At 65.9% G+C, this 43,575-nt stretch carries 43 protein-coding genes, 1 tRNA gene and 1 rRNA gene; 16 read left to right on the forward strand and 29 right to left on the reverse strand.

Annotated features, from left to right (window positions below; genetic code table 11):
* On the reverse strand, positions 1-1,584 hold a 1,584-nt coding region (locus VF168_06405), incomplete at its 3' end, for a c-type cytochrome (GenBank protein HEX7003799.1).
* Positions 1,585-1,824: 240 nt separating this feature from the next.
* Between VF168_06405 and VF168_06410 the strand changes: the two genes are divergently transcribed.
* Positions 1,825-2,292: a CHRD domain-containing protein gene (locus VF168_06410; protein HEX7003800.1), complete on the forward strand. Its 468-nt coding sequence runs from the start codon at positions 1,825-1,827 to the stop codon at positions 2,290-2,292.
* A 69-nt stretch (positions 2,293-2,361) separates the two neighbouring features.
* Here VF168_06410 and aguB read toward each other — a convergent pair whose 3' ends face one another.
* Together aguB and VF168_06420 are read right to left on the reverse strand one after the other, a co-directional pair.
* Positions 2,362-3,267 (reverse strand): N-carbamoylputrescine amidase, encoded by a 906-nt coding sequence (aguB, locus tag VF168_06415; protein ID HEX7003801.1) that lies wholly within the window; start codon positions 3,265-3,267, stop codon positions 2,362-2,364.
* Positions 3,260-4,327 (reverse strand): agmatine deiminase family protein, encoded by a 1,068-nt coding sequence (locus VF168_06420; protein HEX7003802.1) that lies wholly within the window; start codon positions 4,325-4,327, stop codon positions 3,260-3,262. The genes aguB and VF168_06420 overlap by 8 nt, the downstream gene beginning before the upstream one ends.
* 133 nt (positions 4,328-4,460) lie before the next feature.
* Between VF168_06420 and speA the strand changes: the two genes are divergently transcribed.
* Positions 4,461-6,374, forward strand: coding sequence for a biosynthetic arginine decarboxylase (gene speA / locus VF168_06425; protein HEX7003803.1), 1,914 nt, complete (start codon positions 4,461-4,463; stop codon positions 6,372-6,374).
* 13 nt (positions 6,375-6,387) lie between these two features.
* Here the strand turns inward: speA and VF168_06430 are convergent, their stop codons facing one another.
* From VF168_06430 to VF168_06440, 3 genes are read right to left on the reverse strand one after another with little or no spacing between them, the layout of a single operon-like run.
* Positions 6,388-6,996, reverse strand: a complete 609-nt coding sequence (locus VF168_06430) for a hypothetical protein (protein HEX7003804.1) — start codon at positions 6,994-6,996, stop codon at positions 6,388-6,390.
* On the reverse strand, positions 6,993-8,159 hold the full coding sequence (locus VF168_06435) for a sensor histidine kinase (protein ID HEX7003805.1): 1,167 nt from the start codon (positions 8,157-8,159) through the stop codon (positions 6,993-6,995). The genes VF168_06430 and VF168_06435 overlap by 4 nt, the downstream gene beginning before the upstream one ends.
* Before the next feature lie 17 nt (positions 8,160-8,176).
* On the reverse strand, positions 8,177-8,836 hold the full coding sequence (locus tag VF168_06440; GenBank protein ID HEX7003806.1) for a response regulator transcription factor: 660 nt from the start codon (positions 8,834-8,836) through the stop codon (positions 8,177-8,179).
* 166 nt (positions 8,837-9,002) lie between these two features.
* On the opposite strand from VF168_06440, the gene VF168_06445 reads away from it, so the two are divergent.
* Positions 9,003-9,851, forward strand: a complete 849-nt coding sequence (locus VF168_06445) for a hypothetical protein (protein HEX7003807.1) — start codon at positions 9,003-9,005, stop codon at positions 9,849-9,851.
* Positions 9,852-9,928: 77 nt separating this feature from the next.
* Here the strand turns inward: VF168_06445 and VF168_06450 are convergent, their stop codons facing one another.
* Positions 9,929-10,666, reverse strand: a complete 738-nt coding sequence (locus VF168_06450) for a CDP-alcohol phosphatidyltransferase family protein (protein ID HEX7003808.1) — start codon at positions 10,664-10,666, stop codon at positions 9,929-9,931.
* Between VF168_06450 and VF168_06455 the strand changes: the two genes are divergently transcribed.
* Positions 10,665-11,594, forward strand: coding sequence for a metallophosphoesterase (locus tag VF168_06455; GenBank protein HEX7003809.1), 930 nt, complete (start codon positions 10,665-10,667; stop codon positions 11,592-11,594). The two genes, VF168_06450 and VF168_06455, sit on opposite strands and share 2 nt — an antisense overlap.
* 199 nt (positions 11,595-11,793) lie before the next feature.
* On the forward strand, positions 11,794-12,831 hold the full coding sequence (locus tag VF168_06460; protein HEX7003810.1) for a deoxyhypusine synthase: 1,038 nt from the start codon (positions 11,794-11,796) through the stop codon (positions 12,829-12,831).
* 302 nt (positions 12,832-13,133) lie between these two features.
* Here the strand turns inward: VF168_06460 and VF168_06465 are convergent, their stop codons facing one another.
* Positions 13,134-13,883, reverse strand: coding sequence for an MBL fold metallo-hydrolase (locus VF168_06465; GenBank protein HEX7003811.1), 750 nt, complete (start codon positions 13,881-13,883; stop codon positions 13,134-13,136).
* Between the two features lie 106 nt (positions 13,884-13,989).
* Complete coding sequence (locus VF168_06470) at positions 13,990-15,780, reverse strand: ABC transporter ATP-binding protein (GenBank protein ID HEX7003812.1); 1,791 nt, start codon at positions 15,778-15,780, stop codon at positions 13,990-13,992.
* Positions 15,781-15,937: 157 nt separating this feature from the next.
* Here VF168_06470 and VF168_06475 point away from each other — a divergent pair, with 157 nt between their 5' ends.
* Positions 15,938-16,771: a DUF1206 domain-containing protein gene (locus VF168_06475; GenBank protein HEX7003813.1), complete on the forward strand. Its 834-nt coding sequence runs from the start codon at positions 15,938-15,940 to the stop codon at positions 16,769-16,771.
* Between the two features lie 231 nt (positions 16,772-17,002).
* Here the strand turns inward: VF168_06475 and ehuD are convergent, their stop codons facing one another.
* From ehuD to ehuA, 4 genes are all read right to left on the reverse strand, one after another.
* Positions 17,003-17,695, reverse strand: a complete 693-nt coding sequence (gene ehuD / locus VF168_06480) for an ectoine/hydroxyectoine ABC transporter permease subunit EhuD (GenBank protein HEX7003814.1) — start codon at positions 17,693-17,695, stop codon at positions 17,003-17,005.
* Complete coding sequence (ehuC, locus tag VF168_06485) at positions 17,695-18,366, reverse strand: ectoine/hydroxyectoine ABC transporter permease subunit EhuC (GenBank protein ID HEX7003815.1); 672 nt, start codon at positions 18,364-18,366, stop codon at positions 17,695-17,697. Before ehuC ends, ehuD begins: the two co-directional genes overlap by 1 nt.
* Positions 18,367-18,425: 59 nt before the next feature.
* Positions 18,426-19,286: an ectoine/hydroxyectoine ABC transporter substrate-binding protein EhuB gene (gene ehuB, locus VF168_06490; protein ID HEX7003816.1), complete on the reverse strand. Its 861-nt coding sequence runs from the start codon at positions 19,284-19,286 to the stop codon at positions 18,426-18,428.
* A gap of 190 nt (positions 19,287-19,476) precedes the next feature.
* Positions 19,477-20,322 (reverse strand): ectoine/hydroxyectoine ABC transporter ATP-binding protein EhuA, encoded by an 846-nt coding sequence (gene ehuA, locus VF168_06495; protein HEX7003817.1) that lies wholly within the window; start codon positions 20,320-20,322, stop codon positions 19,477-19,479.
* Between the two features lie 453 nt (positions 20,323-20,775).
* Here ehuA and VF168_06500 point away from each other — a divergent pair, with 453 nt between their 5' ends.
* Positions 20,776-21,303, forward strand: coding sequence for a flavin reductase family protein (locus tag VF168_06500; protein ID HEX7003818.1), 528 nt, complete (start codon positions 20,776-20,778; stop codon positions 21,301-21,303).
* Positions 21,304-21,371: 68 nt separating this feature from the next.
* Here the strand turns inward: VF168_06500 and VF168_06505 are convergent, their stop codons facing one another.
* The gene (locus VF168_06505; protein HEX7003819.1) at positions 21,372-21,890 is read right to left on the reverse strand and encodes an SRPBCC domain-containing protein; all 519 of its coding nucleotides are present in this window, start codon (positions 21,888-21,890) and stop codon (positions 21,372-21,374) included.
* 205 nt (positions 21,891-22,095) lie between these two features.
* Here VF168_06505 and VF168_06510 point away from each other — a divergent pair, with 205 nt between their 5' ends.
* The gene (locus VF168_06510) at positions 22,096-22,710 is read left to right on the forward strand and encodes a sulfotransferase (GenBank protein HEX7003820.1); all 615 of its coding nucleotides are present in this window, start codon (positions 22,096-22,098) and stop codon (positions 22,708-22,710) included.
* Here the strand turns inward: VF168_06510 and VF168_06515 are convergent.
* Complete coding sequence (locus tag VF168_06515; protein ID HEX7003821.1) at positions 22,707-23,552, reverse strand: deoxyribonuclease IV; 846 nt, start codon at positions 23,550-23,552, stop codon at positions 22,707-22,709. The genes VF168_06510 and VF168_06515 overlap by 4 nt on opposite strands.
* Before the next feature lie 208 nt (positions 23,553-23,760).
* Between VF168_06515 and nucS the strand changes: the two genes are divergently transcribed.
* Both nucS and VF168_06525 read left to right on the forward strand, forming a co-directional pair.
* Entirely contained in the window at positions 23,761-24,525 is a 765-nt protein-coding gene (nucS, locus tag VF168_06520; GenBank protein HEX7003822.1) for an endonuclease NucS, read from the forward strand.
* Between the two features lie 75 nt (positions 24,526-24,600).
* Positions 24,601-25,596 (forward strand): hypothetical protein, encoded by a 996-nt coding sequence (locus tag VF168_06525; GenBank protein HEX7003823.1) that lies wholly within the window; start codon positions 24,601-24,603, stop codon positions 25,594-25,596.
* Here VF168_06525 and VF168_06530 read toward each other — a convergent pair.
* Positions 25,558-25,821, reverse strand: coding sequence for a hypothetical protein (locus VF168_06530; protein HEX7003824.1), 264 nt, complete (start codon positions 25,819-25,821; stop codon positions 25,558-25,560). The genes VF168_06525 and VF168_06530 overlap by 39 nt on opposite strands.
* On the opposite strand from VF168_06530, the gene VF168_06535 reads away from it, so the two are divergent.
* Together VF168_06535 and VF168_06540 are read left to right on the forward strand one after the other, a co-directional pair.
* Positions 25,805-26,029 (forward strand): septum formation initiator family protein, encoded by a 225-nt coding sequence (locus VF168_06535; protein ID HEX7003825.1) that lies wholly within the window; start codon positions 25,805-25,807, stop codon positions 26,027-26,029. The two genes, VF168_06530 and VF168_06535, sit on opposite strands and share 17 nt — an antisense overlap.
* 105 nt (positions 26,030-26,134) lie before the next feature.
* Positions 26,135-27,676 carry an acyl-CoA carboxylase subunit beta gene (locus tag VF168_06540; protein HEX7003826.1) on the forward strand — a complete coding sequence of 514 codons (1,542 nt, stop codon included), beginning with the start codon at positions 26,135-26,137 and terminating at the stop codon, positions 27,674-27,676.
* A 26-nt stretch (positions 27,677-27,702) separates the two neighbouring features.
* Here the strand turns inward: VF168_06540 and VF168_06545 are convergent, their stop codons facing one another.
* Positions 27,703-28,440, reverse strand: a complete 738-nt coding sequence (locus VF168_06545; protein ID HEX7003827.1) for a DUF899 domain-containing protein — start codon at positions 28,438-28,440, stop codon at positions 27,703-27,705.
* Between the two features lie 356 nt (positions 28,441-28,796).
* Between VF168_06545 and VF168_06550 the strand changes: the two genes are divergently transcribed.
* The 4 genes from VF168_06550 (at position 28,797) to hutH (ending at position 34,377) form a co-directional block, all read left to right on the forward strand.
* Positions 28,797-29,861, forward strand: coding sequence for a formimidoylglutamase (locus tag VF168_06550; GenBank protein ID HEX7003828.1), 1,065 nt, complete (start codon positions 28,797-28,799; stop codon positions 29,859-29,861).
* Between the two features lie 69 nt (positions 29,862-29,930).
* Positions 29,931-31,601, forward strand: a complete 1,671-nt coding sequence (gene hutU, locus VF168_06555) for a urocanate hydratase (protein HEX7003829.1) — start codon at positions 29,931-29,933, stop codon at positions 31,599-31,601.
* Positions 31,598-32,797: an imidazolonepropionase gene (gene hutI, locus VF168_06560; protein HEX7003830.1), complete on the forward strand. Its 1,200-nt coding sequence runs from the start codon at positions 31,598-31,600 to the stop codon at positions 32,795-32,797. Before hutU ends, hutI begins: the two co-directional genes overlap by 4 nt.
* On the forward strand, positions 32,794-34,377 hold the full coding sequence (gene hutH / locus VF168_06565) for a histidine ammonia-lyase (GenBank protein HEX7003831.1): 1,584 nt from the start codon (positions 32,794-32,796) through the stop codon (positions 34,375-34,377). Before hutI ends, hutH begins: the two co-directional genes overlap by 4 nt.
* A 26-nt stretch (positions 34,378-34,403) precedes the next feature.
* On the opposite strand, the gene VF168_06570 is transcribed toward hutH, so the two are convergent.
* The 12 genes from VF168_06570 to rrf form a co-directional block, all read right to left on the reverse strand.
* Positions 34,404-35,738: an MFS transporter gene (locus tag VF168_06570; protein HEX7003832.1), complete on the reverse strand. Its 1,335-nt coding sequence runs from the start codon at positions 35,736-35,738 to the stop codon at positions 34,404-34,406.
* On the reverse strand, positions 35,725-36,075 hold the full coding sequence (locus tag VF168_06575) for a DUF3208 family protein (protein ID HEX7003833.1): 351 nt from the start codon (positions 36,073-36,075) through the stop codon (positions 35,725-35,727). Before VF168_06575 ends, VF168_06570 begins: the two co-directional genes overlap by 14 nt.
* Positions 36,068-36,682, reverse strand: a complete 615-nt coding sequence (locus VF168_06580; GenBank protein ID HEX7003834.1) for an HAD family phosphatase — start codon at positions 36,680-36,682, stop codon at positions 36,068-36,070. Before VF168_06580 ends, VF168_06575 begins: the two co-directional genes overlap by 8 nt.
* 31 nt (positions 36,683-36,713) lie before the next feature.
* Positions 36,714-37,784, reverse strand: a complete 1,071-nt coding sequence (locus VF168_06585) for a c-type cytochrome (protein ID HEX7003835.1) — start codon at positions 37,782-37,784, stop codon at positions 36,714-36,716.
* Positions 37,785-37,797: 13 nt separating this feature from the next.
* Positions 37,798-38,400, reverse strand: a complete 603-nt coding sequence (locus VF168_06590; protein HEX7003836.1) for a cytochrome c oxidase subunit 3 — start codon at positions 38,398-38,400, stop codon at positions 37,798-37,800.
* A complete protein-coding gene (gene ctaD / locus VF168_06595) occupies positions 38,397-40,319 on the reverse strand; it encodes a cytochrome c oxidase subunit I (protein ID HEX7003837.1) in 1,923 nt (640 codons plus the stop codon). The genes VF168_06590 and ctaD overlap by 4 nt, the downstream gene beginning before the upstream one ends.
* A complete protein-coding gene (coxB, locus tag VF168_06600) occupies positions 40,306-41,442 on the reverse strand; it encodes a cytochrome c oxidase subunit II (protein ID HEX7003838.1) in 1,137 nt (378 codons plus the stop codon). The genes ctaD and coxB overlap by 14 nt, the downstream gene beginning before the upstream one ends.
* Before the next feature lie 270 nt (positions 41,443-41,712).
* On the reverse strand, positions 41,713-42,093 hold the full coding sequence (locus VF168_06605; GenBank protein HEX7003839.1) for a hypothetical protein: 381 nt from the start codon (positions 42,091-42,093) through the stop codon (positions 41,713-41,715).
* Position 42,094: 1 nt separating this feature from the next.
* A complete protein-coding gene (locus VF168_06610; GenBank protein ID HEX7003840.1) occupies positions 42,095-42,697 on the reverse strand; it encodes a hypothetical protein in 603 nt (200 codons plus the stop codon).
* Between the two features lie 86 nt (positions 42,698-42,783).
* Positions 42,784-43,170 (reverse strand): hypothetical protein, encoded by a 387-nt coding sequence (locus VF168_06615; protein HEX7003841.1) that lies wholly within the window; start codon positions 43,168-43,170, stop codon positions 42,784-42,786.
* A 144-nt stretch (positions 43,171-43,314) separates the two neighbouring features.
* Positions 43,315-43,391, reverse strand: a tRNA-Met gene (locus VF168_06620).
* A gap of 53 nt (positions 43,392-43,444) precedes the next feature.
* Positions 43,445-43,561, reverse strand: a 5S ribosomal RNA gene (gene rrf, locus VF168_06625).
* Positions 43,562-43,575: the final 14 nt, after the last annotated feature.

Genomic DNA, 43,575 nt, shown 5'->3' on the forward strand with positions numbered 1-43,575 from the left:
CTCGTTGCCCCACGCCTCCCGGATGAAGCTGGCGACCTGGGCCATCTCGGCGGTCGAGAGCACGCCGTGGAAGGAGGGCATGCCGCCGCCTCCCATCACGATGCGGGAGACGGTGTAGGGCAGGTCGGCCAGGGAGACGTTCCCGTCGAGTCGTGGGCCCACGGCACCGAACCCGCGGCCGCCGTGACATGCGGCGCAGTACTCCTCGTAGATTTCGTCTCCGGAGTCGATACTGTCGGGCGGCGCCGTCTGAGGCGTGGCTTCGCCGGTTCCGACCGACAGCACCTGGGAGACCTCGACCGGGCCGAACGAGTTACCCCAACTCGTTCGTTCGAAGGTCGCGATGGCGGCGATCTGTTCGGGGGCGAGCCGGTCGGCGAACGCCGGCATGACGCTCGTCCCGTGCAAGATCCGCTCCAGCACGAAATCAACGTTCTGCAGGGTCGAGTTGCCTGCCAGGGGCGGCCCCACCCCGCCACCGCCCTGCGGTCCGTGGCACATGGCGCAGGAGCGGCGGTAGAGGATGCCGGCAGGGTGGGTGGCCGCCTGTCCCGAGAAAGCCGAGGTCACCTGAACGCTGACCGCGGCACCGTTCTCCTCGGCGACGGCGGCCCGTAGGTTGAGCCTCAGCGTCGTCTCGTGCAGCGGCACTACCTCGGCCTCCGTAACGAGCGGCCCGTAGGTATCGCCGGTGGCGGTGACCGTGTAGATGCCGGGAAGCAGGCCATCGAGAGTGACGGGCCCGCTGCGCGCTGCGCTGCTCGATGCGAAGCGAACGAACCTGTCGGGTCCCACGATCGATAGACGGGCGCTGCCGGGGAAGACCGAGACCCTGAGCCTTCCGGGCACGGAGGCGCTGCTCGTCAACGAGGCGACCAGGTCGACGCCGATCGGTTCGAGTCCGCCCCCGAACTCCTCGCGGACGTAACCGGCGACGCTGGCGATCTGCTCCACTTCGAGCAGCCCCTCGAACGCCGGCATGCCCCCCTGTCCATGGAGTATCTTGCCGGCCACGTATTGGGCGTCACCCAGATTCTCGTTCCGCAGCAGCGGCGGACCGAAGCCTCCGCCTCCATCCTCCCCGTGACAGCGAGCGCATATCTGCCGGTACAGTTCCGCGCCTTCGGTGGCGTCCGCCCACCACTGGGCGACCAGCAGGCCGGTCGGTTCCGAAGCCTCGGCCCCTGCCTCCTGGATGGCGGCAGCGGGATCGTCGCTCGGCTCACCGGTGAAGTCGTTGCCCCAGGCGCTTCTCACGTAGTTCGCCACGGCCGCGATCTCGGCTTGCGTCAATTCGTCATGGAAGGCCGGCATGCCGTCCCGGCCCTGCAGGATGATGGCGGTTACGTAGTCGGAACGCGCGAGGTTCAGGTTGCCGTCGAGGGGCGGACCGATGCGGCCTCCGCCCTCCTGCCCGTGACAGATCGAGCACGAACGCTCGAAGACCTGTCGCCCCAGCCGTTGGGCTGGCCGTTCGCCGGCCCCCTGCGCCCGGACCCGCAGTCCGCTGTTGGTGGCTACGACCGTCAGCAGGAGCGCCAGCAGCAGGAGGAGCGCGCCGCCCCGTCTCATCGGGTCGGGCACAGGGCTAGCTCGGCTAGAGTCATCACCCGACGATAAGTTCGGCCCAGCCTCCGTTTCGATAGTCGCTGGCACGTTTCCGCCCCGGCGCGACCGGACCTGCGAGCGGCGCCTCGGGACAAGAGCTGAACGACAGAGGGTCCGGTACCCGTTGTGGGAAGGGCTGATTGTGCATCACGGCAACTTCGCTCCGACCGCGCTGCCGCACGATTGGTCTTGCGGCGGCAGGGAAGGAGGATGAAGATGAGAAGGAGTCTATCGCTCCTGCTGATCGGAACGCTCGCCTTGCTCGTCTCGGCCTGCAGCCCCGGGGTCACTCCCGGTGCAGTGGAGCCGAACGCCATCTCCTACGCGCTCGATCCGGTGGCCGCGTCGGGCGTCGACGGGATAGTGACGTTCGAGAAGATGTCCGACACCGAGACGCTGGTGACGATCGAGGTGGAGGGCCTCGACCCCGGGCAGACCTACCCTGCCCACATCCATACCGGCAACTATCCCGACGGTCCCGTATACATCCCGCTCACGCCTGTCTCGGGTGATACCGGCACAAGCGTGACGATGGTGACGACCGATCCGAACGGAGTGGCTGTCGACTACGAGTTCCTCGTGAACTACGACGGCTTCGTGAACGTCCATGCTCCAGCCGGCTCGCCGATCCTGGCTACCGGCGAAACCGGAGCCGGTGGCAACGACGTGCAGGTGGACCTGTAGTCTACTGCGCGCGGTAGTGCCGTTGAAATGACTCCGCAGGGGCGCCGGCACAATGTCGGCGCCCCTCATCTACTCCTGGCTGCCGTCCAGGGTCAGAAGATTGCGGTAGAGGTCGGGCCGCCGGTCTCGGAAGAAGCCGAAACCTGCCCGGAAGCGCCTCGCCCAGCCGAAGTCGAGGTCGGCGAGGAGGAAGCCTTCGCCCTCCTTCTCTGCCTCCACCAACTTCTCCCCGCGGGGATCGCAGATGAACGAGGAGCCGTAGAAGGTCGCGTCACCCTCGCTGCCCACACGGTTCGAAGTCCCCAGGTAGCAGCAGTTCGCCACCGCATGACCGATCATCACCCGCTGCCACATGTCGCGGGTATCGAGGCCCCCCGCGTCCACCGGCTCGCTGCCGATCGCGGTGGGATAGAGGAGCAGATCGGCCCCTTGGAGGGCCATTATCCGCGCCGCCTCGGGGAACCACTGGTCCCAGCAGATACCCACGCCTATCCGGCCCACCGAGGTGCGCCAGGTCCTGAAGCCGCTGTCGCCCGGGTTGAAGTAGTACTTCTCCTCGTAACCGGGCCCGTCGGGGATGTGGCTCTTGCGGTAGACCCCCAACCTCGATCCGTCGGCATCGAACATCATCAGGCTGTTGTAGTAGGCCTGGTTGGCGCTCTCGAAGAAGGAGACGGGGAGCACCACCCGCAGTTCGCGGGCGAGGGCGCCGAAGCGTTCGAGGAACGGGTGCTCGTCCACCGGGTGGGCCAGCTCGAACATCTCCTCGCGCTCGAGCTGCGGGAAGTAGAGGTTCTCGAAGAGCTCCTGGAGGAGCACGATCTGCGCTCCCCCGGCGGCCGCCCGGCGCACGAGGTCCTCGGCCTTCTCGAGGTTCTCCTCGAGCACCTCGGAGCACGACATCTGCGTTATCGCCAGTCGCACCGCGCCATCGGCGCCACTGTCGGGCTTGCCGACTCCGGGCACCTCAGCCACGGGCTACCTCACCGGCCGGCTGCTGCTGGGTGATGCAGTGGAAGGCGCCGCCCCCGGTGATGAGTCCCTGGGCGTCGAGGCCGATGACCTCCCGTCCCGGGAAGTGCCGGCGGATGATCTCTAGCGCCCGCTCGTCGTTCTCGTCCCCGTAAGTGGGAACGGCCACGAAGCCGTTGCCGACGTAGAAGTTGGCGTAGGTCAGCGGCAACCTCTTGCCTTCCAGTACCGGCTTCTTGCGTGGCAACGGCAACTCCACGACCTCCAGCGGCTTGCCCTGATGATCCCGCATGTTCTCGAGCAGCTGTCGGTTGTGCCGCAGCGTCCCGTAGTTCGGGTCGGACTCGTCCTCCTCGACGGCGCACAGCACCGTGTGGTCGTCGCTGAATCGGATGATCGTATCGATGTGCCCGTCGGTATGGTCGTCCTTCAAGCCGCCCTCGAGCCAGCAGACGTGCATCACTCCGAGTTGCTCGTGCAACACCCTCTCATACTCGTCCTGGGTCATCTCGGGATTGCGGTGCTGGGAGAGGAGGCAGGAGCGGGTGGTGAGGCAGACCCCCTGGCCGTTGAGCTCGAGCGCGCCCCCCTCCAGGACGATCGGTACCTCGAAACGCTTCATCCCGAGCTCCTTCGCCACCGCGACGGGTGCCGCGTCATCGGCATCCCACGGCTCGTACTTCTCGCCCCAGGCGTTGAAGACCCAGTCGACCATGGCGACCTCGCCCTCCCTGTTTCGCACGAAGAGAGGACCGTTGTCGCGGAACCAGGCGTCGTTGAGCGGCAGACGGTTGAAGCGCAGCCGCGCGAGGTCGGCCCCGGCCGCTTCGAGTCTGCGCCGGGCGTCATCCTCGCTCTCCCGGTCGCGGACGTTCAGCCACACCGGCTCGAAGCGCAGGATGGTGGCGACCAGCCCGGCCACGTTCTCCCGAACCGGCTCCAGGTACCCCTCCCAGAGGGCGTCGTCGAACGGCCACGAGACCCAGGTGGCCTCGTGCTCCTCCCACTCCGGGGGCATACGGTAGCCGAGTTCGAAGGGGCTCTTCGGGGAATGTCGGTTCATCGATCGGCAACTCCTCGTGAGGCCTCGGATGGAGGCCCGGACAGGTCGACGCGTTACGAACGGGCCAGGGGAAATATGCTACATTACCCGCGTTTTTTCTGTTGTCCCAGGCAGCAGTTCCGGAGGAGATCCGTTGGCAACCAAGGCACCTCTCGCCCCCTTCCGCCGTTCAGAACTGGAAGACCTCTACCACCTCTCCAACTGGGGCAGCAGCTACTTCGAAGCCGCTGAGGACGGCAACCTCCAGGTGGTCATCGGCGGCGAGAGCGTTTCGCTTCCGGGCATCGTCGAAAGCCTGCGTAGCGAGGGCCACGCCCTGCCGGTGGTCCTCCGCTTCCCGCAGATAATCGAGGACCGTATCGAACGGATCAACGGCGTCTTCGCCCGGGCGATCAGTGAATCAGGGTACCGGGGAAGGTACCAGGGCGTCTTCCCCATCAAGGTGAACCAGCGGCGGGTGGTGGTCGAGACGGTGGCCGAGTACGGCACCCGTTTCGGCACCGGCCTCGAGGCCGGCTCCAAGGCGGAACTCGCGCTCATCCTGGTCCAGGACATCCACGAGGATGCCCTCATCCAGTGCAACGGCTTCAAGGACGATGACTTCGTGCGGCTCGCACTGTGGGGCCGGAAGCTGGGAAAGAACGTCATCATCACCCTCGAGAAGCATGGCGAGCTCGAGCGGGTGCTGCGGATCAGCCGTGAGATGGGGGTGCGCCCGGCGATCGGGGCCCGCTTCAAGCTCCACGCCAAGGGGGCCGGTCAGTGGGAGGCGTCGGGCGGTGACGACGCCAAGTTCGGCCTCACCGCCGCGGAGCTCATCGACGTGGCCAACCGGCTCAAGGCCGAGGGGCTCGGCGACGCCCTGGTCATGCTCCACTGTCACGTGGGCTCGCAGCTCACCGATATCCGGCGGATCAGAGTCGCGGTTCGTGAGGCGGCTCAGGCCTACGTCGACCTGCAGAAGCTGGGCACCGGCGTGAGCTACCTGAACGTGGGCGGCGGTCTGGCGGTCGACTACGACGGCTCCAAGACCAGCTACTACGTGAGCGGGAACTACGGCCTCCAGGAGTACGCCGACACCGTCGTCTACGCGATACTGGAGACGTGCGACGAGGTGGAGGCGCCCCACCCGACGATCGTGAGCGAGTCGGGGCGGGCTCTCACCGCTCACCATGCGGTACTGGTGATCCCCGTGATCGACGCCATCGGGCCCACGCTCAACTCGGTCGAACTGCCCCCTCTCGAGGGCGAGGTCCACTCGCTCGTCCGCGACATGCGGGAGATCCTCGAGGACGTGACCGTCAAGACATACCGCGAGGCGTACAACGAGGCCGTTTCCAACAAGGAGACGATGCACAACCTGTTCGACCTCGGCTACCTGACGCTACTCGAGCGCGCCCACATCGAGAACCTCTACTACCGGATCCTCAAGCGGGTTTCGAAGGTCATCGAGTCCCTCGACTACGTGCCCGAGGAGTTCGAGACGCTGCCGCGGGTGCTGGCCGACCAGTACGTCTGCAACTTCAGCCTCTTCCAGAGCCTGCCCGACACCTGGGCGATCCAGGCGATGTTCCCGATAATGCCGATCCACCGGCTCAACGAACGGCCCGAACGCAACGCCACGCTGGTGGACATCACCTGCGACTCGGACGGCAAGATCGAGAAGTTCATCGACCTGCGAGACGTCAAGAACGTGCTGCCGGTGCATGCTCTCAGGCGCGGTGAACCGTACTACCTGGGTATCTTCCTCACCGGCGCCTATCAGGACGTCCTGGGCAACGCCCACAACCTGTTCGGGCGAGTGAACGAGGCTCATATCAGGATCGAGGCAGGCGAGTGGCGGCTCGAGCGGTTCGTCAGGGGCCAGAAGTCGCGGCGCGTGATCGAGAACATGGGGTACGAGGCGCCCGACCTCCACCGCTGGCTGCAGGAGACCATCGAGGAGGCGGAAGGCGGGAGCAGACTCACCGCCGCCGAGGCACAGAAGCTGACCGCCCTCTACGACGCGGAGCTCGTGGGCTATACCTACCTGGAAGAGGTGGGCTGAGAGAGGGCCGACACTACTTCCGCCTCCCCCAAACCCAGATCATGGCGCAACCGGTGCCGATGAGGACCAGCGGAACCAACCAACCGGGAGTGTCTCCGCCGGGATCGTTGGCGATCACCGTGACCAGGATCAGGACGATCGCCGGGATGAGGGCCCAGCCCTGCCCGCCCCGCTCCCGTGGCAGCAGGTAGAGGAGCGAGAACGTCCCGGCGAGCACCAGCAGGAAGAGCGGACCGGTATCCCAGCGCGGGAAGAGGGTGCCCAGGGTGGTCACGAGACAGGCGCCGGCCATCACCCCTGCCGGGATGAGGGCCCACCAGTTGCGGGAGTCGTTGAGGTAGACGAGGCCGAAGCCCATGGCGATGAAGCCGGTAGCTGCGGTGCCCGCCAGTTCTCCAGAGGTAGCAGTAGCCACGATCCCTATCGCGATGAATACGAGCAGCCGTTGCGGCAGGTTCAGGTAGCTGGGCCCCAGCGTCCAGACGGCCGCCCCGGCAGTGAAGAGGACCAGCACCCAGACGAAGGCGGGGAAGACGCCGAAGAAGCCGCTGTTGGCGAGGAAGGCGAGGCCGCCCAGGCCTAGCAGCAGCAGGCCCACGCGCCTTGCTCGGGCCGGGTTCACTGCTTGCCCCCGTTGGCCCCGGCGGGCATCGGGATGCTCGCGGTCACCCTGGTGCCGCCGCCCGGGCGGCTGTCTATCTCGAGCGTCCCACCCAACCGCTCCACCCGCTCCTGCATCGACCGGAGTCCCAGGTGACCCGGGAACTCCTGGCCGGGATCGAAACCCTGGCCGTCGTCGGCGACCTCGAGGACGAGTCGGTTCTCGTCCCAGGCGAGTCGCAACTCCACCCGCCTCGCCCTGGCGTGCTTGACGGTGTTGTGGAACGCCTCCTGGGCTACCCGATAGAGCACCTGCTTCGTGGCCAGCGGCAGTTTCGGTTCGCCCGCGATGCGGGTCTCCGTCTCGAGGTCGTGGCGCGCTTCCAGGGCGTCGAGTTGCTTGCTCAACGCGCCGCTAAGCCCCTCCTGCTCGAGCGACTCGGGCCGTAGCTCGAAGATCAGGGCGCGCATCTCGGCGATGCCGGCCTGGGCCAACCCTTCGACGTAGGAGAGGGCCGAGGCGGCGGCGACCGGGTCTCCCTCCAGCTGACGTTGGGCCGCGTTCGTGCCGAGCAGGATCCCGTATAGGGCCTGGGAGACCGAATCGTGCAGCTCACGCGCCAGGTGCTGGCGCTCCTCTAGCGCCGCCTGTTCATGCACTCGCTCGAGCAGCGCCTCCAGTTCGGCGGTTCGCTCGCGGACCCGCTGCTCCAGCAGGGCCAGCGTCTCGAGGTGCCTCTCCTCCGAGAGTCGCAGGGCTTCGTTCGAGTCGGTCAGTTCGCGGGTTCTCTCGGCCAGCCTAAGCGACATAGTGTTGAACGCCTCTGCCAGCATCCCCAGTTCGCTCTTGGAGGTCACCGGCAGGGTGACGCCCAGGTTGCCTTCGGCCAGCTCGCCGGTGCCCTTGACGAGCGACATTATCGGTTCGATGAGGAGGCTCCGCGAGAACACCGTTGCCGCCACCAGGGTGAAGAGGAACACCGCCACGAGGTTGATGACGGTTCCGCGGATGATGGCATTGAGCTCGTCGCGGGGCACCGCGTCGACGGCGGGAAGGCCCGAGCCTGCGAGGTTGAAACCGCGCACCAGAAGGATGGTGGCGGCCGCCGCGAGTACCGCCACCACGACGAGGATCAGCAGCGTAAGGCGGGTGGAGATGCGATCGAAGAAGGGAACCTGGTTCATGTCGTGTTCACGGCGCCTCAGTCGAGTCCCACCAGACCCTCCTTCAGGGCGAAGAGCGCTGCCTGGGTGCGGCTCTGCAGGCCCAGTTTGGAGAGGATGCTCGACACGTGGGTCTTCACCGTCACCTCTGAGACGCGCAGTTCCTTCGCGATCTCCTTGTTGGCGAAACCCCGAGCCACGAGGCGGAGGATCTCCGTTTCCCGGGCGGTGAGCGACTCGCGCATCTCGGGGGTGCGAACCTCCCGCACGAGGCGCTTCTTCGCCTTCGGGTCGAGGTGCACCTCGCCCCGGTGAGCGGCGCGGATGGCGGCGACGAGGACGTCGGGTCCGGTGTCCTTGAGCAGGTAGCCGGTAGCCCCCGCTTCGACCGCCTCGATAACCAGCTTGTCCTCGAGGACGCTGGTGAGTGCTACGACCTCGATGTCGGGCGTATCGCGCTTTATCGCGCGGATGGCCTCTACGCCGTTCATCACCGGCATGAGGAGGTCCATGAGGACGACATCCGGCTCCGTTTCGGCGATCCGGTCGAGCGCCTCGCGGCCGTCGGCGGCTTCCCCGACCACCAGTAGGTCCGGTTCGAGCGACAGCACCATCTTCAGTCCCTGGCGGACGACGGTGTGGTCGTCGACCAGCAGGAGCCGGATCTCGTTCGGGGTTCCCAGGGGGGCGTCTTCCACGTCCAGAGCGTACCTCGAGCCGTGCGTCGGCGGCCTCCGCCCAAAGGTGGAGGTGCGCCCGTTGCGGACGCGCGGTCTACCTCGTCACAGCCGGGGCAAGGCTCCCCGACTTTTGGATGATGTGGCGCCTCACCTTGCGCCCTTAGCCTTGCGGCGGAGGCAAGAGATGAACTCTGAAACGAGAAACGGAAAACTCAACCCCACCCTCGGGATAGTCCTGGTCGCGCTTGGGGGTCTCGCGCTGCTGTCGCAGATGGGCCTCTTCAGGGGCCTGGGGAGCGTGCTCGGGGCGCTGCTCTTCGGCGCCATAGGCTTCTACCTGATCCGCAATCAGTACCGTGGCCGGGGCGAAGTGTGGGCCCTGTGCGTAGGATTCGCACTCCTTGGCTTGGGCGCCGCCTCGATCGCCGGACCGATGGGCGGCACGGCCTTCCTGGGTCTGACAGGAGCAGGTTTCCTGGTCGCTTACCGCGACGACCGCGAACGCTGGTGGGCTGTCATCCCCGGCGGTGTGCTGCTCACCCTGGCGCTGGTAGCGGGGCTCGACAGCTTCGCCTCGCCGCTCGGCGGCGGCCCCATCTTCTTCCTGGGTCTCGCCGCGGTCTTCTGGTACCTCTACCGGCACCCGAATCAGGAGAAGCGTTGGGCCGTCTATCCAGCTGTCGCGCTGACCGTGCTCGCGCTCCTCACCCTCTCCTTCTCCGGCGGCTGGGTCCTGCCTGTCGCGCTGATCGTGGCCGGACTCTACTTCCTCAATCGGGAACAGGGCCGGCGCATCGACTGGCGGGAGACGGCCGAATCGGTCAACAGTCAGGTGGACAAGTGGCTGACCGCCGGCGAGCGAGCGGTCCGGGAAGTGGTCACCAAGCCGGGTGACCCGGAGCGGCCCGCAGCGAAGCCGGAAGCCGTTGCCGAGGATCCCGCTCCCCGAGACGCCGCCGAAGCCGCGGCAGCCCCCGAAGCCTCAGTGGGTGGAGCGGCACCGGCCGACCGTCCCGAGGAGAAGGCCTTCTGATCCCCCGGTAGCGCGCCCTTTTTTCTGGTCCCCGCACCCGGAGGGTGCAGGGACCTGTTCATGGAGGGCTTCCTGGTTCAGTGCTCCCCCCGAGGTGAGCTTCGACGGGCATCTCGGCGGTCCCTGGCGTCCTCCATCAGTGAGTGCACGAGGTAGAAGACGACGTAGCTCAGCGAGCCGTAGAGGAGCACGTCGCGAATGGGGCCGTCGGGAAGGAGCAGGGCGACGATGCAGGCCACGCCCCACAGCCCGCCCAGGACCAGGTGGAGCATCCGCCAGCGGGTGAGGCGGGTGATGTAGAGGAAGCGGATCGGTACCAGCACGGAAGAGGCCAGGAGGAGCAGCAGCCCGGTGTTCAGCGACGGGGGTGTATCCAGCATCCACAGGTAGAAGATGACTATGTTCCAGTACGAGGGGAAGCCCACGAAGAAACCCTTGCCGGCGATCTTGGCGTCCGTGCGGGAGAAGCCGAAGGCGCTGGCGAGCATGACGAGCGCAACCCAGAGGGTAGCCGGGGCAAGGAGCATGTCGGCGTGCAGCAGGAAGAGCGCCGGCAGGCCCACGTAGCTCAGGAAGTCGACGATGTTGTCCAGCAGCTCTCCCTGTATCCTCCGCGCGGTCTCGGCAACCCGGTAGCGACGTGCCATGGTGCCGTCGGTGGCGTCGATTATGACCGTCGCTGCCATCGCCAGGAGCGCGAGTTGGTAGCGTTCCTCGAGGATGGACTGCATCGCAACGGCGACGAAGAGGAGGGTGGATGCGGTATAGGCGTGAACCAGGTAGCCGCGCACCCCGTGCTGGTCGAGTGGGGCCATGGTGAAAGAGCGTACCAGGGGGACGCTACCAGGATTGGGGCGTTCGGCGCTGAGCCTGGCCGCCGGAGCTGCCTCGCTGCTGCTCCTCCGCGGCCTGCTCGAGCCGTACGTGCTGCGTGAAGAGCGAGAGATCGCGCGCGTTCCCAACCTCCCGCCTACCTGGCAAGGGCGGAAGCTGGTGTTGCTGAGCGACCTGCACGTGGGGATGGTCGGGGGAGCGACCAGCACCGTCAGACGAGCCGTGGAGCGGGCGGTGGAACTGCGCCCGGCGGCCGTGCTGATAGCCGGCGACTTCATCCACGACAGCGTAGGCTTCATCGACCAGGCGCTAGAGCTGCTCACTCCGCTGCGGGACGCTCAGATCCCGGTCTACGCCGTGCTGGGGAATCACGACTACGATCTGCCCACCAGGGATTCGGGCGTGGATCCAGGGCTGGCCGACCGCCTCGAACGAGCGCTTGAGGCCGGAGGGATCGAGGTGCTCCACAACGAGGCGGTGGAGCTCAAGGCGTCGGACGACAGCCTCTACCTGGTCGGGATCGGCTCGCACACGGCTCGGGACGACGAGCCCCGCGAGGCGCTCGAGTCACTTCCCGAGGGCGCCCCGAGGGTGGTGATGATGCATCACCCGGCCTCGTTCGACCGGCTGCCGGCGGGCTCCGCGCCCTTCGCGGTCGCCGGCCATACCCACGGCGGACAGGTCCGCCTGCCGCTTGCTCCGCTCCTCCACTACCTGACCTACAAGAAGGAGCTGAGCGTGCTCGTCTCGGGTTGGGTCAACAGCGACCGCATCAAGGGTTACGGCCGCGAGGGCAACAACCTCTACGTGACCCGCGGCATCGGTTGCAGTGTCCTTCCGCTGAGGCTGTTCTGCCTACCCGAGCTGACCGTTTTCACGCTCACGGGCTGCGACGGTGCCGTGCCGTGACAGCCGCTCTGTCTCCCGGAACGTTGACAGGTGCTCCGCCTTGTCCCATCCTGTTGGATAGCCAAAGGGGAGTACCGATGGCGGCTGGTCAGGTCGTAGGACTCCGAGCGGCGGCAGTGGATCTGTCGCCGACGACAGTCGTCGCGACCGAATTCGACTCGTTACGGTCCGGCGCATCCTGTTATCGAGGAGAGCCAAGATGGACAAGCGAGAGCTGCTCAAGAACCCCGTAGAACATATCGACATCAAGAAGGTGAACGTCGTCCCGTTGGTCGAGGCCATGGGGGAGACCGCCTTCCAGGCGCGGAACCTGGCGCGCGCGGCACGCATCGCCGACATGATGGTGCGCGACGAGGAGGCGGGGATCATCCTCACCCTGGCCGGCTCGCTCGTTTCGGCCGGCCAGAAGGGCATCATCCTCGACATGCTCCGTAACGACATGGTCGATGCCATCGTCTCGACCGGAGCCAACATCGTCGACCAGGACTTCTTCGAGGCCCTCGGTTTCCGCCACTGGCAGGGGAGCCCGGTTGCCGACGACAACGAGCTGCGCGAGCTGATGATCGACCGCATCTACGACACCTACATCGATGAAGAGGAGTTGCGGGTCTGCGATGACACCGTCAGGCAGATCGCCGACGGGCTCGAGCCCGGCACCTACAGCTCGCGCGAGTTCATCGTCGAGATGGGCCGCTACCTGGTCGAGCGCGACCTGGGCCAGGACAGCATCGTGCGGGTGGCATTCGAGAAGAACATCCCCATCTTCGTGCCAGCCTTCAGCGACTGTTCGGCCGGCTTCGGTCTCGTCTACCACCAGGTTCACAACCCTCGTCGACACGTTGCCATCGACTCGGTGAAGGACTTCCGCGAACTCACCGAGATCAAGGTCCATCAGGGCGTGACCGGTATCTTCATGCTGGGCGGTGGAGTGCCCAAGAACTTCGTTCAGGACATCGTCGTATCGGCCGAGTTCCTGGGTCACGAGGTGGAGATGCACCGCTACGCCGTGCAGTTGACGGTCGCCGACGAGAGAGACGGAGCGTTGTCGGGCTCGACGCTCAAGGAGGCCAACTCTTGGGGCAAGGTCGATCTCGCCTGGGAGCAGATGGTGTTCGGCGAGATCACCATCAACCTGCCGCTGGTGGCCGGCTACCTCTATCACAAGCGCGGCTGGGAAGGCCGGCGGCCCCGGGAGTACAACCGACTCTTCGAGAAGCGGGAGGGCGTCGCGCTCTGAGCCGGGTCAGCTTCTGAAGGCAGCGGAACGGGCGTTTCTCTCGTGGAAACGCCCGTTTTCGTCAGGTTTCGGCCCTGTTCGGTGGCGCCTCAGCGGCACCTCCCCGCATCCTCTTGACGAATAGCGCATACCGCAGTAAAATGCCTTTATCAGTCGCAACAGGGAACGCGCCGCGAGGCGCGGGTTTTTTTGGCCTAGAGGGAGCCTGGGGTCGTTCAACCGGAGCGGAAAGGAGCCAGCTCGCAGCGTGCGGAGCGGGAGTCCGATTCCGTGAGTGAGCGTTCGCGGCCGATCCGCTTCGACTAGAAGCCGTATCGTCCGCCCTCCTCACCCTTCTCGGTGTTCGGGAAGATCTCGCGCGCCCGGGCGAGTTCCTCTGCCCCCAGGTACCGCTCGGGCGGCAGGTGGACCAGGAGCAGTCTCGCGGCCGAGGCTTCGCGCGCCGCCCGGGCCGCCTGCTGGGCGCTCGAGTGTCCTGGCCCCTCGCCGGTCGCTTCGTGCACGAGTATGTGGGCCCCCTTCGCCAGATTCACGATCGCGGCTGAGTACGAGGTGTCGCACGAGTAGGCCACGACGCCTCCCGACTCCTCTTCGATCCGCAGCCCCACCACCGGAACGGCATGGTCGCCCGGCGCCGCGGTCACCCTCCAGCCGTCCCCTTCGAGGACGAGCGCTCCTGGCGTCGTCTCGACCGGGCGATAGCGGATCTCGGGGTAGTCGGGCCAGGCCGTCGTGTCGAAGCTGTCGTGGGCTCGGCGCGCCTGGTCGATCGCCGGCTCGATGCCGTAGACGTCCAGCGGTTCTCGCCGGCCGTAGAGCCAGATCTTCTCCATCAGCAGGGGGAAGCCGCTCACGTGGTCAGGATGTTCGTGAGTGACTATCAACCCCGTCACCTTGCCTGGATCGGCGCCGCATGCCGCCAGACGTTGCAGCGCGTCCCCTCCACAGTCGATGAGGAGGATGGAAGCAGAGTTCTCGACGGCGAGCATCGTCGTCGTGCGGTGCGGGTCGGAGACGGCCGCCCCGGTGCCCAGGAGATAGAGAGTGGCCAAGATGATCCTTCCTGAGAGGTTGAACGGATGGACTTCTGCCCGACCCTCAGATGATATCCGGGGCGCGAGCTGCACAGACTACGGCTGCCACAGGCTGTGCACGGTGTCAGTCGTCCCCGGCGATCCGCTCGCGGGAGCGTTCCCCCGTCTGCACTCGCCACAGTCCCGCGTAGAGGCCTTCGCGCCGAAGTAGCTCCTCGTGGCTGCCGCTCTCCACCAGCCGCCCCTCGTCGAGTACGTGGATGACGTCCGAGTGACGCACCGTCGACAGGCGGTGGGCTATGACGATCACGGTTCTGCCTACGGCCAATCGTTCCAGCGAACGCTGGATGGCGGCTTCCGTCTCGTTGTCCACCGCGCTCGTTGCCTCGTCGAGGATGAGGATCGGCGGGTCCTTGAGGAGCGCTCGGGCTATCGAGATCCGTTGCCTCTGGCCCCCCGAGAGCTTCTGGCCGCGCTCCCCGACGATCGTGTCGTACCCCAGTGGGAGCCGCTCGACGAACGCGTGGGCCTCGGCGACCCCCGCGGCCCGGACGATCTCCTCGAAGGAGGCATCGGGCCGGCCGTAGGCGATGTTGTCGCGGACCGTGCCGTGGAAGAGGAAGACATCCTGGCTCACCAGGCCCACGGCGTCTCGCAGGTCGAAGAGGTCGAGTTCCCGCAGGTCGTGACCGTCGAGGGTGACGCGCCCTTCTACCGGATCGTAGAAGCGCAGCAGCAGCTTTATGAGCGTCGACTTGCCTGCGCCCGTGGCGCCCACGATAGCGGCGGTGGAGCGGGCCGGGATCGCCAGGTCGAGGCGCCGAAGGACGCTCCCGGAGCCCGGGTAGGCGAAGCTCACCCCCTCGAACCGGTAGCCGCCCTCGACAGACTCACGAGGCAGGGGCACCCTTCCCGGGACCATGCTGCGCTGGGTGTCGAGCAGGCCGAGGATCCTCCGCGTCGAGGCCATCGCCCGCTGGTACAGGTCGAAGGTCTGGCCCAGCCGGGTGAGCGGCCACAGCAGGCGCTGGGTCATGAACACCATGGTCGAGTAGACGCCCACGTTGAGAGCTCCATCCACGGTGAGTGCCCCGCCGTAGACGAGCGTGGCCACGAACCCGGCCGCGATCGCCATGCGGATGAGCGGGACGAACGCGGCCGAGAAGCGGATCGCCAGCCGATTTCGCTCCCGGTACTCGTCGCTCGCCTGGCGGATCCGCTCGCTCTCGCGCTCCTCGGCGGTGAAGCTCTTGATCGTCTGCATCCCCGAGATGTTGTTGCCCAGTTGCGAGTTGAGTATCCCCACCTGCTCGCGGACCCTGGCGTAACGGGGTTCCATGAGCCTCTGGAAGCGCAGCGCGCCCCACACGATGAGCGGGATGGGCAGGAAGGAGAGCCACGCCACCGAGGGCGCCGCGGTGAAGAAGAAGGCGCCTATCACGACCACCGTGGTAGCCAGCTGCAACAGGTCGTTCGCGCCGACGTCGAGGAAGCGCTCCAGCTGGTTCACGTCGTCGTTGAGGATGGCCATGAGGCCGCCCGTCGAGCGGTCCTCGAAGTAGGCGAGCTCCAACCCCTGCATCCGGTCGTACGCGGCCAGGCGCAGGTCGTGCTGCACCTGCTGCGCCAGGTTGCGCCACTGGAGCTCGGAGATGTAGTCGGTGAGGCTCTCGAGCGCCCAGATGAGCACCGTCGCGGCAGCGAGCAACCAGAGCTGCGACATCACCTGAACGACCCCGAGTCGCGCCAGGAACGAGTCGTTGCGGTTCACGACGATGTCGACCGCCACCCCGATGAGGAGCGGCGGCGCCAGGTCGAACAGCTTGTTCAGCACCGAGAAGGCGGTGGCGAGAAGGATGCGGGGCCGGTGAGCGCTCGCAAGCCTCCACAGCCTCCGCAGCGGGTGGTGCGACATGGCTAGAGGCTACCGCGGCCGGAGGCCTAGCGAGTAGTCGGTGACATCCGTTGCGACGCGCCGGTCCCGTGCCGACACACCCCGTTCAGCGTGACCGTCACTGGCCGACAGGGAGGCCCGGCGGGGGATACTTGCCGGGGGGTCCGTGAGCGATCTGGTGGACAGAGAGACTGCGCGCGCCGTCGCGCCATGGGTGCGGCGGCTCGCTCGTTACGGTTACGCCGCCAAGGGAGCCGTCTACATGGTGGTGGGAGGGCTCGCGTTGCAGGCGGCCGTGGGGGCGGGCGGAGCGACGACGGATACCGAAGGAGCCCTTCGCGCCATCATCGCTCAACCGATGGGCGTGATCCTCCTGATGATCGTGGGGGTGGGGTTGCTCAGCTACACGGCGTGGAGGTTCGTCCAGAGCATCTTCGACATCGAGGGGAAGGGCCGCGACTTCCACGGCCTTCTCAAGCGGTTCGGCTACATGGCGAGTGGCGTCGCCTACGCCTCCTTGGGACTCAGCGCGCTGCGCCAATCGGTGGGGATCGCGGCTTACGGCGGAAGGTCGCAGGAGGACTGGACCCGGCTGGTGCTGTCCCATCCGTTCGGCCGCTGGCTCGTCTTCGCCGCCGGTCTGGTCCTGGCGGCGCTGGCGATAAACGCCGCCGTGGTGGCGTTGACGCGGATGTACCGGCGCAAGCTGATGCGCGAGGAGATGAGCGATGCCGCCTGGCGATGGGCGGCTACCACGGCCGTCGTCGGGCTGCTGGCGCGCGGCCTCGTGTTCGCCATGGTCGCGCTGTTCTTCATCCAGGCGGCGTGGGAGAGGGATGCGACCGAGGCGGGCGGACTCGCCCAGGTCCTCGTCGCCATCGCCTCCCAGCCCCAGGGGCCGTGGCTGCTCGGGATCACTTCCGCCGGCCTCGTCGCCTACGGCGTGTACGTCGAGATCGAGGCGCGTTACCGGCGGATCCCGCTCGACGAACACAAACGGATGTTCGAGTAAGGTCCTGCTGAACGCGGTTTACCCGCCAACTGCGGCGGCTCTCATCGAACTGTAAGAGTTCTGTAAGCTGCCCGGGGCTACATTCCTCTGGAAACGCCCTGATTCCTGCATCCCCTTGACATCCCGCTGCGTTTTCCATTGCGAAGGGCGTTTCATATTTCCAACCGACCGGGCGGCACCTGCTTGCGGGTGCCGCCCGAATCATCGACCCAGCCAGATGGCTCCGGGCCCTTACTTGAGCGGGATACCCTGCTGCGGGAGTCGCTGCTCGGTGAAGCGGACGATCTGAGCCGAGATGAGGGTGAGGATCAGGTAGAGGCCGCCGACCATGGTGAGGGGTACGAAGTAGCGGAAGGTGCGGTCCCCGATGATCGTGGCGACGTTGAGCATCTCCAGGACCGTCACCGCCGAGAGGATGGCGGTGTCCTTGAGCATGGAGACCAGGTAGTTGCCCAGCGCCGGCACAACCCGCGGGATCGCCTGCGGGACGATGACGTCGCGGTAGAGGAGCCAGGTGGGCATGTTGAGGGCGATGGAGGCCTCGGTCTGGCCCCGGGGGATCGCCTCTATACCCGCCCGATATACCTCGGCCGTGTAACCGCAGTACTGCAGTCCCAGGGCTATGGCCCCGGTGAGGAAGGCCGGCAGGACGATGCCGAACTCGGGCAACACGTAGTAGAGGAAGAAGAGTTGCACCAGGAGCGGCGTATCGCGGACGAACTCGAGGAAGAAGGCGGTGGGCCAGGAGACGATCTTGAGCGGTACCATCCGCAGCAGCGCCAGCACCAGACCCAGCAGCAGGGCGATGACGAAGCCCAGGGCGGTGGCCTGAATGGTGATTATCAGACCGCGCAGCAGGATAGGGAGGATGGATATTGCGAACGCCCAGTCGGAGGAGAGGTTCCACTCGATCCCGAAGAGCATCAGGCCCTCGCCCTCCCTTGCGCCACACCCACGCGGTGGGCGATGACCCGCTCGAGCCAGCGCATGAAGGCGATGAACACGAGCGCCAGCACGAAGTAGATGATCAGTGTGAGGGTGTAGATGGGGACCGAATCGAGGGTGAGATTACGCAGGTTCTGGGCCCGGAAGGTGAGGTCGGTGAGGGTGATGAGCGAGACCAGGGCGGTGTCCTTGAGGTTCTGCACCACGAGGTTGCCGAAGGGTGGCATCATCTCGACAAGCGCCTGCGGAAGGACGACGTGCCAGAGCGTGTAGCGGCGCGAGAAGTTGAGAGCGACCGCCGCCTCGTACTGCCCTTTGCCAACCGAGCGGATGGCGCCGCGAACGACTTCGGCTCCGTACGCTCCGATGTTCAGCGAGAGGGCGAGGATGCCCGCCAGAACGGGGCTCAGGCTAACCCCCAGCAGGGGCAAGGCGAAAAATAACCAGAACATCTGCACGAGCAGCGATGTTCCTCGGAAGATTTCGACGTATGCGATCGAGATCCAGCGGATCAGGATGTTGTCCGATAGTTTGCCGATGCCGGCGGCGAACGAGAGAACACCGCCGAGAACGGTAGAGGCGAGGGCGAGCAGGATCGTTACCCGCGTTCCCGCCAGAAGTGGGGGGAGTAGGTCGAGGATGTGCGCCATGGGGCTCCTGGTCGTGTGAGGGGGTGGGCGTCCCCGCCGAGGGGACGCCCAGCGGACTCCTACTCCTCAGCCGCGCAGAGCTCTTCGGTACTGGCGTTGAGCGCTGCTTCGACATCGGTCTCGGTGAGGCCGTGCGACATCACGATCTCGCGCCACTCGTCGGTCTCCTGGAACTCGGCGAGCGCCTCGTCGAAGGCCTCGCGGAACTCGTCGGAGTCGGCGTTGAAGGTGAAGGCGCCGTATGAGCGCACCGGTTCGCCTTCGATGACGGGATCCTCGAACGGCTGAGCCGCTTCGACCCCTTCAGAGTTCATCGCCAGGCGGCTAACGGTGAGGCCGGTTGCTGCGTAGGCATCGATGCGGCCGGTCTGGACCGACGACAGGGCATCGGTGTTCGACTGGATCGAGACGATCTGGTCCATGCCCAGTCCGTATGCCTGGGCGAACTCGAGCTGGTCGGCACCCGAGACGAGGCCGAGCTTGAGGTCAGGATTCTCGACGAAGTCCTCGTAGCCGTGGATGTCCTTCGGGTTGCCCTCCTGAACGAGGAGGCCTTCGCCGTAGCTGGAGTTGATTATCGAGAAGTCGACCTGTTGGCAGCGCTGGGGCAGAACCGCCTGGCTGGCGGCCACGAGGTCGAAGCGATCGGCGATGAGGCCGGGGATGAGCGAACCGAACTCGGTGACCGTCCATTCGATGTCGGTGATACCCATGTTCTCGAGGACCGCCTCGGCCACATCGGGCGCGATGCCGCGAGCTTCGCCGTTCTCGTCGATCCAGCCGTAAGGGATCTCGTTGGCGGTTGCGATGTTGATGCCGTTCTCGCGTAGGTCTTCGAGGTCGGCCTGGGCGAAGGCGAGGGAGCCGATGAGGGTGAGTGCCAGCGTCGACGCTGTCAGGTTGCGAACGAATCGGTTCATGCTTTGTTACCTCCAGGTGGAAGAGACGTGTACTGGTGGCGGGGCCAGCAGCGGTACGGGGGCGTCGGCGGAGAGTGTCGGGTGAACCCGACGGCGGATGGTGGCGGGAGTCCTGTGACCTGGATGTTCACAGCGGACGTCCCTTGCGGTTGTCCATTCTCGAAGCTCCCTTCCCAGGGGGCTGAGTTGGTCAGTGTTCCAGCACAGCCTTCAGGAACTCTTGTGTGCGCTGCTCGCGCGGTTCACTGAAGATCTGCGAGGGGGGCCCCTCCTCGGCGACGCGACCAGAGTCGAAGAACACGACCCGGTCGGAGACGTCGCGGGCGAAGCCCATCTCGTGGGTGACGATGAGCATCGTCATCTGGGTTTCCTTGGCCAGCCGGCGGAGGATTCCCAGCACCTCACCGACCAGTTCGGGATCCAGGGCCGAGGTGACCTCGTCGAACAGCATCACCTTCGGCTCCATCGCCAGCGCGCGAGCGATCGCGACCCTCTGCTTCTGGCCGCCCGAGAGCTGGGAGGGGAAGGAGTCGAACTTGTCTCCGAGCCCGACCATGTCGAGGAGCTCCTTGCCTCGCTCCTCGGCCTCGGCCCGTTTGACGCCCTTGACGTGGATGGGCGCTTCGGTGACGTTGCGCAACACGCTCATATTGGGGAAGAGGTTGAAGTGCTGGAAGACCATTCCGATCTTGCTGCGCACTTGCCGCAACTGCTTCTCGTCTGCGGGCACTGCCTTGCCCCCGACCTCGCGGTGCCAGAGGGGTTCGCCGTCCACGAAGATCTTGCCGCTGTCGGGCTTGACCAGCGTCATCAACACCCGGAGGATGGTGGTCTTGCCGGAGCCGCTGGGGCCGATGATGGCCACCTTCTCGTTCTCGGCCACCTCGAAGTCGAGATCGTTCAGCACGACCAGCTCTCCGTAGGTCTTGCGAACCTTCTCGAACCGGACCATCGGTTCGCCGGCGGATCCGCCACGGACTCGCGGCAGCGTGTCCGGGTCGGCTCTCGTCGAAACTTTCGGGGCGTCGCTGGTCATCGTACCTCCTGCGCTGAGCGGTGTGGTGTCAGTTCTTCGGTGGCACGGCCTGGCGGCCTCTGATCGAACCGAGCCGCTGCGGACGTGCCTGTTGCGTCATCTCCTCTTGGACGAGCGAGCGCTTCGATGCGCCGCGCCCGAGCCTTCGAACTCCCCGAACCGAATTCCGACGCGACCAGCTGTCGCAACCGTCATCGATCATGTCCCTTACGCAGAGGTCGTGCTTACAGGTTGAGACACTATTCGAGCCTGCCACGCCTAAAGGGCTAACCTGCAACATTCCTCTACCGATGCCTCTACCTTACGTGTCTCTCACGCAGCAATCAAGGCCACGGCCGCATAGGTTCGGTCCGGCGCATGTTAGAGGCGTTCAGGCGCAGCCCCTTCCTGAACCGGGCTCGGCCCTCCCGACGGTTGCCTTCGATGCCCGTTCCCGACCGGAGATGAGTCACCATGTGTGAAGCCCCGAGGGCCGGAACGCTCCTCCGCGGTGGGAAGGCAGAGTTGATAGAACCTCAGGAATTCCGCAACGCTCTAGGTCGCTTCCCTAGCGGAGTTACCGTGGTGACGGTGATGGACGGCGACGAGCCGCGCGGCATGACGGTGAGCTCGTTCATGTCGCTCTCGCTCGAGCCTCCGCTGGTGGCCATCGCCTTGGGGCACGGAAGCGCTCCGCAGACACTCCTCGGCCCGGGTCGCCACTTCGGTGTGTCGGTACTGCGGCGGGGCCAGGAGGCGGTAAGCGACCTGTTCGCGGGGAGGTCGGTGAGCATTGCCGACCCAGTGACGATCAGCGACGGCTTCCCGTTCATAAGAAATTCGATTTCCCGCCTGCTGTGCCGGGTCGTGGCCGCTCATGAGGCGGGAGATCACACCCTCTACGTCGGTGAGGTGGAGCGCCTGGCTTACGAAGAAGGCGAGCCGCTCATCTATCACCGCGGCAGCTACGTGGCGTTCGGCGAACTGGATCAAGCGGAGTAGCCGGGAGAAGAGCTAGTCCTCTCGGTCTCCCTGCTCGAGTGCCGAGGTCGGTGGAACCTGGACTGGTTCTAGGCGACGGTGGCGGCGATTCGCTGGTAAACAGGGTAAAGCTCTTGCCACCGCGACTTGGCGTCGCAGCGTTCCCGTCCCGACAGGTAGGCTGCGAGATCTTCGATGTGGATCTGGTCTCCTGCCCCATAGGCCGCGATCTGGTCCAGCGGCACACCTCGGTCCTCGATGACGAGAATGGTCTGCTGGCCGTGGGCGGCGAGTGTCACCTCCACCGCTCCATCCGGCTCGCCCGCGGACTTGGTCGCAATGAGCAGATGCCTCGGCGGCTCGCACACTTCCACGAGCCCGGCGCCTTCCCACCCACTGGCGAAATAGCGTGCACGGAACTCACCACCCTGGAACAGATCACCTTCTATCTCGCCGAGCCAGTGGGCGAGTCTTCGACGGTCTGTCAAGGCCGACCACAGGTCACCGATCTCGGTATCGAACCGGTCTTCGAGGCGCACGACGCCTATGCCCTCTGCTGCTCGCAGGGTACCGAGAGTAACTATGTTCCCAGGCCTGTTATCGGTCATCCGATGCTCCTTCTGCCTCGCTTGACGCGGGCTATCTCTTTGCGCCGGGTGTCCGGCCGCTGCTCACAGCGCGCGGCACCGGCCACGGCAGCTTCCATTTTGTGTCCTCTCGACTTTCGCGCGAGGATGATTCTCATCGCCCACTCGTCCAACTCATGGCCGGTCACGTCCATACTTCCTGTCGCTAGCCGGTCACGGGGGGATCATGGCGAAGGTATTCGGCATCGGGTTGACGGAAGGCGGCCACGTGACGTTGGGCGCCTGTATGCGGCAACTCGGCTACCGCCATGCGGACCACGACCCCGATCTCGTAAGGAAGGTTCTCGAAAAGGGCGATATATGCGCGCTCGATGAGGCTAGCGGCCGCTACGACAGCTACGCTGGGATGCCTTGGTCGGCGTACTACCGGCGCCTTGACCGCAACTTCCCGGATGCCCGTTTCGTGCTCGAGGTCAGCGACTCCTCCCACTCGTGGTTCGGCAGCCTCAGACGGTATGCAGTTCACGCGGCCGGGTCGGTGCGGGAGCACGTATACGGCTTCTCGAGCCCGGCAGAGAACGGTCGGCTCGAGTCAACCGACAGGCACGCCCGCCAGGTGCAGGAGTATTTCGCGGGGCGGCCCGAACGGCTGCTGGTCGTTTACTGGCCGGAGGAGCGCTCCTGGCACCGGCTCTGCGAATTCCTCGGCGAGCCGGTGCCGCAGCAGCCATTACCGTTCGAAAGGGAGCGGCGAGCGGCTCGCATTTCTGCCTACCTCCGCCGCCTGCGGAACTCTCTGCAATCTTACGCAGGGCGAGTCTTTCCTGGTGAGCCGTACTAGGAAAGCAGTTCCCTCAATCGCACCAGGTCGCGTTCGTGCCCCTTGTCGTCGTCTCCCAGCGGCGTTTCGACGACCATCGGCCGCCCCGCGAAGCGAGGATCGGAGAGCAGCCGGGCGAAAGCTTCCGCGCCTATCTGCCCCTCGCCGATGTTCTCGTGGCGGTCCTTGTTCGACCCCAAAGGGTGCTTCGAGTCGTTGAGATGCAGAGCCTCGATCCGTTCGAGTCCCACGGACTCCTCGATCGCTTCGACGGTCCGCTGGTAGCCCTCTTCGGTGCTCAGGTCGTAGCCGGCCGCGAACGCGTGGCAGGTGTCGAGGCAGACTCCTACCCGCTCCTTCTGCTCGACTCGCTCGATCACGCCCGCCAGCTCCTCGAATCGCCTGCCCATCGCGCTGCCCTGGCCGGCGGTGTTCTCGAGCAGGAGCCTGGTACCGACCTCGGGGAGCGCCGCGAGGACCACGTCGATCGAGCGGGCGATGCCCTCCACGCCGGCCTCCTCGCCGTCGCCCAGGTGCGCTCCCGGGTGCACGACCAGTCCATCGACACCGAGCCGCGCGCACCTCTCGAGCTCGTCTATCAGGCCGCGGCGCGACTTCTCGATCAGCTCGGGATTGTTTCCGCACAGGTTTATCAGGTAGGCGGCGTGGGCGATGACCGGCTGCGGAGCGGCCTCGCGCGCCTCCCGGAAGGCGGTGACCTGCTCCTCCTTGAGCTTCGACCCGGCCCAGCGGTTGGGACTCTTGACGAAGATCTGCAGCGACCTGCAGCCGATCTCCACGCCCCGTTCGAAGGCGGTATGGGGACCGCCGGCTACCGATACATGCGCTCCGAGGAGATCCATGGTTCGGAGTCTACCCCTCCGGTAGGCTCGAGGCTGCCTGGGCCGGCAGCCGATCGGAGCTAAGGGGACGCCGGCCGCCCCGCGAGGATTCCCGCCCGTTGGCCTGCGAACAGCGCCGTCCGTGTCCGCGGGTGATGGAGGTCTTCGCTCCGTTGGCGGGGAACGCCAGCCGCGCGCCGGACGGCCGGCACCGGTGGTAACCTCTGCTGTGCTTCGCGGCATGGTGCACAACCCTTCGGCAGACGAACTGCAAGATTTCCTCGACGAACACCTGAGGTCCGGGGAGTGTCTCGTGCAGGTCGTGGGCGAGTGCGAGGTCTACTACCAGGGCCGCGCGGCCAGCGTCGCGGATGCCGGTGACTACGTGGTGATGGCGAAGTGCGACGGCAGCCTGCAGGTCCATGGTCACCGGGGGGTCAAGCCCATCAACTGGCAACCGCAGAGCGACGACGTGAGGGTGGTCCGGGAGGACGGCTTCACCGTGCTCTACTCGGAGCGATTCACGCCGCCCGAGATGGTGCGGGTGGCGTTCCTGGAGCCGGTACTGGCCCAGGCCCTGGCGCTGCACGAGGCAGGCGGGTTCGTCCTGATGGGCTCGGAGTCGGAGATGCAGGAGGCTCTGGCGCGCCGTCCCGACCTGATCGAAGAGGGGCTCACCCTGCTCGACCGCGAACTGCCCACCGACGTCGGCGGCATCGACCTGTATGCCCGCGATGTCTGCGGGAACCTGGTGGTCGTCGAGCTGAAGAGGGGTAAGGCAGGCCAGGAGGCCGTACACCAGCTGGGACGATACGTTGAGCGCGTCCGCGGACTCACCGACACCACCGTTCGTGGGGTGCTGGCGGCGCCGGCTATCACCGCCCCGGCGCTCGAGCAGCTGCAGTCGAAGGGCCTGGAGTTCCGTGAGGTCACTGCGCTGCCGCTGGATGAGGAGCCCGAGCGGCAGCCCTCCCTGTTCGGTCCGGCTGGCTGATCGCGGCAGCGAGCGTGCTGCACGTATCGACTTGCTCACGCGGCGCTCACACACCTTCCTGCTAGACTTCCAGCGATGCCGCTGTTCCGCAAAGACCCGTTCGGCAAAGCCTGGGTGCTCATCTCCCCCGAGAGGGGGTTGCAGTCGTCGGACTTCGGTAGCGTGGAGCAGGCGGAGGAGATCTCACCCCTGTCCCCCGGCGCCGACCGCGGGCTGCGTGAGATACACGCCCTGCGCCCCAGCGCAGCCAGGGCCGGAGGACCGGACTGGCGGGTGCGGGTAGTCGAGCACCCGTCGCCGCTGGTACAGGACAGGCCAACGCGCTTCTCCGGTTCAGCCCCTTTCGAGCACGGTGCGAGCCGTGGGTTCCAGGAGATCATCGTCGAGCACCCCGATGCACGTCAGCGCCTGGAAACGATGCCGCGCGAGCACCTGGTCGACGTGCTCAGGGTTTACCGCGATCGCCTCGCTCTGCTGGCGGCCAAGGAGGGCATCAGCCACGTCCAACTGAGCCGCAGCGTTGGTAAGCCGGCTGGGGCCCTCTTCGAGCACGCCTACGCCCAGGTCCTTGCCGTGCCCGTCACCAACCGCTGGTTGGAGGAGGAGGTGAGCGCCTCGCGCTCCCACTTCGATTCGAGCGGTCGCTGCCTCTTCTGCGAGGTGCTCGAGCTGGAGCTGGAGCAGCGCGATCGGCTGATCACCTACAACAGCCACTTCGCCGCCATCTGCCCGTACGCCTCGAAGTTCCCGTTCGAAACGTGGATCATGCCCAGGCGCCATTCGGGTACGTTCACCGATGAACCGGGCAATCTCCTGCCGGCCTTGGCGGACATCCTGCAGGCGGTACTGAAGAGCATCAACGCGGCGCTCGACGACCCTCCATACAACCTCGTACTGCACACCCTCCCCGGCGACGACGAGGCCTTCCACTGGCATATCGAAGTGCTTCCCAAACTCACCTACCAGTCGGGTTTCGATTGGGGCAGCGGCTTCTACGTGAACCCGACGCCGCCGGAGGACGCTGCCCGTTTCCTACGCGAAGCGCTCGCCATCCAGGAGGTCTCGCAGTGAGGATCGCGCGGCTGGGTGGATGGTCGCGGTGAGCGTGCGGACCAGCGGCACGAGACGGCGCGACTCGGCCGCGGCGCCGCCGACCGCGAGCAGGAGCGCGGCGCCGGGTACTGCGAGCAGGGCCGCGGCGCCGGGTACCGCGAGCAGGAGCGCGGCGCCGGCCCGCGGCGCTCGCTGGCTGCTCCTCGTGCTCGTGGCCTTCGGAAGTATGCACCTGCTGTTCATGCTCGGAGTGGAGGGGATCCGCTACTTCCGGGCCCAGATGTCGATCGAGAGGCTCGAGCGCGAGGTGGCCGACCTGGAGTCCGAGGCCCGGGCGCTCCAGGCCGTGATCGAGCATGGCGACGATCAGAGGTACCGCGAGCAGCTCGCCCGCCGGCTGGGCTACATGTATCCGGATGAGGCGAGGATAGTCACCAGCGAACCCCGCTGACAGCCACCAGGAGGAGGAGGTCGTCGTTGACGGCGGAAAGCGCCGGCAGCACGTTATCCTGTCGGGCGAAAGGCGGACCTTGTGGCGGACGACACGCTTGCGTGGATGAACGAGCTCACGGCCGAGATGGAGGAGCGCCGCAAGCGCGTGGAGCGCGGCGGTGGGCCCGAGAAGGCCAGCAGGCAGCACGAGGCGGGCAAGATGACCGCTCGCGAGCGGTTGGAGGCGCTACTCGACGAGGGGACCTTCGTCGAGCTGGGCGTATTCGTGCGCCATCTGGGCGGTGAGATGATGCAGGGGGTGGACGCGCCTGGTGAAGGCGTGGTCACAGGTTACGGCGAGATCGACGGCCGTACGGTGTTCGTCTTCTCCCAGGACTTCACCGTGCTGGGCGGCTCGCTCGGCAAGATGCACGCCCAGAAGATCGCCAAGGTCATGGACCTGGCTGCTCACACCGGAGCACCGATAATCGGACTCAACGACTCGGCGGGCGCCCGGATCCACGAGGGGGTCGACTCCCTCTCGGGCTACGGCGAGGTCTTCTACCGCAACGCCATCTATTCCGGGGTAGTGCCGCAGATCTCGGCGATCCTCGGACCCTGCGCGGGTGGTGCCGTCTACAGCCCGGCACTCACCGACTTCGTGCTGATGGCGCGCGGTTCCTCCTATATGTTCATAACCGGACCTGAAGTCATCAAGCAGGTGACCAAGGAGGAGGTGACGTTCGAGGAGCTCGGCGGGGCAGACGTGCACAGCCGGAAGTCGGGCGTGGCTCACCTCGAGGGGGAGGACGACGCCGAGGTGCTGCAGATGGTAAGGCAGCTGCTCGCCTACCTGCCTCAGTCTGCCTGGGAGAAGCCGGCGCGGATAGAGAACGGCGACCCGATCGACCGGGAGACGCCGGAGTTGCTCGAGGTGGTGCACCCCGATCAGCGTCGGCCCTACCCGATGCACGACGTCATAGGCGCACTGGTGGACGACCACGAGTTCATGGAGGTCCAGCCCGAGTTCGCCAAGAACATCGTCGTGGGTTTCGCCCGCTTGGGCGGTGATTCGGTGGGGATAGTCGCGAACAACCCGCGACACCTCGCGGGCACGCTCACCATCGACGCCTCCGACAAGGCGGCGCGTTTCATCCGCACCTGCGACTGCTTCAACATCCCGATACTGACCTTCGTCGACGTAACCGGTTTCCTTCCCGGCGTGGCTCAGGAGCACGGGGGGATCATCAGGCATGGAGCCAAGATGCTCTACTCCTACGCCGAGGCGACCGTGCCCAAGATCACCCTCATCACCCGGAAGAGTTACGGTGGCGCCTACCTGGCGATGAACTCGCGCGACATGGGGGCAGACGTCGTGCTCGCCTGGCCCACCTCGGCCGTGGCGGTGATGGGCGCCGAAGGCGCCGCGAGCATCATCTACAGGCGGGAGATATCTTCGGCCGCCGACCCCGAGGCGGCGAGGGCCGAGCGGATCGCCGAGTACCGGAAGCGCTTCGACAACCCCTACTGGGCAGCGGGGCGAGGTTACATCGACGACGTGATCGATCCCAAGAGCACGCGGGTGCAGCTGGTGCGGCACCTGCGGATGCTGCAGGAGAAGAAGATCGAGCGGCCCTTCAAGAAGCACGGGAACATCCCGCTGTAGGTTCGTACCCGTTCTGAGCCCAAGGACTAGCTGTTCCCCCGGCCACCCCTGGATGGAGCGCGAACTCCGTCGTCGTAGCTGTCGTGCCGCCGCCACCATACGTAGGGGTCCCCCTGCGGCCATCCTCCCGGCGAGTCCTCCCACCGCTCCTGCCTTCCGTAGGGCACGAGGTCGAGCAGGCTGAAGGTCGTGCCTAGCTGCTCCACGCCCCGCGCGCCCGTCTGGTAGGTGTGGAAGACCCGCTCACCATCACGGATGAAGACGCTCAGGTGATGGTGCTCGCTGTCGCCGACCGTGGCGCTGAAATCGTAGTTGAAGTCGCTGCCGAAAGAGGAGTACCAGGGGAAGTCCCAGCCCATGCGTTCACGGTAGGCGGCAAGCTTCGCGAACGGTGCCCGCGAGACCAAGGCGAACGACACGTCACGGGCGTTCAGGTGGGCCGGATGCCCGACGCCGTCGACGAACCAGGAGCAGCCGTCGCAACCCTCATCCCAGTCGGGATGGAACATGAAGTGGTAGACGATCAGCTGGTTCCGGTCGTCGAACAGATCGATGAGCGTCGCCTCGCCGTCGCGCCCTTCGAAGCTGTACTCCTTCTCGACCGCGACCATCGGCAGGCGGCGCCGCTTGGCGGCGAGGGCGTCGTGCGCTCGCGTAAGCGCCTTCTCCTCGGCGCGGATCCGCTCGTGGGCCGTACGCCACTCTTCACGGCTGACGATGGGGGGCAGCGCCGCACCCGCCTGAGTCTGATCTTCGGCATCCATCCCGCTACCTGCCTTTCGCTCGAACCAGATGTTCCGAGTTCCGGAAAGTGTATATGCACCTACCATCCCGGGTCAAGGGGCGGATAGAGCGCACAGCGGATCGCCGGCTCACTCGCTTCGCCTGACATCTGCCGGGAGGACCGGTGTCCCCTCCTCTTCAGAACGGAGATTCCGAGGCCAAGATGTCGTGCTACCATTTCCCAAGTCGAAAATCACCGGATGAACTGGAGGCACGCATGCGTCAACTCCTGTATCTGGGAGCGGAACATGCGGCGGGGCGATGGTGGTGAGAGGCGCCTCGCCCGAGGTGAGCGTATCGCCATCGAGCTGATGTTCGAGTTTCGTAGGTTGAGGAGATGAACCTTCTCCAGGTCACTCCCCCTGCTCCGAACCTCTTCTACCGGCACCGGGACCCGCTCGATCTTCGGCTGGGTTCGGCCGTGGGTCGGTCGGAAGCAACCGGCCCTATCGTCATCGACGAGACCATCCGGGAGAGCCGCTCCTACCGGAGCGCCGATTTCGTCATCATCGGCTGTCCCCAGGACGAAGGCGTGCGCCGCAACGAGGGCAGAGCCGGCGCCGAGGGGGCCCCGGCAGAGATCCGCCGCTACCTGTACCGCCTGGCCCTCGGTCCCCTTGAAGGCCTCTGGAGCAGAAGGCGCGTGGTCCTCGGTCTCGGAGGCGCCGAAGAACTCGACCTCGCTCGGGCGCCCGTCCTTTTCGACCTGGGAGACACTCTCACCGACGGACCCCTGGAGGAGATCCATATGCGGCATCGGGCGATAGTAGAGCAGGCGTTGCGGGACGGCAAGACCGTCATCAGCCTGGGCGGAGGCAACGACCTCTCCTATCCCGATGCAGCGGCCGCCGCGGCGGTATTCCCGGGCCTTCTGGCGTTCAATGTGGATGCGCACCTCGACGTGCGCGACGAGGAGCCGAGGAACAGCGGGACGCCCTATCGACAGTTGCTGGACCAGGCCTTCATCGAGCCCGAGAACTTCGTCGAACTGGGCTATCAGCCGTTCGCCGTGGCGAAGGCGCACCTGGCCGCTCTGAAGTCCCGGGGCGTGAGCGCCTACAGCCTCGGAGAAGCGCGCTCTCGTGGGTTCGGAGAGGTAGTCCGAGAGCACCTCCGGAAGTCCGCCGATGCGGTGTTCTGGGGCATCGACATGGACGTGGTGAGCAGCGCGTTCGCTCCGGGGGTGAGCGCTCCCAATCCCGCGGGCCTCTACCCGGAAGAGCTTCTCGATCTGTCGAGACGAGCGGGCCTGGAGTCGCGATCGCGACTCTTCGAAGTTACCGAAGTGAACCCGCGCTTCGACCTCGATGGCCGTACCAGCCGACTCGCGGCGGTAGCGGTGTACGCCTTCCTGAGCGGGAGGGCGGAGTCGTCGTCGACGAAGGAGGAAACAGATGTGTGAGCCACAACCGAACGGCCTTGAGCCCACGGCAGAACCGAGGGTCTTGCGCTACGGAGACCGGAGGCGCGAGTGAGCGCGCCGGCGGTACGGCCGCCCCGCGGCAATCAGCGCAAGGCCAAGGGCTGGATCCAGGAGGCCGCCAAGCGGATGCTCATGAACAACCTCGACCCGGAGGTTGCCGAGAAGCCCGAGGAACTGATCGTCTACGGTGGACGCGGCAAGGCGGCGCGCACGTGGGAGGACTTCCATCGTATCGTGGAAACGCTCGATCGTCTTGAGAACGACGAAACGCTGCTGGTGCAGTCGGGAAGACCGGTAGGAGTATTCCGGACCTTCCCCGAGTCTCCGCGGGTGATCATCGCGAACAGCAATCTGGTGCCCAAATGGGCGTCGTGGGAGGAGTTCGACCGCCTCGACGAGCTGGGACTGATGATGTATGGCCAGATGACCGCAGGTTCGTGGATCTACATCGGTACCCAGGGGATCCTACAGGGCACGTTCGAGACGTTCGCGGCGGCCGCGCGCAAGCATTTCGACGGAAGCCTGAGAGGCACCATCACACTTACCGCGGGCCTGGGAGGGATGGGCGGAGCCCAGCCCCTCGCCGTCACCCTGAACGGGGGCGTCGTCATCGTGGTCGAGGTCGACAGAGAGCGGATCGAGCGACGCATCGGGACGCGCTATCTGGACGAGTGGACGGTCAGCCACGACGACGCGCTGGATCGCGCCGAGCGGGCCAGGCGCGAGGGCCGGGCACTGTCGATCGGGCTCCAGGGGAACGCCGCGGAAGTCTTGCCGGAACTCGTGCGCCGTGGCTTCACCCCCGACCTGGTCACGGACCAGACGAGCGCGCACGATCCGATGTACGGCTACGTGCCGCCACTGCGGGAAGACGAGGATCCATCGGAAGCGCGCAGGTCCGAACCCGAGGAGTACCGGCTCAGGGTGCTCGAGGCGATCGCGCGTCATTGCCGCGCGATCGTCGAGATGCAGAGCGCCGGGGCGGTCGCCTTCGACTACGGCAACAACCTCCGCGCCTTCGCCAAGGAGGGCGGTTTCGCCGACGCCTTCACCTATCCCGGCTTCGTCCCCGCCTTCATCCGCGACCAGTTCGCCGAGGGCAGAGGACCCTTCCGCTGGGTCGCCCTCTCAGGCGACCCGGAGGACATCCATGCCACCGACCGGGCCCTGCTCGAGCTCTTTCCCGAAGACGACGGGCTGCGGCGCTGGCTCACCGAGGGAACCAGCAAGTTCGCGTATCAGGGGCTGCCGGCTCGCATCTGCTGGCTCGGTTACAGGGAGCGCGACCGGGCGGGATTGCGCTTCAATGAGATGGTGGCGGCGGGCCAACTGAAGGCTCCGGTGGTGATAGGCCGCGACCACCTCGACGCCGGTTCGGTCGCCAGCCCCTACCGGGAGACCGAGGCGATGAAGGATACGAGCGACGCCGTCGCCGACTGGCCGCTGTTGAACTTCGCACTCAACGCTGTTTCCGGAGCCGGCTGGGTCAGCTTCCATCATGGCGGCGGAGTGGGCATGGGCTACAGCATGCACGCCGGCCAGGTCTCGGTCGCCGACGGCAGCACCGAAGCCGCCGAACGACTCGCCAGGGTGCTGGTCAACGATCCCGGCAGCGGGGTTATGCGGCATGCCGAGGCCGGCTACGAGAAGGCGCAGAGAGTCGCCCGTGAACGGGGCCTCGACCTGCCGAGCCAGGACCTCACTTCCGGCCGCGGATGATGCGGCGGCTTTTCCGGGGGATCAGCGAGCTCTACACCCCATTCACGAGAGTGGAGGACGCTGTCCTTGCGGTCGAGGATGGGACGGTGGCGTTCGTCGGGCCCGCCCGCGAACTTCCCGGAACCTTCTGGGACTGGCCGGCGACGGACATCGGTGGGCACGGCGTACTGCCCGGACTCGTCGACAGCCACACCCATCTCGTGTGGGCGGGCGACCGCCTGGCCGAGTACCACCTGCGGGCGCGCGGGGCCGCCTACGAGGAGATCCTCCAGGCGGGCGGTGGCATCTACAACACCGTACGAGCCACCACGACCGCTTCCGAAGAGGAGCTTCTAGGCCTCGCCCGGGAGCGGGCTCATACCTTCCTCCAGGGCGGCGTCACCGCCCTCGAGGTGAAGAGCGGTTACGGACTCGAGTTCGAGCAGGAGCTCAAGATGCTGCGCGTGGTGAACCGGCTCGCTGCCGAACTCCCGCAGCACGTCGTACCCACGCTCCTCGCCCATGTGATCCCGCGCGACCGCGACAGGAACGAGTACGTTGCCGCCTTCACCCGGGAACTCATACCCGAGGTGGCGAGGTCCGGCCTCGCCAGGGCCGTGGACGTCTTCTGCGACGCAGGCGCCTACACCCTCGACGAGACCCGGCTGATCTTCGAAGCCGCCCGGGCGCACGGTCTGGGCGTCAAGGCGCACGCCGAGCAGCTGACCCGAACCGGCGCAACCGCTCTCGTCGCCGAGTTCGAAGGCCTCTCGGCAGACCATCTCGAGCAGACCACCGAGGAGGATTGGCGGGCCCTGGCTGCCGCCGGCAGCGTAGCGACCCTCCTGCCCGGTGCGACCGTCTTGCTCAGGAAGCCGTTCCCTAGCGCGCGGGCGATGTGGGACGCCGGCGTCAAGGTGGCGGTGGCAACCGACCACAACCCAGGCTCGAGTCCCTTCTACAGCCTCTTCCTGGCCATGCAGCTGGCGATCGCCCTGGGAGATCTGACCGTCGAGGAGGCCCTCGTCGCAGGCACCGCTCACACGGCTGACGCGCTCGACCTGCCGGCCCTCGGCCGCCTGGAGAAGGGATCGGCTGCGGACTTCATAGTCACCTCCACCGCGCATGCGACCTCGCCGCTCTATACGTGGGGAACGACCGGGCTGGAGAGGGTCTACACCGGCGGCGAGGAAGTCTGGCCGTACGATAAGTCGTGATCGACAAGGGGCACGGACCGGATAGGCGATCGCCCGGACGGTCGGGGCAGGAACCGGTGCGGGTCGGCGGCTCGCTCACCCTGCGGGATATCGTCGGGGTAGCTCGTTCGGATCGGCCGGTGGAGTTGGCTGGCGAGGTGGTGGACCGGGTGAAGCGGAGCCGCGAGTTCGTCGACGAGCTCGTCAACAGCGGCAAGACGATCTACGGCATCACTACCGGCTTCGGACATCTCGCCCGGGTGCACATCGAAGACGAGGACGTGCACGCGCTCCAGCGGAATCTGGTGCTGTCACACTCGGCCGGAGTGGGCGAGCCATTCTCGCGCGACGTTACCCGTGCGATGCTGCTGCTGCGGGCACAGAGCCTGGCGCTGGGCTACAGCGGAGTGCGACTCGAACTGCTCGAGCTGCTCCTGGCCTGCCTGAATCGGGGGGTCCACCCCGTCATACCTTCGCAGGGTTCCGTAGGCGCGAGCGGAGATCTCGCGCCGCTCGCCCACATGGCGCTCACGCTCATCGGCGAGGGGGAGGCCGAGTACCGCGGGGAAGTGGTTCCGGCGGCGCGAGCGCTGGAGGAGGCCGGACTGCGACCTCTGGCGCTGGAAGCCAAAGAGGGTCTTGCCCTCATCAACGGGACGCAGGCGATGACCTCCGTAGCTGCCCTCGTCCTACACGACGCTCTCGGGCTCTGCACGGTAGCGGACGTGGCAGGAGCGATGAGCCTCGTCGCATTGCGCGGTTTGTCCGACCCGTTCGATCCACGGGTCGGGTTCCTGCGACCCCACCGCGGCTGCGAGCAGACCGCTCGCAACCTGAGGCTGCTGCTGGCGGGGAGTACCGGGGTGAGCGACGAAGCGCGGGTGCAGGACGCCTACAGCCTGCGCTGCATGCCCCAGGTCCATGGCGCCAGCCGCGGCGCCCTGCTGCACGCGGCCGACGTCGTTGTCCGCGAGGTCCACAGCGTGACCGACAACCCGCTGATCTTCGAAGAGGACGGCGATGTCATCTCGGCGGGCAACTTCCACGGGCAGCCGGTTGCTTTGGCGATGGATTATGCGAAGTCGGCGATAGCCGAACTCGCCAGCATCTCGGAGCGGCGGATCGCCAGGCTCCAGGACCCCGCCCTCTCGAACCTGCCGGCGTTCCTGACGAGCGAAGCAGGCCTCAACTCGGGCCTGATGATCACCCAGTACACTGCCGCCGCCCTCGTGAGTGAGAACAAGGTTCTCGCGCACCCCGCCAGCGTCGACAGCGTCCCGACCAGCGCTAACCAGGAGGACCACGTCTCGATGGGGACGATAGCTGCCCGTCAGGCCGCCCAAGTCCTGACGAACAGCCAGCGGGTCCTCGCCATAGAGCTGCTGAACGCCGCTCAGGCGCTCGACCTGCGTCCCGGTCTTCACACGGGACCAGGCGTTACCGCGGCCCACCACGCCATACGGGAGGTGGTTCCGCAGCTTCGTGGGGACAGGGTGATGGCCGGCGACCTCGAGGCCGCCTTCGATCTCGTGGCCCGCGGGACTTTGCTCGAGGCGGTTGCGGGTGCCGTCGAAGGGTTGGAGATCGTCGAAACCGTGTAAGCAGGTCCCGTCTTGTCGTTGAAACCTCAGCCCTCGTCGGTGGCGATGTCGCTGGGCCGCCTGAGCAGCGGCCAGTAGAACGCGAGGGTGACGAGGATGAGCCCGGAGGTCACGAGCAACGCGGTGGTGTACGCCTCTGCCGGGTAACCGCCGCTGCTGCTGGTGGGGAAGAGGCCGATGACCACACCCAGCAGCCACTGGAGCAGGGCGCTTCCGATCATGCCCAGGAAGTTGACCGCCGTGATGGCGCGGCCGGTCATGTTGAGCGGGAAGGCGAGGCGGATGAGCGCGTAGAACAGGACGTTGAAGGCGCCGAACAAGCCGAAGAGGAGAAACAGGAGGGCGAGCAGTTCCGGGTAGGAGCGGGCAGGGAAGAACGCCAGTACGAGTTGCACGAGCAACATGCCCAACGCCCCCGCGGCGGTCGTGCGGGCATGCCCGAGCCGATCGGCGAGCCAGCCCACCACCATGTAGCCGCCGCTCACACCCACGCCCATGAGCAGGAGGAGGTTCCCTGCAGCTATCGGTTCCAGTCCCGCGCGGTCCACCAGGTAGGGTCCTGCCCACAGCCCCTGATAGGCGAACATGCTTCCGGTGACCGCGAAACCGAGAAGGCCGATGCGCCAGAAGTCGAGGCTGACGAAGACCTGTACGAGTGAGCCGCGGTCGCTGGCGGCCACGAGGTCGGCCCCCGGTGCCTGCCGTCCGAAGAGGCCTATCCCAAGGGCAGCCAGCAGTATCAGGCCGGCGCCGCCCAGGAAGATCACCCGCCAGCCGAACGCTTCGTTCAGCGCGGCCAAGGGCGTGGCGGCGGCCAAGGCTCCCAGTGAGCCAAGGCCGAGGAAGAGGCCAGACACGGTTGCGAACCGCTGCGGCGGGAACCAGCCGCTGAACGCCTTGAGCGACCCCATCAGTATCCCGGCCATGCCGAGGCCGATGAGCGCCCGCCCCAGGGCCAGGGCCGCGAAACTCTGGGCCGCTGAGAAGAGCAGCGCGCCGACCACCGCCGCCAGCATCAGGCCGGAGGTCACGAAGCGGGCGCCGAAGCGGTCCAGGGCGGCGCCCAGCGGTACCTGTGCAGCGCCGAAGGTAAGGAAGAAGAGGCTCGTCATGAGCCCCAACTGCGCGGCCGTCAGGGACAGGTCACGGCTGAGGTCGTCGGCGATGACCGCGTTGGTGGAGCGGAAGAAGTAGGAGAAGAAGTAGGCGATTACGAAGACGAGGAAGACCAAGTAGGCCTGCGCCGGCACCTCGGCGGCTGCCGCCGCACGAACGTGGGTTTCCTTGCCAGCCGCCCCCACAAGCTCCTCGGCCCCGGCCGTCCCCTGCTCCGTCTCCGCGTTCTCCTCAGCCCACGCCACGCAGGTCCTCGAAGATCTGCCAGCCGACCCCTGCGGGCGTCCGCTCGAGCTTTCCCTGCAGGAGCTCCGCCAGCCACGGCACGATGCCGGCATTGTGGGCGGCATCCTCTTCGGGATCGTCCACCAGCTTCAGCACGGTGAACTGATAGACCTGTTGGGTAGCTGCCAGGGTACCGTCGTCGAAGAACGTGAAAGGCGCCTGGGGCAGTGGGTCCCAGAGGACGTGCACTTCGCCTTCGATGCGCCTGGGGAGGTAGTCGCCCAGATCGATCTCCAACTCGCGGGGATGCCAGATATAACCCTGGAGCAGTTTGAGTCCCCGCTCGTGTTCAGCCATCGACCTTCGGGCAGATGTCAGGAGCCAGCCGGTTCAGCTCGCCCAGGAGCCCATCGAAGGAGCGGAAGTGGATGCCGGCGAAGCCGAGGCGGCGGCAGGCCGAGACGTTCACCTCGCTGTCGTCGATGAACACGATCTGCGAGGGGGGCAGCTCCAGTGCCTCCTGCAACTTCCGGTAGGCTGCCGGGTCGGGTTTCCGTACCCCCAGCTCGTTCGAGAAGAGGAACGTCTCGACCCGAGCCATCCGCGGGTCGCTCCTCACCCTGTCGCACAGCAGGGGCACGTTGTTCGAGAGCATGCCCACCCTGTAGGCATCCGGTATGCCTGCCAGGAGGTCGTACATCTGGGTCCGCTCGCGGCCCGAGCTCAGGAACGTCTCCCGGAACCGCTCCTCGTCGAAGTAGAGACCCGACTCCTTTCGGAATCGGGTCACGAACTCGGCCATGTCGAACTCCCCGGCCTCGAAGTGGGCCATGAGCGGGAAGTAGGTCTTGGCCACGCTCTCCTCGGGTACCGCGCAGAGTCGGGCGAGGTTGCGGACGGCATCGGAATCGAACGTTCCCTCGGTGAAGATGCCGCCCCAGTCGAAGGCGATTGCCCCGATCACGCTCCTCGTCCGAGTAGATGACGAGCCGTCGTCATTCGCCCATCAGCTCGGCCCGGCGCTCGTTGAGGTTGCCAGGGTCGCTGCCCCGGCTCTGTTCCACTTCGTCAGGCGTGATGGGCGTGAACTCCTGAAGCTGTTCCTCGTTGCCCCAGGACGTCAGCTCGTGGCTCAGCACCGCCGCGATCTGTTCGTTCGAAAGAGACCCGGCCCAGGCGGGCATGGCGCCGTTGTAGGTCTGGCCGTCGACGGTGATAGGGCCCGTCAGGCCGTGAACCACCACGTCGATGAGGTACTCGCGCCCACCGGCGTTGTAGATGGCGGGCAGATTTCCGGCGAGCGGCGGGAAGACGCCGGGCATTCCGGCGCCTTGGGCGCCGTGGCAGCCAGCGCAGATCGAAGTGTAGGTGGTGTCGCCCAGTTGTCTGTCGAACTCCGCTGGTGCGGCGGCCTGTTCAGCCGGTTCTTGCGCCTGCTCCCCGGCATGCTGCTCCCCGGCCTGCTGCCCCTCGGCCTGCTGCGCCTCCGCCTGGGGTTCAGCCGCTGGCTCCTCGGCCGGCTCGCCACCGTTCTGATCCTCTGCCTGCTCACCTTCGCCAGCCTGAGCCAGCGTCGCCTGCGGTTCCTGAGCCGGCGGCGGCTCTACCGCGAGCGAGCGGTCCTTGGGCCGGGGCACGTCGAGTTGGGCGGCTGCTGAGCGGCTGTAACCGTCCGATTCGATCAGCTCCGATTGCTCGGACGGGAGTGCTTCTGCTTGACCGTGAGCCTCCTCGACGTGGGGCTGCGATTCTGCCAACACCGGCCTAGGCCAGGTCGTTACGGTGAACAGCAGCGGCAGGATGAAGAAGGTGGCCAGTGCCAGAACCATGCCGCTGCTGAAGAAGCCCGTGTAGGTCTTCTCGTCATCCTTGAGGTGCATGAAGATGGCGACGACCATCACGAACTTGGCCAGCGACATCGCGACGAGCCAGAAGATGGTGGCCGCGTCGGAAAGCCAGGAGATCTCGAACTCGACGATTGCGTACTCGAAGAAGGTGATGATACCCAGGATCAGCGCCGTGATGACGTAGGTGGCGACCGGGTTGCCTTTGTGGTCGTGGCTCATTCTCCCGTTACTCCTAGACGAACTCTACGAGGTAGACGACCGTGAAGATCACGATCCAGACGATGTCGACGAAGTGCCAGTAGAGGCCGACCACCTCCAGGTAGACGGAATCCTTGGCCGCCACCGGGCGGACGTACGAGGCGATGAGCAGAGACAGGAGCAGCAGCACGCCTATGGTCACGTGCACGCCGTGGGTGCCGGTGAGCACGAAGAACGTCGTACCGAACAGGTTCTGCGAGAGCGTCAGCCCCTCCTGGACGAAGTGGCTGAACTCGAAGATCTGGAATCCCAGGAAGATCGAGCCGAAGAAAGCCACTCCGAAAGTCCACAGACGGAACAATTTGATGTTGCCCACGCGCAGTTCGTGCAACGCCAGCACCATCAGGAACGAACTCATCAGCAGCACGAAGGTACTGATGGTGGTGAGGTTGATGTCGAAGACGTCGATCGGGTAGGGGCCCACCAGGCTCCGGTCCTTGTAGACAAGGTAACTGCCGATGAGCGAGCCGAAGAACATGCAGTCCGAGGCGAGGAAGATCCACATCATCAACTTGATGTCGGGGAGCCTGGTGGAGCGGTACTCCTCGTGGGAATGGGCGACGACGGTGTGGCTCACGCGGGACCTCCAACGGCCGGCTCCAGTTCGATGTGTTCGTGGTGACCGCCCACGCCTTCGAGCGCCCACGCGTAGCAGGCGTAGAAGAGGACCGCCACCGAGAAGAGCCCGAGGAGCAGGTTGTGAAAGAGCAGGCCGTACGAGCCGAGGAAGATCGCGAACGAGGCGATGAACGGGTACCACGACTGTCCCGGGATGTGGATCGAGACCTGTTCGACGTGCTTGGGAGGAGAATGGTCGGGATCGACCGACTCGGAGATCGGGTCGCGCCGCTCTACAAGATGCGGGTGCTTGAGGAGCCAGACCGGGTCACGGTCGTTGACCTCGGGCACGACATCGAAGTCGTAGTGGGGTGGCGGTGAGCTGGTTGCCCACTCCAGGGTGCGGCCGTCCCACGGGTCGTCGCCTGCCAGTCGGCCTTTCCGTAATGCCCAGAAGGCGCTGAAGATGACGATCACCATACCCGCGCCCATGACGAACGTGCCCGCCGAGGACATCAGGTTGTAGAGATCGAGCCCGATGCCCGCCTCGTATGTCTGGATGCGCCTGGGCATGCCCAGCAGTCCAGCGAAGTGCTGCGGCCAGAAGATGAGGTAGAAGCCGGGGACTATCAGCCAGAAGCCGAGCCGCCCCAGTCCCTCGGGCAGCAGCCGACCGGTCATCTTGGGGAACCAGTAGTAGAAGCCCGCCAGGAAGGAGAGGAGCGCACCGCCGCCCATGACGAAGTGGAAGTGGGCGACGACGAAGTAGGTGTCCTGCACCTGAGCGTCGAGCGGCGGGATGGCCAGCATGATGCCGGTGATGCCGCCCAGGGTGAAGGTGAGCAGAAACGCCGTCGCGTAGAGCATCGGCACCGCGAAGCGCACGTGACCACCCCACATCGTCGCGATCCAGTTGAAGATCTTGATGCCGGTGGGGATGCCGATGACGAAGGAAGTGAGCGAGAAGGCGGTATTGGCGACGGGGCCGAGGCCGGTGGTGAACATGTGGTGGCTCCACACGGCGAAGCCCATGAAGGCGATGAAGATGCCGGAGAGCACCATGATCGGGTAGCCGAAGAGCGGCTTGCGGCTGAAGGTGGGGATGACCTCCGATATGACGCCGAACGCCGGCAGGATGATGATGTAGACCTCCGGGTGACCGAAGATCCAGAAGAGGTGCTGCCAGAGGATCGGCAGGGCGCCTGCTTCAGGCACGTAGAAGAGGGTGCCGAAGGTGCGGTCCATGATCACCTGGAAGAGGGCGATGGTGAGGGGCGGGAAGGCGAAGATGATCATGAAGGCGGTGATCAGCATCATCCACACGAACAGCGGTAGACGCATGAAGGTCATGCCCGGCGCCCGCATGTTGATGATCGTCACGATCAGGTTCATCGCCGTCACCAGCGTCCCCACGCCGCTGACGAGGAGGCCGATCATGTAGAAGTCGATACCGTTGCCCGGATTGTTGGAAAGCGAGGTCAGAGGCGCGTAGGCGAACCAGCCGGCGTCGGGCGCTCCGCCCAGGAAGAAGCTGGTGTAGATGAACACCCCACTGAGCGCGTAGACCCAGTAACCGAAGGCGTTGAGCCTCGGGAAGGCGAGATCGCGCGCACCGATCATGAGCGGCACGAAGTAGTTGGCGAAGCCGATGCCCAAGGGCATGATCGCCAGGAACACCATCGTGACCCCGTGCATGGTGAACAACTGATTGAAGACGTCGGGGCTCACGAGCGACTGCTCGGGCCTCGCAAGCTGAAGGCGCATCAGGAACGCCTCAACGCTGGCCAGGCCCAGGAACAGGAAGCTGGTGCAGATGTAGAGCAGCCCCAGCCGCTTGTGGTCGACGGTGGTCAGCCAGCTTGCCCAGCCCGTCGTCCAGGTTGGTCTTGTGAGTACGCCCGCGTGACCAGCCGCGGCCGTTTGCCTACCGATCGCCATTCGTTCCTCCTACGGCGTTCGCCTGTGCCTGCTGCTCCCCCTCGATGCCCAGGCTCAGCAGATAAGCGGCGATAGCAGATGCCTCTTCCAGGGCATCCGGGTCGTCTTCCTGCCAGAGCGTAGGCATGTAGTTGCCCGGTTTGATCGCTTGCGGATCTCGGATCCAGGCGGTCAGGTTCTCGTGAGTATTCTCCAGCACCCCGGCAGCCACGGTGTTACGAAGTCCGAAGTTCGTGAGGTTGGGGAAGTCGGGACTGCCGTAGCCGGGCCCGAAGTTGGCGTTCGAGTGACAGCCGATGCACCCCTTCTGCGCGAAGAGAGTACGGCCCTCCTGGATCAGTTCGTTGTTCTGCACGGGCTGGATCGCCTGCCGCTCCTCCTGCGAGGCCTGCACCTGCACCTCCTGGAACGACTCGACCCAGGCCTGGTACTCCTCCTCGGACTCGACGATCACCCGGAAGCGCATATAGGCGTGAGCGCCAAGGCAGAGCTCGGCGCAGTGGCCCCAGTAGATCCCCTCTTCGTCGGCGATGAGCCACAGCTGGTTCTCCTGGTTGGGGATCATGTCGCGCTTGCCCGCGAGCTTGGGCACCCAGAAGGAGTGGAGCACGTCGGCCGAGTCGAGGTCGAGCACGACGCGGGTACCGACGGGGACGTGGAGCTCGTTGGCGGTGACAATGCCGAGCTCCGGGTATTCGAACTTCCACCACCACTGGTAACCGGTGACGTGGACCAGTACATCGCTCTCCTGTGGCTGCACCCTCACCTCGGTCTCGAAGATGGTGCGGACCGTGGGCACGGCAACGAGGATGACGATGATCACCGGTATGAGCGTCCAGGTGATCTCCAGCGGCACGCTGCCGTGAACCTGGTTGGGAATGGCATCCTTGTCCCCCGTGTACCTGCTCCTGAAGCGGAAGATGGCGTAGCCCAGGACGCCCGCCACCAAGGCGACGACCCCGACGCTGAGCCAGGTCGTCCAGATGAGCAGATCGAGCTGCTGCTCGGCCACATAGCCGACGGGATGCAACGTGGAGCGAGGGCCCTCGGTTTCGCACCCGACCAGCAACAGGGCCAGCACGAGTAGCGGCGCGACCCGACGGAACCTACGTACTACCGGCACTTGTTCCTCCTAAGGACGTTTGGGATGGAGTTCAGGCCGGCACGCCATTGATACGGCGCGGCCAACAAACACCCGCCAATGTATCACAGCTGGACCAGCGACGGATAACGTTGTAGAGGCACAATCGTGCCCTCTGTCCGTATCGCCGGCGCTCCCGTTGGGCGCCCGCGCTGCGCTGGGCCGCGGTCGGCCCCTCCACAACGAAGGAGGGCGTGACGGTGTTCTCCGCCACGCCCAGGTTGCTGTCGCAGGAGTTCCGCCAACGGCGGTTCAGCCGGTGACCTCCTTCGCGTCGAGAGGCACGAAGTTGACGAAACAGTAGGCGACGTCTGCCTCGGTACCCCGCTGGTATGAGCCCATGGAGGTGACGTAGACCTCCGTCGACACGCGCTTCCGGTCGCTCTGGGCGGGATCGTCCAGCACGCCGTCGTACGTCACCGGCGAGGACTTGGCGAGAGCCCTCCGGATCCTCTCCAGCCCACTCGCGTCATCCTCGAGCCGCCATGTGCCCACGATCCGGAGCACGTCCTCGTTCTGGCCGCGCCAGACCTGCAACGTCCCCGTTCCGGGCAATCCCGCCAACTTGGCGTCACCGGTGGACGCTCCCTGGGAGAGCGCCTCCTTGCCCAGTTGGAGCTTCTCGAAAGTCACTTCAGATCCCACGCCCATAGACGGTCTCGCTGAAGTCATCAGTTTCGACGGTGAGGCTGCCGAGCGTCATCCGGTAGTTGCGTGCCCACGCTGCGGCCACCTGCTCGGGAAGGTCAGCCGCTTCGAAGCCCACGAAGACGCGAGCGAGCTCTCCGTCGTCGATATCACGCAGATCGACCTGGAGACCGGCTTCGGTCTCCTCGAGGTCGACCCCCGAACCGAAACTGGGGAGGTCGGCGATCACGGTCGGTTCCAGGCCCTCGGCCATGTTGAAGGTCAGTTCGACGTCGTCGAGTTCCACCTGACCTTCGTTCCTCACGACCGTAGTAGCCCAGAGATAGTCGTCGCTGGAGAAGCCATCGATCTCGGCATCTTCGACGGCCTCCTGGAACGAGTCGGAGAAGCGGGTCGGGCCGCCAACCAGGAAGCTCACCTCGGCTGTCGGCTGGGCCAGCAGGGCGGCGTTCGCTTCGGCCAGCGACTTGGCGCTGTTGGCGGTGTTCCAGAGCCAGATGAACAGGATTATCAGGGCGATGCCGAATAGCCAGAGAACCCACGTAGGGCTGCCCTGCGTTTCGTGGTGAGTGGAGGTGCTTGTTGTCATGATTACCCCTTCGAGACCCCGTCCGGCGGGATGGGGTCGCTTCGCGAGTGAGAGTTGTACTGCTTGGCTGCGGTTGGGGTAACCGGTCAGACGTAGGAGGAGTGGTGCCGGTAGAGCCGCTGGGTGAGGTCGAGCCACCAGGGGTTGGGCTCCGGCTCGTCCCGCTCGACGACGGTCCGATCGAACGATCGGAAGTCTGGCTGAGAGGGCTGGACGAGCGACGGCGGGAACTCGGCGAGGTGCGGGGGCACCAGTGAGGCCGCCTCCGGCAGGAGCTTGTCGATGAGAACGGAACGGGTTACCGGAAGACCCGTCATCCGTTCGCCGGCGAAGTCGCTGGCGGTAAGCCCGATGCCGATCTGCGGCAGCCCTGTGAGGAGGACCAGCAGCAGCGCCGCCAGCAGAGCGCGCAGGTTGACCCATTCGAGCCGAGCCGTCCCGCACGGGTGCTGTATGGCTGGACTGCCTGGCACTTCGCCTCCTTCCCCGAATTGCTGCCCTGATCCCAGGGTAACAGCTATGGCTGGGCCTTTCGGTTCAGCTCTTCACGGTTCAGGTGCTGGGCTCCGACACGACAGTAAAGAGCGCCGCCCGAAGGCGGCGCTCGATCTCACTGTTGGTTGCGGGGGCTGGATTTGAACCAGCGACCTTCGGGTTATGAGCCCGACGAGCTACCAGACTGCTCCACCCCGCGGCGATTACCGCGCGGACGGGGGAGACCCGCCTCGAGCGGCGAAAAAATAATGTCCTTCGCGCTGTCCTACTCTTCCGGGAGGCTGCCCTCCTAGTACCATCGGCGCTGGCGTGCTTAACTTCCGAGTTCGGGATGGGATCGGGTGGGTCCACGCCGCTATGGGCACGAAGAACGTTCAGATATG

The sequence above is a fragment of the Trueperaceae bacterium genome (genome assembly GCA_036381595.1).
Classification (GTDB): Bacteria; Deinococcota; Deinococci; order Deinococcales; family Trueperaceae; genus DASVCN01.

What these genes read in the sequence shown, in the direction of transcription:
- VF168_06515 (HEX7003821.1), bottom strand. Translation starts at nt 23,552, where the DNA reads ATGGATCTCCTCGGAGCGCATGTATCGGTAGCCGGCGGTCCCCATACC.
- VF168_06525 (HEX7003823.1), top strand. Translation starts at nt 24,601, where the DNA reads ATGCCGCTGTTCCGCAAAGACCCGTTCGGCAAAGCCTGGGTGCTCATC.
- VF168_06575 (HEX7003833.1), bottom strand. Translation starts at nt 36,075, where the DNA reads ATGGCTGAACACGAGCGGGGACTCAAACTGCTCCAGGGTTATATCTGG.
- VF168_06550 (HEX7003828.1), top strand. Translation starts at nt 28,797, where the DNA reads ATGAACCTTCTCCAGGTCACTCCCCCTGCTCCGAACCTCTTCTACCGG.
- VF168_06445 (HEX7003807.1), top strand. Translation starts at nt 9,003, where the DNA reads ATGAACTCTGAAACGAGAAACGGAAAACTCAACCCCACCCTCGGGATA.
- VF168_06530 (HEX7003824.1), bottom strand. Translation starts at nt 25,821, where the DNA reads ATGAACAGCAGGTGCATACTTCCGAAGGCCACGAGCACGAGGAGCAGC.
- VF168_06500 (HEX7003818.1), top strand. Translation starts at nt 20,776, where the DNA reads ATGTGTGAAGCCCCGAGGGCCGGAACGCTCCTCCGCGGTGGGAAGGCA.
- VF168_06435 (HEX7003805.1), bottom strand. Translation starts at nt 8,159, where the DNA reads ATGAACCAGGTTCCCTTCTTCGATCGCATCTCCACCCGCCTTACGCTG.
- VF168_06535 (HEX7003825.1), top strand. Translation starts at nt 25,805, where the DNA reads ATGCACCTGCTGTTCATGCTCGGAGTGGAGGGGATCCGCTACTTCCGG.
- ehuB (HEX7003816.1), bottom strand. Translation starts at nt 19,286, where the DNA reads ATGAACCGATTCGTTCGCAACCTGACAGCGTCGACGCTGGCACTCACC.
- ctaD (HEX7003837.1), bottom strand. Translation starts at nt 40,319, where the DNA reads ATGGCGATCGGTAGGCAAACGGCCGCGGCTGGTCACGCGGGCGTACTC.
- VF168_06470 (HEX7003812.1), bottom strand. Translation starts at nt 15,780, where the DNA reads ATGTCGCACCACCCGCTGCGGAGGCTGTGGAGGCTTGCGAGCGCTCAC.
- VF168_06505 (HEX7003819.1), bottom strand. Translation starts at nt 21,890, where the DNA reads ATGACCGATAACAGGCCTGGGAACATAGTTACTCTCGGTACCCTGCGA.
- VF168_06455 (HEX7003809.1), top strand. Translation starts at nt 10,665, where the DNA reads ATGGTGAAAGAGCGTACCAGGGGGACGCTACCAGGATTGGGGCGTTCG.
- ehuC (HEX7003815.1), bottom strand. Translation starts at nt 18,366, where the DNA reads ATGGCGCACATCCTCGACCTACTCCCCCCACTTCTGGCGGGAACGCGG.
- VF168_06610 (HEX7003840.1), bottom strand. Translation starts at nt 42,697, where the DNA reads ATGACAACAAGCACCTCCACTCACCACGAAACGCAGGGCAGCCCTACG.
- ehuA (HEX7003817.1), bottom strand. Translation starts at nt 20,322, where the DNA reads ATGACCAGCGACGCCCCGAAAGTTTCGACGAGAGCCGACCCGGACACG.
- ehuD (HEX7003814.1), bottom strand. Translation starts at nt 17,695, where the DNA reads ATGCTCTTCGGGATCGAGTGGAACCTCTCCTCCGACTGGGCGTTCGCA.
- VF168_06460 (HEX7003810.1), top strand. Translation starts at nt 11,794, where the DNA reads ATGGACAAGCGAGAGCTGCTCAAGAACCCCGTAGAACATATCGACATC.
- VF168_06585 (HEX7003835.1), bottom strand. Translation starts at nt 37,784, where the DNA reads ATGAGCCACGACCACAAAGGCAACCCGGTCGCCACCTACGTCATCACG.
- VF168_06420 (HEX7003802.1), bottom strand. Translation starts at nt 4,327, where the DNA reads ATGAACCGACATTCCCCGAAGAGCCCCTTCGAACTCGGCTACCGTATG.
- VF168_06410 (HEX7003800.1), top strand. Translation starts at nt 1,825, where the DNA reads ATGAGAAGGAGTCTATCGCTCCTGCTGATCGGAACGCTCGCCTTGCTC.
- VF168_06545 (HEX7003827.1), bottom strand. Translation starts at nt 28,440, where the DNA reads ATGGATGCCGAAGATCAGACTCAGGCGGGTGCGGCGCTGCCCCCCATC.
- VF168_06450 (HEX7003808.1), bottom strand. Translation starts at nt 10,666, where the DNA reads ATGGCCCCACTCGACCAGCACGGGGTGCGCGGCTACCTGGTTCACGCC.
- VF168_06540 (HEX7003826.1), top strand. Translation starts at nt 26,135, where the DNA reads ATGAACGAGCTCACGGCCGAGATGGAGGAGCGCCGCAAGCGCGTGGAG.
- VF168_06510 (HEX7003820.1), top strand. Translation starts at nt 22,096, where the DNA reads ATGGCGAAGGTATTCGGCATCGGGTTGACGGAAGGCGGCCACGTGACG.
- hutI (HEX7003830.1), top strand. Translation starts at nt 31,598, where the DNA reads ATGATGCGGCGGCTTTTCCGGGGGATCAGCGAGCTCTACACCCCATTC.